Origin of the sequence: uncultured Intestinimonas sp. (genome assembly GCF_944387245.1) — a bacterium.
GTDB lineage: Bacteria > Bacillota > Clostridia > Oscillospirales > Oscillospiraceae > Intestinimonas.
Window position 1 is genome coordinate 1 of the sequence record NZ_CALXEE010000006.1, and the last position, 49,832, is coordinate 49,832.

Here is a 49,832-nt window from a genome sequence, read left to right on the forward strand (position 1 = left end):
CTCTTGCAAACGAAAAAGCCCAGCTTTCGCCGGACTTTTTCGACAGACTGAGCCTGTCGACTTTGTCGACAGGCTCAGGGGGCGCTCCCATCTCTGGGAGCGCCCCCTTTTTACAGATCAATGGGTATGGACTTGTCCCATCAGCCGATGGCGATGGTGGAGCGCTTGGGCAGCTCCTGCTTGCCCTGCTTGGGCATGGACAGCTTCAGGATGCCGTCCTCGTACTTGGCGGACACGTCCTCGGGCTTCACATCGCCCACGTAGAAGCTCCGGCTGCACGAACCGGCGTAGCGCTCCTGGCGGATGTAACGGCCCTCCTTGTCCTTCTCGTCCTTATCCAGGCCCTTGGCGGCGCTGATGGTCAGGTAGCCGTCCTTCAGGTCCACGGCAATCTCGTCCTTCTTGAAGCCGGGCAGGTCCACGTCCACCTCATAGGTGTTCTCGGTCTCCCGCACATCGGTCTTCATCAGGTTCTTGGCGTGCTTGCCGTACAGGGGATCATGGCCATTCCACATGGGGAACATACCAAAGCGGTCATTAAAGAAATCATCGAACAGGTTTTCACCAAAAATGCTGGGCAACATAAGTCATTCCTCCATTCACAGCACTTATTTCTTGCCCTGCGGAGGAGCTCTCTGAACTCCTCTTCTTGGAACAATTATGTTATAGCACCGTGGATTAGCACTGTCAAGGCGAGAGTGCTAATGTTTACAAAAGGAACGATGTTTGTTCATAAAATATGCGATTTTCGGCGGGCGTGCCTCAGCCGATGATCTCCTCCAGGGCCTCATTGAGCTCCGTGGGGCTGTGGGCGGTGTAGGAGACGGCGTCCACAGCGGTGCGGGTAAAGGGGGACCGGGCCAGAGACGTCAGGGCCTGGGCCCGACGGGCCGCCTGGTGGCCGGTGAGGGCGGCCTCCACCGTCAGGGTCTCCGGCACCGCCCGCACCGGCAGAGGCCGGGTCAGGGCCGCCGCCACCCCCGCCCGGATGGCCTCGCAGGCGTCGTCAGGGTGGAGGTTGAAGGTGGAATTGCCCCGGCACTCCTTCACCGCCACGGTGGTGAGGCCGGGGATCTCCTCCGCCGCCAGTCGACAGATGGTCTCGTCCCCGCTGAGAAAAATGGACGACACCCCCTGCTGGGCGGCATACAGGGAGTTGAGGGTGAACTCGGAGGCGACGCGGCCGTTGACCTTCAGGCAGCGGATGACGTCCTTGTTGATGGTGTGGGCCAGGGGGCTGCCGTCGGTGCCGGCGGGGGCGTGGTAGCCGATGAAGAGGGCGCCGGCATAACCTCCGTCCAGGCCGGCCATCATGGAGCCGGGGTGACAGGCCCAGCCCCGCATGAGCCGGACCCCCCGGGGCAGCTTGTCGTGGAGGAGGTTCCGGGCGCAGCCGTGGCCGTCCCGGACCACCGCCTGGTGGCCGGCGTCCAGGATGGACTCACAGGCCGCCGCCACCTCCCGGGTCATCTGGGCCCGGGCCTCCTCATAGCCCTGGCCGCCAGGCTCGGTCTCGCACCAGGCGGTGACGTCGGTGATGCCCTCCAGGTCGGCGCTGATAAAGTATACCGCCACAGGATCGCCCCCTTAACCGCCGTACCGGGCCACGAAGTCCCGGAGGCCCAGGTAGCAGTTGCACCGGATTCCCGTGGTGGTCTCGGCGTGGTAGAGGGAGCTGATGATGGCCTCCTCCACCGCCTCTACCCCGGCCACAAAGACCCGGTCGATGTTCTCATCATAGAACATCCTGGTCTCCAGGATGTTCTTCTCGCTGTAATGGGGCAGGCGGTTGGCGGTGGTAAAGGCGATGGCGATGTCGCCGCTGCCGTTGCCGCAGTAGGAACCCACCCGGCCCAGGGCCACCATGGACCGCTTGGCCAGCCGGCTCAGCTGCCGCTCGTTGAGGGGGATATCGGTGGCCAGGAGCATGATGATGGAGCCCTCGTCCTTCCGCTCGTCCCGGCCCAGTTTGGTGTCGTAGTGCTTCCCGCCGATGATGAGGTTGCCCGGCGCGCCGAAGTTGGACATGACCAGGGCGCCCACGGTGTAGGTCTGGCCGTCCACCTCCACCCGCCGGGAGGCGGAGCCGATGCCCCCCTTGAGTCCCAGGCAGACCATGCCGGTGCCGCCGCCCACGGCCCCCTCTTCAAAGTCCTCCCCGGCATTGGCCAGGGCCTCACGGACGTGCTCGGGTCGGACGTGGAGGCCCCGGATGTCGTTGAGCCGGCCGTCGTTGCACTCGGTGACCACACAGTTCACCGTGCCGGTGGTGACCCCGATGTCCGGGTTCCCCTCCAGCATGTACCGGGTGAGCTCCTCACAGGCGGTGCCCACACTCAGGGTGTTGGTGAGGAGGATGGGGGTCTCAATGGTGCCCAGCTCCTGGATCTGGATGAGGCCCACGCTCTTGCCGAAGCCGTTGATGACCGACACCCCGGCCATCACCTTGTCCTGGAAGCAGTTGCCCCCGTGGGGCAGCACGGCGGTGACGCCGGTGTGGATATCCCCTTCCTTTAATGTCACATGGCCCACCTTCACCCCGGGCACGTCGGTGATGAGGTCCCGCTTCCCCCGGGGCCACTTGGCGTGGAGGTCAAAGCCGCTGTTTTCGGGCAGTCCCATAGTCTCCTTCTCCTCTCTTCAGCGATAGGTCTTTCCGGCGGTCTCGATGACCTTCCGGGCCAGGGTCTCCATGGGGTCCACATACCAGTCCCCCAGGCCCTCGTCGGCCTTGATGACCGAGAGCTCGGTGCAGGCCAGCACCACGGCGGCGCAGCCCGCCTGCCGGTAGGCCGCCTCGATGCACCCCCAGCTCTCCTGGTCCCAGGGCAGGCCCTTTTTCACCCGGTCGTAGATCTGGTGCATGACCTCCTTCTGGATGTCCGCCGGAGGGGTCCAGGGGGTGAGGCCTCGCTCGGTCAGTGCCTTCTGATAAAGTCCGGTCTGCACCGTGCCGTCGGTGGCCATGACGCCGATGACGCCGCCGGGACACCGGCCGGCCAGAGTGGCCGCCGTCTCCCGGATCATATGGAGGATGGGGATACCGATCTTGTCGGCGATCATGTCGGCAAAGAAGTGGGCGGTGTTGCAGGTGATGGCGATGGCGGTGCAGCCGCACTGCTCCAGCATCCGGGCGTCGGTGAGGAGCTGCTCGTAGGGCCCGTCGTACTGCCCGGACAGGATGGCCGCCGTCCGGTCAGGCATGGAGGCATCGCTGAGCAGGATGAGGTTGATGTGGTCCTGGTCCCGCTCCGCCGCCGTGTGCTCCGTCACCATTTTATAAAAGAGCTGGGAGGCCATGGGACCCATGCCGCCGATGATACCGATGGGGTGCTCCATCTTGTTTACCCTCTTTCTGGAATTTATCTGTATGCGCACGCTGGCGCCGGTACGAAGATACCGGCGCCAGTGTTTTTTGTCGGGATGGGATTTAGAAGCTCAGGTCGTTCCAGTACGGGCCATCATCAGGTCCCACACCGGCACCTTGTACCGGGTGGAGGTGCCGAAGTCCCGTTCAAATATGATCCCCTTGGCCCAGTCCACATACTGCTCCAGCAGGGGGCGGTCGTAGCCCATCTCGTGGGCGATCTCGGCCTTTTTCTCGGCCGACACCTTCCGGTCCACCACCATATCCACCGGGTTGCCCGGCATCATGTAGAGCAGACTGAACACCAGGATGGACACCGACACCACCAGCAGGATACCCTGAAGGAGCTGCTTGATGATATAGCTTTTCATGGGGTCATCTTCCTCCTCCCCTTCTACGGCTCTTCCGTCCGGACCCGCTGATAGATCCGGGAGCCGCACTTCACGCCCCAGGCGGAGCCGTTCCGGGTGTAGAACCGCAGGGTTGTCACCCGCTTGGCCGGGTCCTTGGCGTCCACGGCGGTGAAGATGTTCTGCCCACACCAGCGCAGCACCACCGGCTTATCCTGATAGGTGCCGCCCAGGACCCCGTCCTTCTCCTCCACGATGCAGTGGACGGGCAGGCCCTCGTGGCACAGGTAGTCGCCGCAGAGCATCTCCGGCCGGCTGAAGGCGCCGCCGTTGGGGATGTCCCAGTAGTGCTCCGTCTCCAGGGGCAGGCCCAGGATGTAGTTGTAGCAGATCCACTGGAAATCCTCCACATCCACATCGCCTTCGTTGCAGAGAACGGCCACGCCGTAGCCCCCCTCCATAAGGCCGCCCTCGGTGGACACGCCGTGGAGGCCGCCGGCGTGCTGGCACACCATTTTGCCTCCCAGCAGCCGCTTCTGAAGCCCCATGCAGTAGTAATACTTCTCCCGGAGGGGGAAGGCCTTGCCGATCATCAGCTCCACCGCTTCGGCGGGGATGACCTGTTTCCCCTCCCACACGCCGCCGTTGGAGAGCATCTGGTAGTATTTGGTGATGTCCTTGGCGGTGGACTTCACACAGGCGCAGCCCCGGAAGGGGGGCAGGATAGACCAGTTGTCATCCCAGACCAGCTTGCCGTCGTCGTCCCGCTCGAAGAGGCTGGTAATGTTGTCCCCGGCCAGGGCCCGGGCCTCCGAGCAGTCCACGTCCAGCACCGTCCGGGTCATGCCCAGGGGCTCAAAGATCCGCTCCTTCAGGAATTCCTCCAGGGTGATGCCGGCCGCCTGGTCCACAATGTAGGAGAGGGCGGCGTAACCCTCGTTGGAGTAGCTCATGTACTCCCCCGGCGCTCCCACCGGCTCATAGTTGCCCGCCGTGATGTAGTCCACGATCTGCTCGATGCGGTCCATCTTGTTGGGGGCGGTGCGCACCATCTCCCGGTACCAGTGGGTGTCCCGCTCCTTGCTGTTCATGGCGATGGACCACTCCAGAGGCTCCATGGGGGGCAGGCCCGACCGGTGCATGGCCAAGGTCCGCACGGTGATACACTCGTCCGGCGCACCGGGGATGTGGAAGTTGGGGAAGTATTTGACCACCGGGTCCTCCAGGCTCATCTTCCCCTCCACATCCAGGATGCAGCAGGCCAGGGCCGTCATGGACTTGCTCATGGAGGCGATACCGAACACCGTGTCGGCGTCCACCGGCTTCTGGTGCTCAATGCTCCGGTACCCGAAGCCCTGCTCATAGAGAATGCCCTCCGGCCCCCGGATGCACACTGACATGCCGGGGTAGCCCCGCTTTCGAAACCGCTTCTCCAGGCAGGCTTCCAGTTCTTTCACATTTCGCTCCACTTCAATCACCTCTGGCCTTTGATTCTGCACGGCCGGCCCGCTCTTTTTGCGGCCGCCGGCCGGCTTTGATATGTTGTATGCAAAGAAGGCGTCGCAACCTCCTCGATCGCGGCGCCTTCGCTTTCATAGTTTACATCAGTAGAGGATGACTGTCAAGTGCGCAGATTCCGGATTTTTCCGTTTCCCCTCCCTCAGGTTCCGGCGGCATGCAGCGCGATGTCCAGAAAACGCTTCAGAACGGGGTCAGAGGAATCCCTTTGGAAAATCATGCCGTAGGACAGGGGCGGCACGTTTTTGATGGGGACACAGACGGCAGCGCCGTCATAGAAGGACGGTATGGGCAGGATGGAGCAGCCATACCCCGCCCGGACCAGGGTGAGGACCGCCCGCGGATTGTCGCTGGCGTGGACCCGCTCGGGGGAGATGTGCTGGATCACCCGGTTCTGGACCTCCACCACCTTGGAGGGAACGGTGTAGGAATTGCAGAGGATGAGGTTCTGGCCGTAGAGCGCCTCCTCGCTGATCTCCGCCCGGCCCGCATAGGGATGGCTCCGGGGCAGGACGCAGCACAGGGGGATCTTTTCCAGCTCCCGAAACATCAGCTCCTCCTTGACGGGCAGGTTCTCCCGGAAGCCCAGCAGGACCTGGATCTCGTGCTGGAAAAAGAGGTTGAGGAGGGAGCGGTGGGGAATGACCTTGAGAAAGGGGTGAAAGGCGGGAATCTGCTCCCGGCACAGGTCCAGAATGCCGCAGAGGAAGTCCAGGTCGGTCTCGCTCTCACAGCCGATGGTCAGGGGCTGGACCCGGGCGTTGGTGTGGTGCCGGATCTTGGCGGTGGCAATCTTCAGCTGTCCCAGAATCTGCTTGGCGTGCTCCAGAAAGATGGCTCCGTCGGAGGTGAGGGAGACCGTCCGGGTGGTCCGGCGGAAAAGCTTGGTGTCCAGCTCCTCCTCCAGGGTGCGGATCTGCCGGGAGACGGCGGACTGGGTGATGTTCAGGGCCTCCGACGCCCGGGCAAAGTTCAGATGCTCCGCCACCTGGATGAAGCTCTCCAACTGTTGTATATTCAAGCACAGTCACCCCCCTATTTATGCGTTTTTCTCATCAATAATACCATTTTTTCACTTCTATTTCAATATAAAACATGCTTTAATACTAAGATGGAAAGTTACTCCCGGCAAACAGGGGAGGCAGCAGGCGCCGGATGCCGTCCGCGCCGTGAATTTTAGAGAAAGAACGTAGGAAAACCATGACAGCTAGCATGCAGAACAAGAGCTCCGGGCGGGGCCTGGCCGCGGGGATCGACATCGGCTCCACCACCACCAAGATCGCGGTCCTGGACCCGGAGACGGGGGAAATCCTGTACTCCGACTACCAGCGCCACCACGCCGACCAGGTTCAGAGCGTCATCCGGGTGATGGAGGAGCTGGAGCGGCGGTTCCCCGGCGAGACCTTCCGCTTCTGCCTGACGGGGTCGGGGGCCAAGCCCATCGCCGAGGGCCTGGACATCCCCTTCGCCCAGGAGGTGGCGGCCAACGCCGCCGCCCTGAAGCGCCGGTATGAGAGGGTGGGCTGCGCCATTGAGCTGGGGGGGCAGGACGCCAAGATGATCTTCTTCCAGACCGACCCCAACACCGGCGCCCTCACCGTGGCCGACATGCGCATGAACGGCAGCTGCGCCGGCGGCACCGGCGCCTTCATCGACGAGATCGCCTCCCTGCTGAAGGTGCCGGTTCAGGACTTCAACGCCCTGGCCGAGCAGGGCACGTGTGTCTACGACATCTCCGGCCGGTGCGGCGTCTACGCCAAGACCGACATCCAGCCCCTCCTCAACCAGGGGGTGGCCAAATCCGACCTGGCCCTCTCCGCCTTCCACGCCATCGCCAAGCAGACCATCGGCGGCCTGGCCCAGGGCCTGGAGATCACCCGGCCCGTGGTCTTTGAGGGCGGTCCCCTCACCTTTAACCCCACCCTGGTGCGGGTCTTTGCCCAACGGCTGGGCCTGTCCAAGGAGGAGGTCCTCATCCCGCCCCACCCGGAGCTCATGGTGGCCTGCGGGGCGGCGGTGTGCGTGGACACCATGTTCCGCAACCGGGCCGCGGCGGCGAAGCCCGCCCGGCTGCTGGAGCAGCTGAAGCGCGGCCAGTTCCGGGCCCCGGAGGACCAGCCCCGGGAGTCCCGGCCTTTCTTCGCCACGGCGGAGGAGCGGCAGGCCTTCGAGGACCGCAACCGGAAGCGCCCCCTGGTCTGGAAGGAGCCCCAGGCCGGGGAGGAGGTGTGGGCCTACCTGGGCATCGACTCGGGGAGCACCACCACCAAGTTCGTCCTCATGGACGACAACGAGGAGCTGCTGGGCTCCTTCTACGCCCCCAACGCCGGGGAGCCCCTGAAGGTGGCTAAGCGGGCTTTGATCGAGATCCGGGACCGCTACCGCGAGGCGGGCGCTACCTTACATATCCTGGCGGCGGGCACCACCGGCTACGGCGAGATGCTCTTCGCCAAGGCCTTTCAGGCGGAGTACCACACGGTGGAGACGGTGGCCCACGCCCGGGCGGCCAAGAAGTACGTGGCCGACGCCACCTTCATCCTGGACATCGGCGGCCAGGACATGAAGGCCATGTGGCTGGACAAGGGCATCATCACCAACATCCTGGTCAACGAGGCCTGTTCCTCCGGCTGCGGCTCTTTTCTGGAGAACTTCGCCTCCTCCCTGGGCATCCCCACCGAGGGCATCGAGGAGGCCGCCTTCGCCTCCCAACACCCGGCAGTGCTGGGCAGCCGCTGCACCGTGTTCATGAACAGCAGCATCATCACCGAGCAGCGCAACGGCCGCAGCGCCGAGGACATCATGGCCGGCCTGTGCCGCTCCATCATCGAAAACGTCTTTACCAAGGTCATCCGCCTCTCCAACCTGGACTCCCCGGGGGACAAGATCGTGGTCCAGGGCGGCACCTTTGAAAACGACGCCGTCCTCCGGGCCATGGAGGAGTACACCGGCCGTGAGGTCCTCCGGGCCCCCTACCCCGGCCTCATGGGGGCCATCGGCATGGCCCTCATCACCCGGGAGCGGTACAAGAAGAACCCCGCCAACCGGACCTTCCTGGACCTGGAGGAGCTGGACGGCTTCTCCTACCGCCAGGAGGAGAACGCCCCCTGCCCCTTCTGCGCCAACCACTGCAAGCGGACCATCCTCCGCTTCTCCAACGGCAGCGCCTGGATCACCAACAACCGCTGTGAGCGGGGGGAGATTCTGGGCGACCCCAAGGACGAGGCGGTGCGCAAGCAGCTCCGGGAGACCACTGCCCGGGCCACTGCCGTGCCCAACCTCTTCCGGGAGCGGGAGAAGCTCCTCTTCCAGGACTACCCCTGTCCGGAGCCGGTCCAGGACCGGGGCGTCACCATCGGCATCCCCCGGGTCCTCTCCTTCTGGGAGGCCATGCCCTTCTGGAGCACCTTCCTCCGGGCCCTGGGCTTCACCGTCCGGCTCTCCGACCCCAGCACCCGGAAGATTTACGAGGGGGGCATCTCCGCCGTCACCTCGGACACGGTGTGCTTCCCCGCCAAGCTGGTCCACGGCCACCTGCGCAACCTGGCCGAAAAGGGCGTGGACCGCATCTTCATGCCGGTGGTCACCACCGTGCCCTCGGAGAACATGGAAAAGACCAGCCAGTCCATGTGCGCCGTGGTCAAGGGCTACCCCCTGGTCATCGGCAACTCCGACGACCCGGAAAAGCTGTGGGGCATTTCCTACGACGACCCCATGTTCCACTGGTACACCATGGAGGACCAGGAGAAGCAGCTCAAGAAGTACATGAAGGAGAAGTTCCAGATCCCGGAGGCCGAGACCCTCCGGGCCCTCCAGGCGGGCAACCGCGCCCAGGACTCCTTCCGGGACCAGCTCAAGGCCCTGGGCCGGCAGGTGCTGGACCAGGTGGAGCGGGAGGGCAAATTTGCCGTGGTGCTGGCCGCCCGGCCCTACCACAACGACGCCCTGGTCAACCACGAGCTGCCTGAGATGTTCACCGGCACGGGCATCCCCGTGCTGACGGCGGACGCCCTCCCCGGCACCGAGGAGGAGGACCTGAGTCTGAGCCGGCTGGACATCGTCAACAACTTCCACGCCCGGATGATCTCCTCCGCCATCCTGGCGGCCCGGAGCCCCCGGCTGGAGTACGTCCAGCTGGTCAGCTTCGGCTGCGGCCACGACGCCTACCTCTCCGACGAGATCATCCGCCTCATGAAGGAGATCTCGGGCAAGGTGCCCCTGGTGCTCAAGGTGGACGAGAGCGACGTCCAGGGTCCCCTCCACATCCGGGTGCGCTCCTTCCTGGAGACGGTGTCCATGCGCCGGGAGCAGGAGGAGGTCCGGGTCCCTCAGCCCCTCCCCGACCCCTACCCGGTAAAATTTGAAAAGGCCGACCTGGACCGCACCGTACTGGTCCCTAACACCTCCCACGCCTTCTGCCAGCTCCTCTCGGCGGTATTCCGCTCCCAGGGCGTCCGGGCCGTCCCCCTGGAGATCGGCCGGGACAACGCCATCACCATGGGCAAGCGGTACGTGCACAACGATATCTGCTTCCCCGCCCAGGTGGTCATCGGCGAGATCCTCTCCGCCCTGAAGAGCGGCAAATATGACCTTAAGAACACCGCCGTGGCCATGGCCAAGTACATCGGCGACTGCCGCCTCACCCATTACAGCGCCCTCCTCCGCAAGGCCATGGACGACGCCGGCTTTGACGGGGTGCCCATCCTCACCAACGACGACGAGGACGCCCACCACCTCCACCCCGGCTTCAAGCTCAACCTCCTGTCGGCGGCCCGGATCGCCTTCGGCCTGCCCATGATCGACGCCCTGGAGGAGCTGCTCCGCAAGATCCGGCCCTATGAGCTGGAGAAGGGCAGCGCCGACCGGGCCTTTGACCAGGCCATGGCCGAGGTCACCGGCGGCATGGCCAAGGGTGGAGTCCATGGCGCCGCCAAGGGCTTTAAAAAGGCCATCGAAATCATGAAGCGCCCCAAGTACGACCGCTCCAAGCTCCGCCCCCGGGTGCTCATCGTGGGCGAGTACCTCCTGAACTTCCACCCCGGCGCCAACCACGACATTGAGGACTATCTGGAGAAAAACGGCTTTGAGATCGTGGAGGCCCGCATGACCGACGTCATCCAGAAGACCTACTTCTACCAGGACCGTCAGGTCAAGGAGCAGCACGTGAACCGGCCCGTGGGCAAGAAGCTCTTCTACGCCACCGCCGACCACATCTTCGACATGGCCCACAACATGACCGACCGCATCGCCGCCGACCACCCCCTCTACGAGAAGGCGGCCCGCATCCAGGAGCTGGCCAAAAAGAGCGACCCCATCATTCCCCACACCTTTGACGCCGGCGAGGGCATTCTCATCCCCGGCGAGATCCTCCACCACGCCGAAAAGGGCTGCCGGGCCTTCGTGATCCTCCAGCCCTTCGGCTGCCTGCCCAACCATGTGGTGGGCCGGGGCATCACCAAGAAGATCAAGGAGGAGTACCCCGACGCCCAGATTCTCCCTCTGGATTACGACCCCGACGCCAGCTTCGCCAACATCGAAAACCGGCTCCAGATGCTGGTCATGAACATCCAAAACCACAGCTGATCTGCACGAAAAACGGCGCTTCCGCATGAGCGGAAACGCCGTTTTTTCCTCATTTTTCTTTTCCTGCGGGACCGTCAGCCCTCCGGGTAACGGGTGGTCACATAAAAGCCCTCACTCTCCAGGCTGGAGCGGGTGATCTCCCGGCCCCAGTGGATGGAGCTGTTGTAGTTGCCCTCGGTGACGATCACCGAGTCGGCCATCTTCTCCAGGACCACCACGCTGTGGTAATCGCCGATGCGGATGAGATCCCCCACCCGGATGTCGTCAAAGGACGTGTGGGTACGGGCGGGCAGATCGCCGAAGGCGGTATCGCTGCAGATGAAGGCAAACCCGGCGCAGCCGTAGCCGGTGATGTGCATGGCCTCGGAGTAATAGCCGTTGTCGTTGGTCCAGTGCATTCCCTCGGGGTACTGGGATTGGAGGGCCATAATGGCGTCATAGACCTCCTGCTCGGTGGGAACCTCAACGGCGGGCTCGGGGGTGGGTTCCGGGGTGACCTCAGGCGTGGGCTCAGGGGTCACCTCGGGGGTAGGCTCAGGAGTCACCTCGGGGGTAGGCTCGGCTGTCACCTCGGGAGTAGGCTCGGCTGTCACCTCAGGGGCGGGCGCCTCCTGGTTGAGGTCGGAGAGCTGCTTCCACAGGCAGTAGACCACGTCGGAGCGGGGGCAGTCGGCCTTGGCGGTGAAGGTGAGGCCGTCGGTGAGGCCGCTCTCCTCCGCCCACTCCACAGCGGCGGTGGACCAGTCGTCCCCGGAGGCCTCGGCTCCGGTGGAGCGGCACAGGAAGGTGAGGATCTGGTCGTAGGCCAGGGTGCCGTCCAGGCCGAAGGCACCGTCGCCCACGCCGCCGGTGATGTTCTGCTCGGCAGCCCAGAGCACGGCGTCATAGTAGTAGGCGTCGGGGTCGGTGACGTCGGTGAAGGGGGAGGCGGAGGAGCGGGGGTTGGGGGACCCGGCCGCCCGCCACAGGAAGGTCACCGCCTCGGCCCGGGTGACGGTGGACTTGGGGGAAAAGGAGCCGTTGCCGGTGCCCTGGGTGACGCCGTTCTCCACGGCCCAGACCACGGCGTCGGCATAGTAGTCGTCGGTGCTCACGTCGGTGAAGCCGGTCTCCCCGGCGGCCCCCGCCGGGAGCGTCAAGCCCAGAGCCAGAGCCAGGGTCAATGTCAGTGACAGGATTCTCTTTCTCATGCTCGCATCCAACTTCCTCCATTTAAAAAAATAGCCCCCTGCTCCTGCGTCCGGCAGCACCGGTGCGGGCGCATGGGGGTCACCGGGGCAGACACCCCGGTGTGTACCTATTTAGCATACATTTATTTCTGGTAAAAAGCAAGCCCCGGCCGGGCCGGGGCTGGAAGTTTTATGCAGGGCCGTCCCCTTTGTTCTCCCTTTAATTCCGGTAGGTCCCCTTGACGGTGACCTGCTCCAGGATGTGGCCCTCCATCTGGCGGAACATCTCGTGGAACCAGAAGCCGTCCTTCAGGTCCAGCAGGGTGTCCAGAGCGTAGACGTGCAGCTCGTAGGTGTGGGGCTCGTTGGGGGGCGCCATGCCGCCGTAGCAGGCGGAGAGGTGGGGGCTCTGGCTGCCGCCCTGCATGCTCACCCAGCTGTTGAGGCCCTGGACGAAGTCGGGATTGTTCTGGCTGGCGTTCTCCTCCACCGTGGTGCTGGTGATGTTGGCCGCCACCCAGTGGACCCAGGAAAAGCCGCCGCTCACCGCGCAGGCGTCCTTGTCCTCCAGGAAGAGGGCAAAGCTCTTGGCGCCCTGGGGGGCGTCGTGGATCTCCAGGGGCAGGGAATAGGTGGGCACGCCGTTTTCGTTGTGGTGGTCGCCGTGCTTGCCGTAGCGGTCGTGGATCACGCCGTCCACAATACCGTGACTGGTTACTCTCATGGGAAAATCCTCCTTGTGCTGTTGCGTGGGCCCATCATAGCAGGCTTTTCCCTTTTCGTAAATTACCCACTTTTTTGTGGGTATGGCCTACAACAACCCACGCTGCCGCAGGGGCTCCTCCATGCCGTGCTCTTTCATATAGCCGATGCCGATCTCCTGCATGATGGTGAGGGCGGCCAGCACCCGCTCCCCCTGGGGCCGGGTGAGGAAGTAGACCGTCTTGAGGGGGTAGCCCTCCGACACCTCCTTGGCCACAAAGCCGAAGGCCATCAGCTCCTTCAGGTGCTCCAGCAGCATTTTCTGGGTGATGCCGTCGATGTCCCGCTCCAGCTGGGCCAGGGTGGTCTCCCCCAGGCGCAGCCGCCACAGGATGATGGGCTTCCACTTCCCCTTGAGCATGTCGTGGGTCAGCTCCAGGGGGCAGGTAAAGGTCTCGCGCAGCTTCATGGTCGTGCTCCTTTTTGGCTTTTTCGGTGCGGTGTTCAGTATACCACATCCCCTCCGCCCCGTCGACAAAAAGCGGCGAAGCCGCCGGGATCGGACGATCCCGGCGGCTTCGTTCTTTTCCATAGGGCCCGTCGGCTCAGTTGGCCATGGACTCCTTGATGGCGTCGGCCAGAGCCTCCAGCTCGCCGGCCTTGTCGGGGTGGAGGGCGGAGGCCAGGGAGAGGCGCTCGTTGAGGACGGTCATGTTCTTCAGCTCGTCCTCCACGAACTTCTGCATCAGGTCCCCGGACTTGGGCGCCCAGGAGCCGTTCTCAATGAGGGCAAAGGTGCGGTTCTGGAGGTTGAGCCCCTTGAGGTGCATGAGGTAGTCGTGCATGACGGGGTAGATGCCCAGGTTGTAGGTGACGCTGGCCAGCACGATGTGGCTCAGGCGGAAGGACTCGCTCACCAGGTAGGAGACGTGGGTATTGGACACGTCGTACACCCACACGTTGGTGACGCCCTTCTCGCACAGCTTGGCGGCCAGAGCCTGAGCGGCGGCCTCGGTGTTGCCGTACATGGAGGCGTAGGCGATGAGCACGCCCTTCTCCTCGGGCTCGTAGCGGCTCCACTTATCGTACTTGTCGATGAAGTAGCCCAGATCCTTCCGCCACACGGGACCGTGGAGGGGGCAGATGTACTTGATCTGGTCCAGGATGCCGCCGGCCTTCTTCAGCAGCAGCTGGATGTGGGGGCCGTACTTGCCCACGATGTTGGTGAGATAGCGCCGGGCGTCGTCGATCCAGTCCCGGTCGAAGTTCACCTCGTCGGCGAAGAGCTTGCCGTCCAGGGCGCCGAAGGAGCCAAAGGCGTCGGCGGAGAAGAGGACGCCGTTGGTGGTGTCAAAGGTGACCATAGCCTCAGGCCAGTGGACCATGGGGGCGCCCACGAAGGTGACATTGTGCTTGCCGAAGGTGTAGCCGTCGCCCTCCTTCACCTCGATGCACTCATGGCCGTCCACCCGGAAGCCGAACTGCCGCATGAACATGAAGGCCTTCTCGGTGGAGATGATCTTCACCTCCGGCCAGCGGAGGAGGATCTCCTCGATGGAGGCGCCGTGGTCGGGCTCCATGTGGTTGATGACCAGGTAGTCCAGGGGGCGCTCCCCCAGCAGGTGCTCGATGTTCTCCAGCAGCTGGCGGCACACCGACCAGTCCACGGTGTCGAAGAGGACGGTCTTTTCGTCCAGGAGCAGGTAGGCGTTGTAGCTCACCCCCCGGGGAATGGGGTGGATGTTCTCAAACAGGTGGAGCCGGTGGTCGTTGGCTCCCACCCAGTACAGATCTTCCGTCACATTGCGGACACAATACATGGTGATCCCTCCTTTTTACTCAGGCCTCAATGAACATATCCTTGCCCTCGGCGCACTCGGGGCAGACCCACTCCGCGGGCAGGTTCTCGAACAGGGTGCCAGGGGCGATCTCAGCATCGGGGTCGCCCAGCTCGGGGACATACTCGTAGCCGCAGCCGCCGCAGACGTACCGCTTGCCGATGGGCTCGGGCTTGGGGGGCGCGGGGCGCTTCATCTTCACCATGGGAGGCGCGGGCTGCTTCTCCCCGGTGTCCAGGGCGGCGGCGAGCAGGGGCAGGATCTCATTGACGTCGCCCACGATGCCGTAGTCGCAGTTCTTAAAGATGGGGGCGTTGCCATTCTTGTTGATGGCCACGATGGTGGAGGCGTCCTTGATGCCCTTGAGGTGCTGGACGGCGCCGGAGATGCCGCAGGCGATGTACAGGTTGCCCTTGAACTTCTGGCCGGACATGCCCACGTAGCGGTCCAGGGGGACATACTTCAGGGTCTCGGCCACGGGGCGGGAGGAGCCCACGGCGGCGCCGGCGGCCTTGGCCAGGTTCTCAATGAGCTTCATGTTCTTCTTGTCGCCGATGCCCTGACCGGCGGAGACCACCCGCTCGGCCTGGCTGATGGGGGTGTCCATGGGGATGCCCACGGTGAAGTCGTGGCCGTCCTTCTTCAGGTGCTCCACCAGAGCGGCCACCTGCTCGGCGGGGCTGCCCTCCTTCAGGAGGATGCGCTTGCGCACGCCGGTGATGGGGGCGGGCTTCTTGGGCCGGCTGGAGGAGCCGCCCTCGCTCTTGGGGGGCTTGCCCATGATGGCGGAGGAGATGACCACCCGCTGGATCTCGTTGGTGCCCTCATAGATGGTGGTGATCTTGGCGTCCCGGTACATCCGCTCCACGTCCATGCCCTTGAGGAAGCCGGTGCCGCCGAAGATCTGGACGGCGTCGTTGGTGACCTCCAGGGCGATGTCGGAGGCGTACATCTTGGCCATGGCGGACTCGGTGCCGTAGGGCTCGTGGTGCTCCTTCAGGTCGGCGGCGGAGTAGACCAGCAGCCGGGCGCAGCGCAGCTTGGTGGCCATGTCGGCCAGCTTAAAGCCGATGGCCTGGTTGAAGCCGATGGGCTTGCCGAACTGGACACGCTCCTTGGCGTAGTCCACGGCGGCCTCATAGGCCCCCTGGGCGATGCCCAGGGCCTGGGCCGCGATGCCGATCCGGCCGCCGTCCAGGGTGGACATGGCGATCTTGAAGCCCTGGCCCTCCTTGCCCAGCAGGTTCTCCTTGGGCACCTTCACGTCGTTAAAGATGAGCTCGGCGGTGGAGGAGGAGCGGATGCCCATCTTGTCGTAGTGGTCACCGAAGGTGAAGCCCTCCCAACCCTTTTCCACAATGAAGGCGGAGATGCCCTTGGTGCCGATGTCGGGAGTGGTCACCGCAAAGACCACGTAGGTGTCCGCCTTGGGGGCGTTGGTGATGAAGATCTTGCCGCCGTTGAGGAGCCAGTGGTCGCCCTTGTCCACAGCGGTGGTCTCGGTGCCGCCGGCGTCAGAGCCGGCGTTGGGCTCGGTGAGGCCGAAGGCGCCGATCTTCTCGCCCTTGGCCAGGGGCACCAGGTACTTCTTCTTCTGCTCCTCGGTGCCGTAGGCGAAGATGGGCCAGGAGCCCAGGGACACGTGGGCCGACAGGATGACGCCGGTGCCGCCGTCCACCCGGGAGAGCTCCTCCACCGCGATGGCGTAGCTGAGGGCGTCCAGTCCGGCGCCACCGTACTCCTTGGGATAAGGGATGCCCATGAGGCCCATCTTCCCCAGCTTCTTGATGGCCTCGTCGGGGAACTGATTCTCCTTGTCCATCAGGAAGGCCTGGGGCTTGACCTCCGCCTCGGCAAAGGCCCGGATCTGGGCCCGCAGGGCCTCGTGTTGTTCCGTGGTCTTGAACAGCATGGTGACTCCTCCTTATGTTTTAATTAGTAATAATAACCATTACTTTTATATTGCGATTCTAATCCCAAAAACATTGTTTGTCAATAGGATTTGAGTAGTTTAACAATTTTCTCCTTTTTGCCTTCCATATCAAGGGAGTAATGGTATCAATAGTAAAAAACTTTGGTATTTGGACCAAAAATGCCCCGGGCGGCAGCTTTACCCCGGATACCAAAAAGCATCCGGCGCCACAAGGCGCCGGATGCTCGAGCCTGTCGACAAAGTCGACAGGCTCTCTCAAAAATGCAAGCATTTTTTCGAAGAGATGCAGCCTGCTGCGTCGCACTTCCTCGAAGCCCCAAATAAGCCCCCTTTGCTGGGCTTATTTGGGGCCCCGACTCGCACGCTTGCAGTCTGAGAAGTGTTTTTCCCGAGGCACATGTCCCCGGAAAAAACAGATTGGACTTGATTCCGTCGTCTGCGGACGACGGAACTCTGCGAGGCTCTTTCACAAAACCTGAGGCGTTTCTACTTTTTCGACAAGCTGAAGCATCCGGCGCCACAAGGCGCCGGATGCTCAGTTTGAGGTTTTCCGTTTTTATTCCGCCGGGGCAAACATCACTGTTCCGTCCGGCAGATAGCCGCCGAAGCGGCCGGTCAGCAAAAATGGCTCCACGGGTGAAAAGGCCAGTCCCGCGGTGTCCACCGGCCGCCCCTTTAGGGAGACCGACAGCGTGATGTGGGGGGCCGGGATGCGGAGGGCCAGCTCCCGCAGTATGGGGTCCCGGGTCAGCACCTCCACCCGCAGGCCCTCGTTGCGGCCGTCGTTGCCGTAGCCGGTGACGCGCACCGTCACCTCCCGGCCGAAGAGCCGGGTATCCACCCGCTCCGGACGGTAGACGAAGGTGACGTGGGGGGCCCGCACGGGCCGCTCCAGCCGCCGGGGGGCGATGGACGCCACCGCCGCCTGCAGCTCGTCGAAGTCAAAAAAGCAGCCGATATAAATATAGTCCGGTCTCATGGCTTCCCCCCATCCCTATTGCCTGTCCGAGCGAATGAGGGTGATGATCCCCCAGGCCAGCGCCCCGATGACCAAAGCCGCGAATCCGTATTGAAGTCCCTCCACCAGCAGGGGCGGCAGATAGGGCGACGCATAGCTCTCGATGGCGGCGTGTCCGTCGGACAGCACGGAAAATCCCGTCAGCAGCGAGAGCACAAAGAGCATGCGGTTGATCCGCGCATCCTGTCTCTGCTGCTTTTTGGCGTCCTGCTCCAGCTGCAGATTCCGCAGCGCGGCCAGGGGCTCCCGCACATCGTCAAAGAGCTCCTCCAGGGCAAAGACATGCTGCAGGCGGTCGTACAGATTCTGATACTGGGGCACCTCGCTGATCCGGGAGAACACGAAGTCCGTCATGAAGTCATAGAGCCGCTCCCGGTAGGACTCCAGCAGCGCCAGATCGTCCCGGATGCCGGTGCCCACCTCGGTGAGGAAGAGGTAGAGCACATACTTCTGGTGGAGCAGCAGCACGTACATCAGCAGATACTGGCTTTTGAAGTTGCGGTAAAAGGCCCCCCGCAGAAACTGCTCCTTCCCCCGCTCCGGGCAGACCAGGCACACCGCCGCCTCGGCGGACATGCCCCACACCGTATCCTGTGTCGGGCGGTAGATCTCCTTGGCGTCCAGCTCCGGGTCGGGCTGGTAGAGATAGCCCTCGCTGTAACAGCGGCGCAGGTAGAACAGCTCCCGGTCATAGTCCTCCTGGGGCGGCACCTCCAGTCGGCTGAAGACATTGGCCCGCTCGCTGCCCGGATTGGCGAAAAAGAAGGGCACGGGCGGGACGTTCTCTCCCAGGGTGTCCATCAGCCTGCGGGCCAGCTCCAGAAGGGTGAAGCTGCCCGTCCCGCTCTGGGGGTAGACCTTCTCCTTGGCCACCTTTTTCAGATAGAACTGCCCGCTGGAGATGTGAATGGGGTCGTTTTTCAGAAAGCTGACCTGAATGGCCAGGATACACACCGACGTGCGGAAGCAGAACAGCTCCACATCCCCCAGGTAAAAGGGATAGGTCTCCTGCTCCACCACATGCCGTAGCGGCTCGATGTGGTACACGCTGTCCGGCTCTGAGAGACCGAATCTGCCCCGCGTCTCCGGGTTGAGGCAGAACCGAAAACACTGGCCGTGCTCCGGATCGCCGGTATCCAGCTTGTCGGACACATATTTCATGAAATAGAGAATCCGCTCCCCTGCCGGCGTCCAGCAGTCGGACCGGTCAAGCCGCCGGACCGTCTCCGGGAAGTCCAGCGGCTCCTGAAGCTGAAAGGGAACAAAAAAATAGGAAGCATTCGACTGAACAGACATAGGCGCTCCGTTCTCCTCCAAATATTTCTATTCATGAAGTATACACCCTGGATCAGCGCTTCGCAACAGAATCCGGAGCGTACCGTATGCCTCGTCCCCGCCGGGGCTGTGGTTTCCCCCTATCCGAGGGCCGCTTTCATCTGCTTCACATACGCGCCGACCTGCCGGGGGGCGTCCTTGCCGTACTGCTCCAGCAGCTTGACGATGGCCGAGCCCACGATGGCCCCGTCGGAGACCTCCGCCATCCGTTTGGCCTGCTCCGGGGTGGAGATGCCGAAGCCCACGGCGCAGGGAATGGCGGTGTTCTGCCGCACTACCTCCACCATGGCGGAAAGATCCGTGGTGATCTCGCTCCGGGTCCCCGTCACCCCCAGGGAGGAGACGATATAGAGAAAGCCCTCCGCTTCCCGGGCGATTTTGGCGATGCGGTGGTCCGAGGTGGGGGCGATGAGGGAGATGAGGTCCACCCCGTACCGTTTGCAGAAGGGCAGAAATTCCTCCCGCTCCTCAAAGGGCACGTCGGGCAGGATGAGCCCGTCGATCCCCACCTCCCGGCAGGTGGAGAGAAAGCGGTCCGCACCGTAGGAAAAGACCACGTTGGCGTAGGTCATAAAGACCATGGGGACCGTCACGTCCCGGCGCAGGTCCCGCAGCAGCCCAAAGATCCGGTCGGTGGTGACCCCACCCTTCAGGGCCCGCAGGTTGGCCCCCTGGATTACCGGTCCCTCGGCGGTGGGGTCGGAGAAGGGGATGCCCAGCTCGATGAGGTCGGCCCCGTTTGCCGCCGCGGCCCGGACGGCGGCGGCGGTGGTCTCCAGGTCCGGGTCCCCGCAGGTGAGGAAGGGAATAAAAGCCTTTCCGCCGGCAAAGGCGTCTGCAATCTTACTCATGGAGATCCTCCCCTCTGTAACGGGCGATGGCGGCGCAGTCCTTGTCGCCCCGGCCCGAGATGGTGATGACGATGATCTGCTCCCTCTCCATGGCGGGGGCCAGCTTCATGGCGTGAGCCACGGCATGGGCCGACTCGATGGCGGGGATGATGCCCTCGGTGCGGGCCAGGTACTCGAAGGCGTTGACCGCCTCCTCGTCGGTGACGGGGACGTACTCCGCCCGGCCCATGTCGTGGAGGTGGGCGTGCTCAGGCCCGATGCCCGGATAGTCCAGCCCGGCGGAGATGGAGTACACCGGGGCGATCTGCCCATATTCGTCCTGGCAGAAGTAGGACTTCATGCCGTGGAAGATGCCCAGCCTTCCGGTGGCAATGGTGGCCGCCGTCTCTGGGGTATCCGCCCCCCGGCCCGCCGCCTCGCAGCCGATGAGCCGCACCTGGGGGTCCTCAATGAAGTGGTAGAAGCTGCCGATGGCGTTGGAGCCGCCCCCCACGCAGGCCAGCACCGTGTCGGGCAGCCGCCCCTCCTTCTCCAGGAGCTGGGCCTTGATCTCCCGGGAGATCACCGCCTGAAAGTCCCGGACGATGGTGGGGAACGGGTGGGGCCCCATCACCGAGCCCAGGCAGTAGTGGGTGTCAGAAATGCGGGAGGTCCACTCCCGCATGGCCTCGGACACGGCATCCTTCAATGTGGCGGTACCGGTGGTGACGGGCACCACGGTAGCCCCCAGCAGGCGCATACGGTAGACGTTGAGGGCCTGTCGGACGGTGTCCTCCTCCCCCATAAAGACCACGCACTCCATGCCCATGAGGGCGGCGGCGGTGGCGGTGGCCACGCCGTGCTGGCCCGCCCCCGTCTCGGCAATGAGCCGCTTCTTGCCCATCCGCCGGGCCAGGAGGGCCTGGCCCAGCACGTTGTTGATCTTGTGGGCCCCGGTGTGGTTCAGGTCCTCCCGCTTGAGGTAGATCTTGGCCCCGCCCAGGTCCTCCGTCATCTTCTTGGCAAAATACAGCCGGGAGGGCCTGCCCGCGTACTCATTGAGCAGCTCGGTGAGCTCCCGGTTGAACTCCGGGTCGTTTTTATAGTGGTCATAGGCCTCTTCCAGCTCGATGACCGCGTTCATCAGCGTCTCGGGGATGTACTGCCCGCCGTGTACCCCGAAGCGGCCCTTGGGATTGGTCATGGTCTTCCTTCCTTTCTGACGGCGGCCACAAAGGCCGCCATTTTCTCCGGGTCCTTGACCCCGTCCGTCTCGATGCCGGAGCTCACATCCACCCCGTACGGGTGCAGCTCCTCCACCGCCTTTTCCACATTGTGCAATCCCAGCCCCCCGGCCAGGAAATAGGGCCGCCGGATCTGCCGGAGCAGCCCCCAGTCGAAGACCGTGCCCGTACCGGCGCCGGCGTCCAGCAGGATGTGGTCGGCGCCGCTGTCCGCCGCCCTCCGGACGTCCTCCTCCGACCGGACGCGGAAGGCCTGGATGACCGGCTTATCGGTGAGGGCCCGCAGCCGCCGGATGTACCCGTTGTCCTCGGCGCCGTGGAGCTGGGCCAGGTCGATGACCCCGCTGCCCAGCAGCGCGGCCACCCGCTCCACCTCCTCGTCCACAAAGACCCCCACCGCCTGGATGCCGGGAGCGAGACGGCGCTTCAGGGACTTCGCCTGTTGGGGGGAGACATACCGCCTGCTGTTCAGCGCGAACACGAAGCCCACAAAATCGGGGTGCAGGGCGTTGGCCGCCCGGATGTCCCGGAGCTGGGAGAGCCCGCAGAGCTTGATTTTTGTTCCACTCATACGCCACCTCGCAATTCTGCCAGCGCCGCCTTTTTGTCCGCAGCCCGCATCAGGGTCTCCCCCACCAGCACCCCGTCGGCCCCCAGCGCCCGGAGCCGGGCCACGTCGCCGCCGTCCCGGATGCCGCTTTCGGAGATGAAAAGCACGTCGTCGGGAATCAGGGTCCGGAGGCGGCGGCTGTTGTCCGTGTCCACGGAAAAATCCTTTAGGTTGCGGTTGTTGACCCCCACCATCCGGGCCCCCGCCCGGAGGGCGGTCTCCCCCTCTTCCTCATCGTGGATCTCCACCAGGGCGGACAGGCCCAGCTCGTCGCAGAGGTGCAGATAGTCTGTGAGCTGCCCCTGGGTCAGGATGGCGCAGATGAGCAGCACCGCCGACGCCCCCAGCAGCTTGGCCTCATAGATCATGTACTCGTCCACCGTGAAGTCCTTCCGCAGGCAGGGGATGGAGACGGCCGCCGCAATCTCCTCCAGATACCGGTCGTTGCCCAAAAACCACTTGGGCTCGGTGAGCACCGAAATGCCGTCCGCCCCCGCCGCCTCGTACTCTCTGGCGATTTGCAGGTAGGGGAACTCCGGGGCGATGAGCCCCTTGGAGGGGGAGGCCCGTTTGCACTCACAGATGAAGGAGAGCCCCTCCTTGCCCATGGCACGCTCAAAGGCGAAGTCCCCTCTGGGGAGAGAACAGGCCTGCCGTCGCAGCTCCTCCAGAGGGACGGCCCCTTTGGCCGCCGCCACCCGTTCCCGGGCGTGGCCGGCCAGTTGGTCCAGAATGGTCATACCCCCACCTCCGGGCCGTTGCTGACCTCCACCAGCCGCTCCAGGACGGCGGCGGCCTTTCCGGAGTCGATGAGCTCCCCCGCCAGGGCCACGCCGTCCTTCATGGTGTCCGCCCTGCCGCCGATGTACAGGGCCACTCCGGCGTTGAGAAGCACGGCGTTGCGTTTATGTCCCCGCTCTCCGCTCAAAATGGCCCGGGTGATGGCCGCGTTCTCCTGGGGGGTACCTCCTTTCAGATCCTCCTTGGCGCAGCGGGCAAACCCAAAGTCCTCCGGGGTGATGACCGAGGATTTGAACCAGCCGTCCCGGATCTCGCAGACGGTGGTGGGGGCGCTCAAAGAGATCTCGTCCAGCTTGTCCTGGCCGTACACAACCATGCCCCGTTTGATGCCTAAGTTGATGAGCACCTGGGCCAGGGGCTCCACCAGATATTCGTCATAGACCCCCAGGAGCTGGAGGGTGGGGGTGCCGGGGTTGGTGAGGGGGCCGAGGATGTTGAACACGGTGCGGAAGCCCAGCTCTTTGCGGATGGCCCCCACATATTTCATGGAGGTGTGGTAGTCCTGGGCGAAGAAGAAGCACATGCCCACTTCCCGGAGGAGCTCCACGCATTTGGCCGGGCTCTGGTGGATGTTGACCCCCAGGGCCTCCAGGCAGTCGGCGGTACCGCACTGGGAGGAGGCCGCCCGGTTGCCGTGCTTGGCCACCTTCATGCCCCCCGCCGCCGCCACCAGGGCGGCGGTGGTGGAGATGTTGAAGCTGCCGGCGTTGTCGCCCCCGGTGCCCACGATCTCAAAGACCTCCATGCCGGTCTCCACCTTTGTGGCGTGGGCGCGCATGGCGGCGGCGCAGCCGGCGATCTCGTCGGTAGTCTCCGCCCGGGCGCTCTTGGTGGAGAGGGCCGCCAGGAAGGCGGCGTTCTGGGTGGGGGTGGTCTCGCCGCTCATGATCTCGTTCATGACGGTGTAGGCCTCCTCATAGGTGAGGTCCTCTTTATTGACGATCTTGACGATGGCTTCCTTAATCATGGCTTACATCCCCTTTATGAAGTTTCGCAGCATGGTTTTCCCGTCGGGCGTCAGAATGGACTCCGGGTGAAACTGCACGCCGTAAATGGGATGGACGGTGTGCTGCACCGCCATCACCTCGCCGTCGGCGGTGCGCCCGGTCACCTTCAGGCACGCCGGGATGGTGTCCGCTTCGGCGGCCAGGGAGTGGTAGCGGGCCACAGGGGCGGTCTCCGGGCAGCCCCGGAAGAGGGGGCAGTCCCGGTCGAACCGGACCTCCGACTGCTTGCCGTGCATGAGCTCATTTGCGTAGGTTATCGTCGCGCCGAAGGCGGCGCAGATGGCCTGGTGCCCCAGGCAGACCCCCAGGATGGGGATGTCCCGCCCCAGGGCGGTGACCGCCTCCATGGTGACCCCCGCGTCCTCCGGCCTGCCCGGCCCCGGAGAGAGGATGATGTGGTCGGGGCCTATGGCCCGGATCTCCTCCACCGTACACTGATCGTTGCGGATGACCCGGATGTCCGGGTCCATCTCCCCCACCAGCTGGAACAGGTTGTAGGAAAAGCTGTCGTAGTTGTCAATGAGCAGGATCATAGGTCTACCTCCCCGGCCAGCTTCAGGGCGCTGACCACCGCCTGGGCCTTGTTGATGCACTCCTGGTACTCCTTCTCCGGCTCCGAGTCGGCCACGATGCCCGCCCCGCTGCGGACGAACACCCTGCCGTTCTTCTGGTAGGCGATACGGATGGCGATGCAGGTGTCCATATTTCCGGTAAAGTCGATGTAGCCGATGGCGCCGCCATAGATGCCCCGCTTGTTGTTCTCCAGCTCTGCAATGAGCTGGCAGGCCCGGAGCTTGGGCGCGCCGGAGAGGGTCCCGGCGGGCAGCACCGCTTCGATGGCGTCCAAAGCGTCCCTGTCCGCCCGCAGCTCCCCCCGCACCGTGGAGCCGATGTGCATGACGTGGGAGAACCGCTCCACAGTGTGGAACTTCTCCACCTGGACGGTGCCGAAACGGCTGACCTTGCCCAGGTCGTTGCGCCCCAGATCCACCAGCATGTTGTGCTCGGCCAGCTCCTTCTCGTCGGAGAGCAGCTCCGCCTCCAGGGCCCCGTCCTCCTCCGGGGTCTTTCCCCTGGGACGGGTGCCCGCCAGGGGGAAGGTGTGGAGCACCCCGTCCTCCAGCTTCACCAGGGTCTCGGGCGACGCCCCAGCCACCTCCACGTCGGTGCCGGAGAAGTAGAACATGTAGGGGGAGGGATTGAGGGTGCGCAGCACCCGGTAGGTGTCCAGGAGGCTGCCCTCGAAGGGGGCGGACAGGCGGTTGGAGAGGACGATCTGGAAGATGTCCCCCTCCCGGATGTGGCCCTTGGCCCGCTCCACCATGCGGCAGAACTGCTCCTTGTCAAAGAGGGGCGTCACCTCCCCCAGCAGCCGTCCGGCGGGCTCCCGCCTCTTCTCCCCCTTCCGCAGCAGCTCCGCCAGCTGCCCCAGCTCCAGCACCGCCTTGTGGTAGCCCGTCTCCGGGTCCTCCAGGGACATGTTGACCATGAGAACGATCTTCTGCCGCAGGTGGTCAAAGGCGATGACCTTGTCGAAGAGCATCAGGTCCAGGTCCCGGAAGGCCTCGGTGTCCTCCACCTCCGAGCGGACGGACGGCTCGCTGTACCCCAGGTAGTCGTAGGAGAAGTACCCCACCAGACCGCCGGTGAAGGGCGGGAGGTAGTCGAACCGGGGGCTTTTGTAGTCGGCCAGGATCTGACGCAGGCAGCGGGAGGGGTCCCCTGTGGGGAAGCGGAGGCTCCCCGCCTTCATCTCCCCGTTCAGGCAGGTGATCTCCAGCTTGGGGTCGAAGCCCAGAAAAGTATAGCGTCCCCAGCCCTCATGGCCGGCCGCCGACTCCAGCAGGTAACAGTGGGTGGATACGCGCTTCAGGGTCCGCAGGACCTCGATGGGCGTGGTGAAATCGGACAGGAGCTCGCAGCTCACCGGCAGCACGCGGTACGCGCCGCCGGAGGCCATCTCCCTGACCTGGTCCAGTGTGGGGCGAATCTGCATGGTGTGCACCTCCAAATAAAAATACTCCCCCGGCCTTTCTGCCAGAGGAGTAAAAAAATCGTCCCTGACAGAAAGATACAATCTGTCAAGGACGAATAAACACGTTATCCGCGGTGCCACCTTGATTCACGGTATGACCCGTGCACTTAGCAGGATACCAACATATCCCCGGCAAATGACGTCTGCCTGCAACGTCGCGGAATACTCTGTGGAGCCCCACATTTCGCCGCGCCCTCAGCGGTCCATTTGACAACGTGTTTCTTGCCTGACTCTCAGCATCACAGGCTCTCTGTAAAGGCATCGTTGCCGTTATCTCCGCTTCAACGGTTTAAGTGATTAAATTTTGTCCTACTATACCACCCCGCCCTCCCGTTGTCAAGGAGAAAAATCACCGGGGCGTGTGGAGCGCTCATCTCTACCCCCCAGCGCTCCATCCAGTTATTGACCCGCAAAACATGGACGAGCATCTGGGGGCCCTGACATTCGCCGGCCGAATCCAGGCTCCGGACCGGAAACGACTGATGCAGAAGCCCGGCTTGCCCCACTGCTACCACAACAGCACTCGGATCTCCACGATCTTCCAGACAAGTGAAGTTTCTCTTTTCATGTGTCGGTCCAAAGCACAGCCAAAACAAGAGGAATTTCTTTGCGTATTCCTGCCTCACACATCCATATCTTTTTGTTCCGCATCTATGAGCAAGATAAAAAAACCATTGATTTTCAAGCGTTTCAGCCTTTTTCCACCCATACCCTTCCGCCTTGCCTGGATTTGACACAAAAAGTTTTGCCCTGCTATAATTAGTTCAAATTTGTAAAGCCTGACCAGAATTTCGAGGCTTCTCGCCGTAAAAGACAGCAACTTTACTGCACAGGCACGGAAAGTATGGTGTATCTTATGGAGCAGTTGATATCCGTTCTCATAGCCATCGCCTTTATTCCCATTTTACTCAGGCTTAAAATTCCCATTGGGCCTACGCTCATTATTTTGGGAATGTTTGTTGGAATCTTCAGCGGACTTGACCTAGGACAGATCAGGACAGCTTTCTTCAACGTGTTCTTGATTCCGGACACACTCGCCTCTGTCCTGATCGTGATTGAGATCGGCATGCTCAGCGTCCTTATGTCACATTATGGCCTGCTCAACCGGATGGAGCTGGCCATGCGCAGGCTGCTGCCTTATCCAAAGGTTTTGATGTTATTTTTTCCCGCATTGGTCGGCGTACTTCAGGCTCCGGGCGGAGCCGCTTTATCCGCTCCGCTGGTAAACCAGATAGGCAAGGAAATGGGACTTGCCCGCGAGATGAGAGCCAACATCAATGTGGTTGGCCGGCACATCCTACCGGTCATCGCCCCGTTTTCCACCAACATGATTGTGGTTCACAGTGTTGCCCCTGATGTGAACATTGTCCTGCTGGGACTTTTGAATCTTGGATTTGTCGTCTTGATGCAGGTGTCGGGATATTTTATCCTTATGCGAAACGCCAAAGCCATAGAAACCAATCCATTGGATGGGACAACCTGGCTCCAGGCGTTTGGGGAATTCAATCTGACCTTTATCCCGGTCTATCTGGCGGTCCTGCCCAATGGATTGTTTGGCATCCCATATACGGTTTCGATTGCTGTCGCAATCCTCTCCGTTTTCTTCCTTGGCGGAAAACACGACTTCGGCCAGCAGGTCGTCAAAAGCTTTAATGTCAATCTGGCGCTCTTGATCATCGGAGTCTATTTTTTTCAAAACATAGTGGGAGAACTGGATGCACTGCTGCTCCTGTTTGAACGGCTGGCCAGCAATCAGTCCAATTTGATGTTTCTCATTACCGTTGCGGTAATTGGAACGATTTTTGGTCTGGCAACCGGTTTGATGTATCTCCCTCTTGGCGTTCTGGTGCCAATTATCTGCCAAGCCTTCTATGGCAGCGAGATGGATATGATGGTGCACCTGTTCTATGCTTTCATCTGGTGTTTCATTGGCTATTACTTCTCTCCCATCCACCTTTGCCAGCTGCTGAGCGACAAGGAAACAGGATGTACGCCTGGTGAACGCTACCGGGCATACATTCCCGTCATGCTTTTATGGCCTGTATTTGCAGTTGTGCTCTATGCCGTCTACTCCATAACATTGGTCTAAGATTCTGAGCATTTGAACCGCCCTTTGAAAAAACAAATATTTGTAGAAAGGAAGATCCCATATGGCGCTTATGACCGGCGAACAGTACATCGAGAGCATTCGCAAGATTCCCATGCAGATCTACATGTTTGGTAAGAAAGTGGAAAATCCCGTGGATGATCCCATCCTTCGTCCCGCGCTCAACTCCGTTCGCATGACCTATGATCTGGCGCAGATGCCGGAGTATCAAGATCTGATGACGGCCATCTCTCCAGAGACCGGTGAGCGGATCAATCGCTTTACCCACATTCATCGCTCCACGGATGATCTGCGCAAAAAGGTAAAAATGCAGCGTCTGCTGGGCCAGAAGACAGCCGCCTGTTTCCAGCGCTGTGTGGGCATGGATGCGTTCAACGCGGTATACTCCACCACTTATGAGATCGACCAGAAGTGCGGCACCCACTACCATGAGAATTTCAAAAAATTCATGCTCTACTGCCAGGAAAAAGACCTGACCGTAGACGGCGCCATGACAGACACCAAGGGTGACCGGTCCAAAACGCCTCATGAGCAGGCCGACCCCGATCTTTTCCTGCATGTGGTGGAGCGCCGTCCTGACGGTGTGGTGGTCTGCGGTGCGAAGGCCCACCAGACCGGCATCATCAATAGCCACGAGGTCATCGTCATGCCCACCATCGCCATGGGGCCCGAAGATAAAGATTACGCGATCTCCTTTGCCGTACCGCTGGACAGTGAAGGCCTTTATATGATCGTCGGTCGTCAGAGCTGCGATACCCGTAAGCGGGAGGGCAGTGAGATGGACGTAGGCAACGCCGAGTTTGGCGGCGTGGAGGCTCTCACCGTATTCGACCATGTATTTGTGCCCAATGAGCGCATTTTCCTCAACGGAGAGACGGAATTCGCAGGCATGCTGGTGGAACGCTTTGCCGGGTATCACAGGCAGAGCTATGGCGGGTGTAAGGTAGGCGTAGGGGATGTGCTTATTGGCGCCGCCGCCGTGGCCGCAGAGTATAACGGGGCCTCCAAGGCATCTCACATCAAGGATAAGCTGATTGAAATGACCCATCTGAACGAGACTCTGTATTGCTGCGGCATCGCCTGTTCCGCCGAGGGCCATCAGACGGCAAGCGGGAATTATATCATCGATTTGCTGCTTGCCAATGTCTGCAAGCAGAATGTGACCCGGTTCCCCTATGAGATCGTTCGTCTTGCAGAGGATATTGCCGGCGGTTTGATGGTCACCGCCCCCTCTGAGGCCGATTTCCGGGATGCCAAGCTCGGCCCTGTCATCGATAAATACCTCAAGGGCGTCTCCGGCGTTTCCACCGAAAACCGTCTCCGCATTCTGCGCCTCATTGAAAATCTGGCGCTGGGAACAGCCGCTGTAGGCTATCGGACAGAGTCGCTCCATGGCGCAGGCTCTCCCCAGGCTCAGCGGATCATGATCGCACGTCAGGGCAATCTGGAACACAAAAAAGCCCTCGCCAAGGCCATTGCCCGTATCAAAGAGGATTCCTCTCTCTGAGCCGTGAACCCATCTCGGGGCGCAATATCTCGTCCACTGCCGTCATGAAAGGAAGGGCGTTTTTATGGATCAGGAAATCGAACGGGTACTAGATGAATATGTGAGACCGCTTCTCCATTCTCACGGCGGTGATATAGAGGTCCTGGAGTTTACGGCCGACGGCCTGCTTCGTTTTCGGCTCAGGGGGCAGTGCGCAGGTTGTCCGGCCGCCGACCTGACCACAGAGGAGCTGATCCATACAGAGCTCACACAGCGGCTGCCTCAGGTCAAAAAAGCGGTTTTGGTACGCGAAGTGAGTCCTGACCTGCTGGAACAGGCCAGAAACATCCTCCGAAATCACCATGTCTAGTCCGCTCAGCATTGGGGTTCGCTACTGCGGCGGGTGCAACCCACGGTACGACCGGGTCTCTTTTGTGAAACAGCTGGAGACAGCACTTCCCGAGATCCGTTTCCTCCCCGTGCAGCCGGGAGAGGCATATGCCGCTGTATTGTTGGTGTGTGGCTGCCTGAGCCAATGCGTCAGCTGGGAATTTCTCCCCGTGCCGCAAGAGCGGGTCATCTGTGTCACATGCCATCAGGATCTCGCCATGGCAATAGAACAGCTGCAAAAAATTACAGCGGTTGTTCGGCCGCATTCCCTTTAGCGCAAAAAACGTGTCTGACCCTCCAGGGCCAGACACGTTTTTTGTGCTCAGCCCTTGCATCGCAAGGGTTGGCATCTCTTATATTTATATGATCTCTCGATTGATATTCTCATTTTGCTTGGTGATCAGAGTTCCATTTTTGGAATCCTCAATCAACATATCTAAAAAACACCGTGTCATGGGAGGAAGTTTCTTATCTCCTCTCCATACCACGTTGATATCGCGTACAAACGGCTTATTAATGTCCAGCTCAACCGGGACGACACTGTTGATGTTCAAAAATCCAGAGGTCGGAATAATTGCAATCCCCCCTCCGGCAGCTACCATACCGATCACGCCATAATCATTATAGGCTTCCATAACGATGTTGGGCTCAAAACCGTAGGGCGCACACAAATCATAAAGCAGTCCGTTCGTGCCGCGTCTGCTGCGGATATAGACGATAAAGCGTTCATTTTTCAGCTCTGGAATGGATACCTTTTCCCGTTTTGCAAATGGGTGGTTCTTGGCAACGATCAGTCCCACAGGTTCCTCGTAGAGGGTGTATTTCTTCAGGGGCACATATTCATTTATGGGTTCAAAATTGCTGCACAATCCCAGCTCCGCCCGTTCATGGAGCACGTCCTGCAGAACGGAAGTCGTGTAGTGATATTGCAGGGAAAACTTACAAGTGGGCTCGATGCGCCGGAAGCGTATAATCTCTTCCGGCAGGAAAATGGCGTACATGGAAAAAAGTGCGCTGATGCAGACGGTGTCATTCTCCACGTCCACCATATGACGCACCGCAGCGATTCCTTTTTCCACCTCGTCCACCGATCGCTTTACGTATTCATAGAACATTTTGCCGTAGGATGTAAGGGAGACGTTCCTACCATCCTTCTCAAAAAGAGGGGCGCCCAGCTCATGCTCCAAATTACGAATGGCTTTTGACAGGGCAGGTTGTGTGATATATAGGAGATTGGCAGCCCTTGTAAAATGGCACTGCTCCGCCACAATCTTAAAATAAATCAATGTCTGGTAGTTCATAAAATAAAACCTTCCCTCTTAGGAACTCAATAATTGACAAAATATGTGTATAACTATGAAATGGCCAATCGTTCCCGCGGAAAACAAGTGAGCAAACTATCCAAAAACAAGGGTTGAAATTATCATTTATTGTCGTAAGTTATGATTGCAGCATGAAAAGGAGTTGGACGCCAGCCACGAGATACGCTATACTGACATCACAGTGAGATAGTCCAAAACCCAACGTGGCAAAGCAAGCGATCACATGCAGCTGAAATTCTATGTTTGTTAGTTTAACAAAGAATTTTTTTGCTGTCAACTTGACGCCACATGTCCAATTTGTGACTGTACCTGTGCACATTTTGAAAGGAAAAGGAGAGCAAAAAAGTGAAGAAGAAGTTTTGGCGCGTTATGACCGGAATCCTTTCTGTATCGTTGGTCCTCTCCCTGGCAGCTTGCGGCGGTGGCACCGAGGGCTCCAGCACCAATCCTGACGGAGGCACTGCTGAAGAAAAAATCCATCTCCGCATCGCTTCCTCCTCCCCCACTGTAGAGTTCGACGGCGATGGCACCACCTCTCTGGGTATTTCCGTAAACTACTTCATCAAGGAGATCGAGGCCCGCAGCGGCGGCCGCATCACCGCTCAGGTGTTCCCTGATGGTCAGATCGCCTCTTCCACTCAGGAGTATATCGGCGGCCTCCAGAACGGCGCCTTTGACATCGGCATCCTCAATTGCGGCTCCTGGGGTGACTACACCTCCGCTTTCGCCGGTCTGAATATGCCCTACCTCTATTTTGATTACGACACTGTTTATGCTCTGCTGGACTCCGAGATCGGCCAGAGCTGGCAGCAGAAGGCCTATGAGGACACCCAGTGCCTGCCCCTGGCCTGGTTCGATATTGGCTTCCGTGAGCTGACCTGCAACGTGCCGGTCCACAGCCCTGCCGACCTGAAGGGCGTGAAGATCCGTGTCATGCCCGACCCCATTCAGACCGCTACCTGGGAAGCCCTCGGCTGCTCTGTGACCCCCGTGGCTTATTCCGAGCTGTATACCGCCCTTCAGCAGGGCCTGGTGGACGCTCAGGAGAACCCCCCCTCCAACATCGTTTCCTCCAAGGTGTATGAGCTTCAGGATTACATGGTCATTACCCACCACAACTTTACCGCCACCATCCCCGCTGTGAGCCCTGTGCTGTGGAACAAGCTGTCCGATGAGGATAAGACGCTCATCCAGGAGGTCATGATCGAGGCTCAGAACAAGGGCCGCGAGCAGACCGCCGCCCTTGCAGAAGGCTTCATTCAGACTGTGGAAGATGATGCCGGAACTGAGATCATTCGTCTGACTGAGGACGAGCTTCTGGCCTTCCAGGAGGCCACCAAGAGCGTTTGGCCCATGGTGGAGGAGCAGATGGGTTCCGAGGCGTTCAACGCCATGATCGACTTTGTGGAGAATTATACACCTGAAGCCGAATCCTAAATTTGTTTCCTAGGTTTCCCCCTATTACACAACCCAACACATGGCAAAAAGCCCGCCCGTTGCGGGCGGGCTTTTTGCACGCTTTTTTAGGGAGGGTTATTGGTGAAAAACGGAAAATTTGACCTAAAAACATTCTTAAACAACTTTGAACTGTATCTCGCCACACTCTGTTTTATTGTTCTGACTGTGATGCTTACTCTGCAGGTGTTCAGCCGATTTGTGCTGGGCCATTCCTGGACTTGGATGGAGGAATTCGCCACCATCATGTTCGTGTGGATGATCTACCTGGCTATATCTGCCGCTGTTACCCACCGTAAACACCTGAAAATCGACGTCCTTCTGGAGGCTGTTCCCTTCCAGGTCAAGAAGGTCATGTTGATTGCCTCCAATGTGATCTTTGCCGCCTTCAATATTTATATCAGTGTGATCATGGTGAACGTCATTCAACTGCTGGGCAGCAGTAAGACCACCATGCTGGGTATCCCTCAGCAGCTGGTATATATCGTGATTCCTATCGGCCTTATCATCAGCGTCATCCGCCTGGTCCAGGACACTCTGAAGCTACTGAAAGAGGAAAAGAAGGACCTGGGCGCTTCCAAGCCCTCCATGGATCTGGATGCTTGTGAGCGGGCCTGGGAGGAAAAGAAGGCCGCCAAGGCGAAAGGAGAGTCGGTATAATGGCAACCGGTATTATGTTCCTGGTGATGTTTGCCCTGATGTTCCTGGGTGTTCCCATCGCCGTGGCGATCTACATCGCTCTTTTTGTTCTCATTGGGTTAAACCCCGTTACCACCGCTAACTTTGTTGCTCAGACGCTGTATGGCGGCGTAGCAAACTTTACGAACCTAGCACTGCCCTTCTTTATGATCTGCGGCACCATCATGGAGACCGGCGGCCTGTCCAAGCGTCTGGTCAAGTTCGCAAACTCCCTGGTGGGCGGCATCACCGGCTCTCTGGGCATGGTGACCGTAATCGCCTGTATGTTCTTCGGCGCCGTGTCCGGCTCCGCCCCCGCCACTGTGGCCGCCATCGGCTCCATCATGATCCCCATGATGGTGTCCAACGGCTACAACAAGTACTACGCCACCGGCCTGACCTGCTGTGCCGGCGGTCTGGGCGTCATTGTTCCCCCCAGCTATCCCATGGTCCTCTATGGTGTGACCTGTAACGTGTCCGTGGGCGAGCTGTTCATCGCCGGCCTCGGTCCCGCTCTGGTCGTGGGCGGCATCCTGATGATCATCAACTATGTCATGTGCAAGCGCTGGGGCATCAAAGGCGACACCAAATTCGATCTGAAGAATGTGGCTGTCAGCTTCTGGGAAGCCAAGTGGGCCCTGGTCATGCCCGTCATCATTCTGGGCGGCATTTACTCCGGCGTGTTCACTGCCACTGAGGCGGCCGTTATCGCCTCCGTGTACGGCATCATCGTCGGCCTGTTCATCCACCGTGAGCTTCGCCTGGAGCCCCTGTGGAGAATCTTCCGCGACAACGCCGCTTTCATCGCCGGCACCATGTTCGTTATGGCTCCCTCCAAGGCCACCGGCCAGATCTTCGCCTACCTGAATATCACCCAGATCATCAGCGACTTCATGTTCGGCATCTCCAGCAACACCTATGTGGTTCTCTTGATGATCTTCATTATCATGTTCATCGTGGGTATGTTCGTCCAGACCACCCCCGCCATCGTCATCCTGGCCCCCACTCTGCTGGCCGTGGTGCAGCAGGTGGGCGTGGACCCCATCCACTTCGGTATCATTATGACCCTGGCTCTGGCCATCGCCTTCGTCACCCCGCCTGTGGCCCTCAACCTGTTTGTGGGCTCCTCCATGACCGGTCTGAGCATCGACAGGATCGTAAAGGCATTTATGCCGTTCCTCATCGGACTGATCATCGCATTCTTCGTTGTGGCGTTTGTCCCGGCCATCTCCTTGGGTATCTTGGGAGACTGGTCTTTGACATTTGGTTAACAAATATCTTCGCTCTGTAAGGAGAGATATCCGATGAAAATTACAAAAGTCGACGTTCTCCACCTCAAGACCAATCTGAAAAACGGCCACTGGCGTCCGATTGTCTGCCGGATCTATACCGACGAAGGGATCTACGGCGACGGTGAGGCCGCGCTGGCCTACGGCGAAGCCCAGGTAGCCGCCTTCGGCATTGTGCAGAATTTTGCCAAGCTGATCATCGGCATGGACCCCCTGGACCATGAGATCATTTGGGACAAGCTCTACCGCAGCACCTTCTGGGGTCAGAACGGCGGACCGGTCATCTTCGCCGGTATTTCCGCCATCGACATTGCCCTGTGGGACATCAAGGGCAAGTACTTCAACGTGCCCATCTACAAACTGCTGGGCGGCAAGCGCCGTGAGCACCTGCGCACATATGCTTCGCAGCTGCAGTTTGGTTGGGGTCCTGACATCATTCCCCAGCGCACCCCCGAGGACTACGCCAGGGAAGCCAAGAAGGCCGTTGCCGAAGGCTACGACGCCATCAAAATCGACTTCTTCACCTTCAAGCCGGATGAGGGGAACTTTACCGACACCGACCGTATCGGCCTTCTGAGCCCTGAATATCTGAACATGTACGAAGCCCGTGTTCGCGCCGTGCGGGAAGCCATCGGTCCCAACGTGGACATCATCATCGAAAACCACTCCTTTACCGACTCTCAGTCCGCCGCGCAGCTGGGCAATCTGGTGAAAAAGTACGGTATCTTCTACTTTGAGGAGCCTTCCACTCCCACCCCTCAGCTCTCCAAGTTCGTTCATTCCGAGACCGGCCTCCCCGTGGCCAACGGCGAGCGAATCTACACCCGCTGGCAGTACATTGAGTACTTCAAAGAGAACGCCATCCAGGTCATCCAGCCCGACGTGGGCACCTGCGGCGGCATCACCGAGATCAAGAAGATCTGTGACATGGCCTACACCTTCGACGTGGGTGTGCAGGTCCATGCCTGCGGCAGCCCGCTGTCCACCGCCGCCGCCCTCCATCTGGAGTGCGCGATCCCCAATTTCGTCATTCATGAGCACCATACCTACGCCCTGAGTCCCTATAACAAAGAGCTTTGCATCCATGATTATCAGCCCGTCAACGGCAAGTTTGCCGTTCCTGAGCTGCCCGGCCTGGGCAATGAGCTGAGCGAGACGGCTTTCCGGAACTGCGACATGGTCACCATCAGCTGACACTCCCCCCATCCCACAGCCTCATATGCGGATCAGGACCGGAGTCACTTTGAAAGGAAAAGTCCTCCGGCCCTGACTCGCAAAATATTGAAGGAGGAATCTGGTATGAAAATTACAAAAGTAGATGTCTACGTTTTGGACGCCGGCGAGCAGCGCGGCGCCCGGTACCCCATCTGCTGCCGTGTGCATACAGACGAGGGCATCTATGGCGACGGCGAAGCAGGTATTGCTTACGGCACCGGGTATACTGCGGCTTATGGCATGGTCATCGATATGGCCCACCACATCATTGGCAAGGACCCCATGAATACCGAGGCCATCTGGGAGGAAATCCTGAAAGGCACCTTCTGGGGCCAGGGCGGCGGCGTGGTCGTCTTTGCCGGCATGTCTGCTCTGGACATCGCCCTCATGGACATCAAGGGCAAGGCTCTGGGCGTGCCCATCTACCAGCTGCTGGGCGGCAAGTGCCGTGACGAGCTGCGCTGCTACGCCTCCCAGCTTCAGTTCGGCTGGACCACCAAGATCGGTCCCTGGGGCAGCGACAAGGAATATGTGGACATCGTGCGCCATGCTGTCAGCGAGGGCTACGATGCCGTTAAGATCGATTTTACTACTTATGACGAGGATGCCAAGAAGGTCCCCCACCTCTCCAAGGAAGGCTTCCCGGATCGCAAGCTGTATCGCCGTGTGGAGGGCCGCATGGCCGCCATCCGGGAGGAGTTCCCCGACATCGACATTATCGTGGAGAACCACTGCCAGACCGACCTCAACTCCGCCATCCGTATCGGCGAGCTGTGCGACAAGTACAACATGATGGCCTATGAGGAGCCCGTGTCCATGCTCAACCCCGAGATGATGAAGGAGCTGCACCAGCGCATCCGTACCCCCTTGGCTGCCGGTGAGCGCATCTACTCCCGCTGGGGCTATTACAACTTCTTTAAGGATAATTCCATCCAGCTCATCCAGCCCGACGCCTGCAACTGCGGCGGCATCACTGAGCTGAAGAAAATCGCCGATATGGCCCACGTGTTTGACGCCCGTGTCCAGGTCCATGTGGCCGGCGCCGTCATCACCAATGCCGCCTCCCTTCAGCTGGAGGCCGCCATTCCCAACTTCGGCATCCATGAGCACCACTTCCGCACCACCCAGGAGTGTATCAACAAGCTGGGCAAATACGAGATGCAGCCCGTCAACGGCAAGTACATCGTTCCCGACCGTCCCGGCCTGGGCCAGGAGCTGTCTGACTTTGCTATTGAGACTGCTCTTATGCACACTGAGGTTACCGATTACGTCCCTGCCGCTCAGTGATCCGTCGGCTGCTTAACAGATCCCATCCATAGGATGAACAGCAAATCGGCCGCCGAACAAGGAGGCCGATTTGCTGTTTTTATCAAGCAGCAGCCGTCACCTTTTCGTAAGGGGGTAATTTTTATGAGGGAGATCGCAATACCATATCATACCGGGACCATGCCTCTCCATGTGGAGGAGTCCGCCCTGGAGGCTGTGCTGACCGCCCACATCCACGAGTTTGATCCGGGCAAGAGCGAGGAGCAGCTGGTTGAGGAGGCTCTGGCCAATCCCATCGGAACGCCCCGACTCCGGGACCTGGCGGCGGATAAGCAGCGTATTGTCATTGTCACCAGCGATCATACCCGGGCCGTGCCCAGCAAAATCACACTTCCTATCCTCCTGCGGGAGATCCGCTCCGGAAACCCCAAGGCGGAGATCACCATCCTCATCGCCACCGGCCTTCACCGGGCCACCACCGAGGCCGAGCAGCGCAAGATGTTTGGCGATCAGATCGTAGACCATGAGCACATCGTGGTCAACAATGCCTTCCGGCCCGAGGACTTTGTCTCCATGGGTGAGCTGCCCTCCGGCGCCGGTTTCTATGTCAACCGGCTGTCCGTGGAATGTGACCTTTTGGTGGCTGAGGGCTTTATTGAGCCTCACTTCTTTGCCGGTTTTTCCGGCGGCCGCAAAAGCATCCTTCCCGGTATCTGTGCCGAGCAGACCGTCAATGAAAACCACTCCTTCCGCGCCGTTTCCAGCCCCTATGCCAAGACTGGCGTGCTGGAGGGCAACCCCATCCACGAGGATATGGTGGCTGCGGCACGCCGGGTGAACCTGCAATTTATCCTGAACGTGGCGCTGGGGGAGGAGAAGCAGATCATCGCGGCCTTTGCAGGCGATATGGAGCAGGCCCACGAAACTGGCGTGGAGTTTATCCGCAAATTCTCCCAGTGTCCGGCGGTGAAGGGCGATATCGTCATCACTTCCAACGGAGGCTATCCACTGGATCAGAACCTCTATCAGTCTCCCAAGGCGGTGGCCACAGCAGAGGCTTGCTGCAAAGAGGGCGCTGTTATCATCATGTGCTGCGGCTGTGCCGATGGCATGGGCGGAACCCATTTTGAAAAGCTCATCACCATGGGAACGCCGGAGGAGATTGAGGCATATCTTTCCAAAATCCCCTCTCAGGAAACCATTCCCGAGCAGTGGTGTCCCCAGATCTATGCCCGCATCCTGCGCAAACATGAGATTATTTTGGTAACCACCTATCTGGATCACGAAATGGTGCGTAAGGCCAATATGATCCCTGCTTCCAGTGTGGACGAGGCCTTGGCACTGGCTTTTGAGAAAAAGGGCCGTGATGCCAGAGTGGTTGTGATTCCGGACGGCGTAGCTGTGCTGGCCGTTCAGGAGGGAGGAGAACAGGAATGAGCGAGCAGAAGCTGGCGCTCCACGTCAATGACAAGGACAATGTAGCCACCATTTTTGCCAACGGCATCCGCAGCGGCGATGAGGTCGTTATCAAGGACAAGAATGGACACACGGAGACCGTGCAGGTACTAGGGAACGTGCCCTACGGCCACAAAATCGCCACCTGCGACATCCCCAAGGGCGCTCAGATCATCAAGTACGGTGAGGAGATCGGCGTGGCCACCCGCGATATCCAGAAGGGCGAGTATGTCCACGTCCACAATCTGGACAGTATGCGCGGCCGCGGAGACCTTCCGGAAGAGGGGGAGAGAACGCATGAGCTATGAGTTTATGGGATATGTCCGGCCCGACGGACAGGTAGGCTGCCGCAATCATGTGGCGGTGATTCCCAGCGTGACTTGCGCCGGAGACGTGGCCTCCGCTGTGACCAGGCAGGTGGCTGGCACGGTGGGTTATTTCCACCATCAGGGCTGCTGTCAGCTGCCTCCTGATCTGGACCGGGTTACGGAGACACTGATCTCATTGGGCTGCAGCCCCAATGTGGGCGCAGCCCTGGTGGTCAGTCTGGGCTGTGAGGGCACTGATACGGAGCGCCTGGTGGAATCCATCCGAAAAACCGGCAAGCCCGTCCGTGTGATCCGCATTCAGGAGCTGGGCGGCGTCAGCGCCGCCATCAAGGCCGGTATCGACGCGGCTCAGGAGCTGGTCATGGAGATCTCCGGCCTGCAGCGTACGCCCGTGGGCATCGAAAACGTCACCATGTCCATTAAGTGTGGAGCGTCGGACACCACCTCCGGTATGGCTTCCAACTGCGTGATCGGCTATGTGGCGGACAAGCTGGTGGACCTGGGCGCCGCGGTGATATTCGGAGAAACGACGGAATTTCTCGGCGGTGAGCATCTCCTGGCCCGGCGGGCGGTAAATCAGGATGTGGCGCGGAGGATCTACGAGATCGTGGACAATATGGAACGCCGTGCCAGGAGCCTTGGCTGCGATATGCGGCGGGGCCAGCCCACCCCGGGCAACATCGAGGGCGGGCTGTCCTCCATCGAGGAAAAAAGCCTGGGCGCCATTGTCAAAAGCGGCAGCCGTCCCATCCAAGGCGTCCTGGATTATCCGGAACGCATCGCGGGCCGGAAGGGCCTGTGGATCAAGGACACCCCGGGCCGGGAACCCGAAATCCTGACCGGCATGGCCGCTTCCGGTGCCCAGTTCATGATGTTCTCCACCGGCCGGGGCGCTCCGCAGGGCTTCCCCACCATGCCGGTGCTGAAGGTGTGCGGCAACCCCAACACCTACGAGCGCATGAAGCATGATATGGACCTTAACGCAGGCCGGATCATCACCGGCGAAAAAAGCATCGCGGAAGTGGGCGAAGAGGCCTTCCAGGCGGTACTCGCCCTGCTCTCCGGTAAGCAGACCAAAAATGAAACCCTGGGCTATCACAGTTCCATCGATATCTATACCATGGGCCCAGTCATTTAATCATGAATCAATCAAAGGAGGAACCTATTATGTGTACCGAAGCCGAGAAAAACGAGATGTGTGAACTGGCCAGCCAGTATGCCATTGAGAACTTTAAGCATGGACTCAACTGCGCGGAGAGCGTATACAACGCTCTGGTGCGGGCCGGGGCCCTGGACGTATCACCGGAGACGGTGGCTATGTGTCTGGGCTTCGGTGGCGGCGTGGGCCTATCCGGCTGTATCTGCGGCGCTTTGGCCGCCTCTGTCATTGCCAACGGCGCCAAGTACGGTCGGAAAGATCCCTACTCCGTCCCCGAAGATATCAGAGGGAGCGAAATTGCCGCCCGCTATTACCGCCGCTACAACAATCTGATCCACGATTTTACCGAAGCCTATGGCAGCCCCTTGTGCAAGGACATCTGCAGCAAGTACGCCGAGTTCAGCAGCAAGGAGCGGAAGGTGGGCTGTCTTAAAATGATCGGCGGCACAGCCGCTCTGGCCTGCCGCTACCTCCAGATGTCCCAGGAGGAGTCGGAAGCCCTTCCCTACCAGGAGAACCTGGCCGGCAACAAGTAAAATACCCCACAAGGCGGGGCACGGTATCTGGGGGTGATGAAAATCGGAGCCATTTTAAGACTGTTGACGATCATCTGTACGATGATGGCCATCATTGCTCTGGGCTTTGCAGCCGCACACTTCGGTATCATTGGCGATCAGGGAAGAAAAAATATTTCCTCGCTCGTCATCGACCTGGTTTACCCCTGCTACGTACTCAACAGCTTCATCAATAACATTGGGCTTTTCACAGGCGGCGCGATGCTGTTTATCTTTCTCCTGGGCACCCTGGCGCAGGGGGCAACCCTCCTGTGCAACCATGCCTTGTATCGGAAAGCCCCCCCAGACAAGCAGAGTGTCCTGCGCTACGGCACGGTGGTCTCCAATTCCGCCTTTTTGGGAGTACCAATGGTAGAGAGCGTTTTTGGAAACGCCGGACTGATCTGCGCATCCATCTTTGTCATCCCGCTGAGGATCAACACCTTCGGAGTCGCGGTGGGATATTTTCTCTCCCAGGATGGCGAAGGCCTTGGCAGACGGCTCAGACGTATCCTGACGCAGCCATCTATTCTGGCCACCATTGTAGGGATCGTCATCATGCTCGCGGAGTGGCAGCCACCTGTGCTGGTGACTTCCGTGCTCTCCTCCATGGCCGGCTGCTCTACACCGCTTTGCATGATGACCATCGGTATGGTGATACAGGCCAATGCAAAGCAAATCCACATGGACAAGCTCACCGCCAAATTCACGCTGGCCAGGCTGGTTCTGATCCCGGCCGTCACCTTTGCCATATTTCGTCTGTGCGGTCTGGACCAGATACTGGTGGGGACTGCCGTGCTGCTGGCCGCCATGCCCATTGGTACCACTGTGGCTCTGCTGGCCGACAAATATGGGAAAAACGCGGCCTACGCCGGAGAACTGGTTTTGGTCACGACCCTGTGCTCCATGCTCACACTACCGGTCTGGAGCTATCTGTGCCTTTTTTGGGCCTAGCGGGTCCGGAAGATCCCGGTTCCCGGCGTCACATCCGACGCCCGCCGGGAACCGTATTTTCTACCGGTGGGTCCGGCCTAGTCACAACGGAAAGGAAGCGATGCCAATGAGTTGGAAGGAATATTATCAATCCCATCAAATGACCGCCGACGAGGCTGTTGCTCATATCAAATCCGGAAACCGGGTGGTGGTCGGACACGCCGTAGGCGAGCCCTGCCACCTGGTTTCCACCATGGTCCAGCACGCCGAAGATTACCGGGATGTGGAGATCGTCCACATGGTGGCCATGGGCAAGTGCGAATATTGTAAACCTGAATACGCCGGGCACTTCCGACACAACTCCCTGTTTCTGGGTGGGACCAGCCGGGAAGCCGTGGCAGCCGGACGGGCCGACTTTACTCCCTGTTTTCTTTTTGAGGTACCCAAGCTCTTTGAAACCACTCTGCCGGTGGATGTGGCCTTGATTTCCGTCACACCCCCCGATGAAAACGGGCGGTGCAGCCTGGGCGTATCCGTGGACTACACCTACGCCGCCGCCAAGCACGCAAAATACGTCATTGCCCAGGTCAACGCCAAAATGCCCCGAACCTTTGGCGCTTATCTGGATGTGACTGATATTGACAGCTTCGTCCTGTGGGACGAGCCCATTCTGGTCCTCCCACCTCCCAAAATCACCGAGGTGGAGGAGGCCATCGGCCGGAACTGCGCCTCCCTGATCCAGGACGGGGATACCCTGCAGCTGGGCATCGGCGCCATCCCGGACGCCGTGCTCCGCTTCCTCCGGGATAAGAAAGACCTGGGCATCCACTCCGAGACCTTTTCCGACGGCGTGGTGGACCTGGTCGAAGCCGGTGTAATTACCAATGCAAAGAAGAAGCTGCACCCCGGAAAATTTGTCTCCACCCTGATGATGGGGACGCAGCGCCTTTACGATTTCGTGGACAACAACCCCGATGTGGAGCTCTATCCGGTGGACTATTCCAACCATCCCAACACCATCGCCAAAAATGAAAATATGGTATCCATCAACTCGGCCATTCAGGTGGATCTGATGGGACAGGTCAACGCCGAAACCATCGGTCCCAGACAATTCTCCGGGATCGGCGGACAGGTGGACTATATTCGCGGCACGGCCCTCGCTGTCAATGGCCGCTCCATCATCGCCATGCATTCCCAGGCCAAGGGCGCATCCAAGATCGTTGCTGATCTGGATGACGGCGCTGTGGTTACCACTTCCCGCTGCGACGTGGACTATGTGGTCACCGAATACGGCGTGGCACACCTGAAGGGCCATACCCTGCGGGATCGGGCACGGGCCTTGATTTCCATCGCCCACCCGGACTTCCGGCCGGAGTTGGCCAAAGCCTATGAGGCCCGTTTCCACGAGCCCCTTCCCTAAAACCCTTTCCAATCACCGAAGAAGGAGAACAAATGATGGGAACCTACGACTGGAAAGAGATCACGGATAAGCTCAACCGATACCTTCATCTCATGCAGACGCCTGTAGGAATGAAGTGGATCGTTTCTGAAGAAGAATTATCGGCCATTCCAAAGCTCCGGATTCACCAGAAACGTTTCTCTCCCTGTACCATCGTCAGCCAGGCGGTCCAGTTTGGGTGGACAGTCGCGTGCAAGGCTGAAAACATCCATGCGGATTATTGCCGGGGCATCCACGGCATGGCGCCGCTGGATGAGAAATGGTACTCCGGAGAAATGTTTCAGGGGGTGTGGTTTGACGACATAGAGATGTCAAAGGCCCATAACCGGGCGCTGGAATGTGTGCCCAACCAATACATTGCTCTGGTGGTATCCCCCCTGACTGCCGGACGCATCGAGCCGGAGGTATGTGTCCTGTATACAAGCTCCGCGCAGGCCTTTATGCTCTTTGCCGCCTGGCAGCGCAAGGCATATGAAAAACTACAGTTCACCTTTGTGGGCGAGTCCACCTGCGCCGACTCCTGGGTCCACACCCGCAACACCGGTAAGCCCGGCTTTGCCATCCCCTCTTTTGCCGACCGGAAATTCGGCGGTGTGGGCGAGTGGGAGGTGCGGGTCACCTTTACGCCGGAGGACCTGGTCCGGGCCGTGGACGGGCTGGAGGCCATGTTCCGCAGCGGCCTGCGCTATCCCATCGGCTCTTACAGCCTGACCACCGACATCATTCAGGGGCTGCCGCCCCACTATATGAATTACTGATATGCCTTGCCACAAGTAACTGAGCTGATTCCAACCTGAAAGGAGATGGACCCATGACCGATTGGAAGTCTTATTATCAAGACCATAAAATGACGGCAGAAGAGGCCGTGAACCATATCAAAAGCGGAGATCGCGTCATCAATTCCCACTTGGGCGGCGCGCCTCTGCCCATTGTCGAGGCGATGGTCAAAAATGCTGCCGCCTATGAGAACGTAGAGATCTGCTGTATGCTGACCTCGGACGGTATCCCCTACGCCCAGGAGCAATACCGCGGCCACTTCCACATGAATCCGTGGTTTGTGGCCTCCAATTCCGCCAAGGCTCTGGCAGAGGGCTACGGCGACTTCACCCCCAGCCATTTCTCTGAGATTCCCGGCCTGCTGCGCACGGTGATGAAGCCGGATGTGGCACTGATCCAGGTCTCCCCTCCGGATGAGCACGGCTATGTGAGTTTAGGCCTGAGCACTGACTATATGGTCTGCGCCTCCAAGATGGCCGGCACCGTCATCGCCGAGGTCAACGCCCAGTGCCCCCGTCTGTTCGGCGAGTCCATGATGCACGTCACGGACATTGACTGCTTTGTGGAGACCGACCGGCCCATTCCGCCCGCACCGGTCACGCAGATCACCGATATTGAGCGGCAGATCGGCAGCTACTGTGCCGACCTCATTGGAGACGGCGCCTGCCTCCAGATCGGCATCGGCGCCATTCCCGACGCGATCCTGGGATTTCTGGATCAGAAAAAGGACCTGGGCATCCACTCGGAGATCATTGGCGACGGTGTACAGCACCTGTGTGAGATCGGCGTCATCAACGGCAGCCGGAAGGAGCTGAATAAAGGTAAGGTGGTCTGTACCAGCCTGTACGGCACAGACAAGCTCTATCACTTTGCCAATGATAACCCCATCTTCGAACTATACCCGGTGGACTATACCAACGATGTCCGCATCATCTCTCAACACAGCAATATGGTATCGGTAAACTCCTGTGTCGAGGTAGATCTGACCGGGCAGGTGTGCTCCGAGGCAGTCGGGCCCCGGCAGATCAGCGGTATCGGCGGACAGGTCGACTTTGTCCGGGGCGCCAAGATGTCCCAGGGCGGCAAGTCCATCATCGCCTGCTATTCCACAGCCAAGGGCGGTACGATCTCCAAGATCGTACCGGCGCTCAAGCCCGGCACTCCGGTGACCACCTCCCGCACAGATGTGGATTACATCGTCACCGAATACGGCGTGGCCCATCTGCGGGGGAAATCTCTTCGGGCGCGGGCAGAGGCCCTAATTTCTGTCGCCCATCCGGATTTCCGTGACGAACTGCGCGCGCAGTACCGGCAAATCTACGGCAGAGCGTTGTAAACTACCCTTTGCAGGATTCACCGGCCAAGCAGGTCATATTACCCTCTGGCCCTTGCATACAGGTAGTTTCAACCCCCAGTAAAAAGACAGGTAAGGAGAACGGTTATGTCCAAAAAAATAGTCATTGTCGGCGGCGTCGCCGGCGGCGCATCGGCCGCGGCCCGGATCCGGCGTCTGGATGAGCAGGCGGAGATTGTCATGCTGGAGCGCGGGCACCACGTATCTTTTTCCAACTGCGCCCTCCCATTCTATCTCAGCGGTATGGTGGCAAGCAGCGGCAGTCTGGTCCTGATGGACCCGGTCAAGTTCAAAAAGCAGTATAATATTGACGCCCGCGTCAACAGCGAGGTCACCCAGATTGACCGAACCCACAAGGTCGTCAAGGTAAAAGACCTCAGCACCGGGTCTTGCTATGATGAGCCCTACGATGTGCTGGTGCTCTCCCCCGGAGCCGCGCCCATCCGTCCGGAGAGTATCCAGGGAATCCATCTGCCCCATGTATTCACTGTACGGAATGTGGACGACATCGTGGCCCTGAAGCAGTATGTGGACACCAACGCTGTGGCACAGGTCGCCGTGGTCGGGGGCGGTTTCATTGGCGTAGAGGTGGCTGAGAATCTGCGGGAGAGCGGTAAGGCCGTCACAATGATCGAGGCCATGGACCAGATTATGGCGCCTTTCGATCTTGATATGGCCCAGATCCTCCACAAGGAGATGGCGGATCACGGCGTAGATCTGATCCTGGGTGACGGTGTGAAGCAGATCGAGCCGGACAAGGTGATCCTGAACTCCGGCAAAGCTGTGGAAGCAGGTGCCGTGGTCATGGCCATCGGCGTACGTCCTGAGACCTCGCTGGCGAAGGACGCCGGACTGATACTGGGCGAGACCGGCGGTATCCAGGTAGACACCAATTACAAAACCAGCGATCCCTCCATCTATGCGGTAGGCGATGCCATTGAGGTATACAATCGCCTGGCCCATAAAACGGTTCGCCTTCCGTTGGCCGGTCCTGCGCAGAGACAGGCCAGGGCCGCCGCCAATGATATCTGTGGTCTGGGCAGCAAGAACCGCGGTGTGATCGGCTCCTCCATCGTCAAGCTCTTCGGCCTCAAGGCAGCCTCCACCGGTCTGAATGAAAAGACGGCCAAGGCGGCCGGCATTCCCTATGATTTTGTCTATATCATCCCCAATGACAAGGTCAGCATCATGCCCGGCAACAGCCCTGTCCACTTCAAGCTTCTCTTTGAGAAACCCACCGGCCGTATCCTGGGTGCACAGGCCATCGGCAAAGGAAGCGTGGACAAGCGCATAGATGTGATTGCCGCTATGATCGCCATGAACGCCGACCTGGAGGATCTCCAGGATCTGGAGCTGTGTTACGCCCCCCTGTTCGGCACAGCCAAGGATGTGGTCAACTACGCCGCCATGGTAGCGCTGAACGTGCAAAACGGTGTCTTCCGCCAGGTCCCCGTTACCGCCGTCCGGTCGCTTGTGGAGAATAACGCCTGCATCATCGATGTCCGAGAGGAAAATGAATTTGAAGCCGGCCATCTGCTCAATGCCAAAAATATTCCCCTCAGTCAGCTGCGGGCACGTATGGCTGAGATCCCCAGAGATCGCCCTGTATACCTCCATTGCCGCTCCAGCCAGCGCAGCTACAATGCCATCATGGCTTTACAGGGTCACGGTTACGATAATCTGTGGAACATTTCCGGCTCCTTCCTGGGTATCTGCCTATATGAGTATTTTACCGATCTAACCGAAGGCAGAGAAAAGATTGTAACCGCCTATAATTTTAAGTAAGGCAGATGAGTCAGGTTAATTCCCGTACTCATAAAAAGCGCGGATAGCCAGTCTCAGGGCTCTGGAGAGGATAACCGTGACCTGGCTGTAGACTTGGCATAAGTTCTACGCCAAACCCAATGTGCGCACCGCCATGGCAAGCCGGTACGAGAGTCCCACCGAGGCCTGTACCATCCCCACATCGGGTATGTGAAGTTGAAAAAGCTGACCAAAAAAACAGCAGACCTCGGGAGTATAACTCCGGAGGTCTGCTGTTTCTGCCTGCGGCTTGTTCTGTGGTAAAACCCATTCCGGTGCAAAGGATGACAGTCAGAGCACCATGCAGCAGATAACGCCCAATCCGGTCCCCGGGATTGTTGAACCGAACCGACATGAGCAATACACGCAGCTGCGGCAGATGGTTTTGATCCAGATGCCAAAAGATTCACCAACATGAAGATCCCCAAAATAGGACAAACAATATTTATGATAAGTGAAATATTCTCCATCCTCTGGAAGGAATTGATCAGAGCCGCCACCACAGGATTGGGGGAACGCTGCAAGCGGAAACCCATAAACTGACGGGAAAAAAGCCGGTGAAAAGAGCAGGCTCCGGACCGGAACCGGCTGATGCCTCAGATGCGGTTGATGGCGCCATATTGTTTGCCACACCCTTGAGACAGTTTTATCTACCTTGACCAAAGATATCAAGAATAGTAAAATATTCCTGGTCAATCTTACACAGAAGGTGAGGTTTTTTTGTGAAGCGACGTATCTGTTCCCTACTGGTCTGTCTCTGCCTGTGTCTCTCCCTGCTGCCCGTGGGCGCCGGGGCGGCCTCCGACACCACCACCGTGCGCATTGAGGTGGAGGTCTACCACCAGGAGGCCTTCGCCGCTTTGGAGTTTCTCAACGAGTGGCGCCGGGAGGCGGGCGTTCCGGAGCTGGTGATGGATGAGACCCTGATGGAAGCGGCCATCCGCCGGGCCGCCGAACTGGCTTTTTTATTCCAGCCTGCCCATATCCGCCCCAACGGTGAGGCAGATACCACCGTCTTTGAGGATGGGCAGAACCCGATGGGCTTAAATCCCCGGGAAAACGCCCAGGAAAATACCGGCGGACATATGATCTGGGGAGAGGATTCCATCAAGAACTTCAAAACTTCTGCGATGCACCATGACAACCAGATGGGCCAATACCACCAGTCGGTGGGAATAGGCTGCGTCCGGGACGCGGATGGAAACACCTACTGGATTCAGATTTTTGGCAACCTGCCCGCCTTTTCGGAGGCCACCCCCACCACTGCCCGGGAGATGAGGGTCTATGACATAGAGCTGGTCGACTGGCTTTATGACTTCCACCTCACCGAGTCCGACCTGGACCTGGCGGTGAACGAGAACGCGGTGGTTTACCTCTACAACGAAGAGGCCAGAATTCTGCCCGACGTGATGCGCTCCAGCAATGAGAACGTCGTCGCCCTCCGGGAGGAGGAAGCGGGCGGCGTAGGGCTCTACGCCGTGGGCACAGGCACCGCCTCCGTCACCCTGGGGGCGGGGGATCTGAGCGACACCATCCAGGTCACCGTATCCCCCATCTCCACCACCGGTCTGGAGATCATCGCCCCTTCAGGGGAACGCTACCTCCAGGTGGGAGAGAGCATGGAGCTCCAGGCTGTCACCAAGCCCCAGGGCGCGCCCGCCTATACCGGGGCACTGAACTGGACCTCCTATGATCCCACGGTCCTCTCCGTTACCCCCCATGGGGACCGGGCTACCGTCACCGCCCTCGCCCCCGGCTATGCCATGGTGGGCGTGAGCGCGGCGGAACAGGTGGACTGGGCGTTTCCCAGCGTGCAGACCCGCGTCGATGTCTACGCCCAGGGGAGCAAGCCCGCCTCCTCTGCCGTGATGCTGCCCATCTACGCCCTGGACCTGGCTCCTGGACAGCAGGTGACTCTGCCCGCCTACGTCCGGCCCAGCCTGGCTAACCAGAGCGTGGTATGGAGCAGCGACAACCCTTGGGTGGCCTCGGTGGACCAGAACGGCAAGGTCACCGCCAATGCCAAGGGCTTTGCCACCCTGAACATTGCCTCCGACGACGGAAAGTCCAGTATCATCTGCAACGTGATGGTACGGGACACCCCCGACGGCGGGCCCTGGACCTTCACCGACGTAGATCGGAGCGACTACCTCTATGAGCCGGTGGTGTGGGCCACCGCCCTGGGGCTGGAGCACTCGGACTACCTGGGCTCCCCCACCCTGGATCACATCACGACTCGGATGGAGCTGGTGCGCTATCTGTGGGAGCTCAACGCCAAGCCATCGCCCGGCAACCTTACCTTCTCCTCCTTCACCGACGTGGACCCCTTCCGTCAGGTCACCGGCACCGACCCGGATAAGGAGGACCGCTTGGCTGCGGAGTGGGCCTTGGAGAGCGGGGTGACCGCCGGCACCGGCAACGGCAGCACCTTCAGCCCCGACGACACGGTGACCCGGGCCCAGGCGGTGACCTTCCTCTACCGGGCCGCGGGCAGTCCCGCCGTGACGGGCAGCGTGGGCTTTACCGACGTGGACCCCAACGGCTGGTTTGCCGACGCCGCCGCCTGGGCGGTGTCGGCCGGCATCGCCTCTGGCACCGGCAGCAATACCTTCTCCCCCGACCGGCCCTGTACCCGGGGTGAAATCCTCACCTTCCTTTACCGGCTCTACGGCTGAGCCGGAGCCACGTGAAACGGCCCTCGCCATCGGCGGCACAGAAAAGAACATCCAATCGCAATCCCAACTGTTGTTTAAACCGGATAGCGATATAAAATGATTGCTCTGTTACCATGAGGGCCAATCAAATCGCCGCAAGTATGCTGAGCAGGCCAAAGGCGTGCACCAAAATGGCTCAGCATCGAACAAGAATTTTCCGCCGGATCACCGGGCACATGAGAGAAACACAAGACCAGGCAGTCCCCTGCCGGTCACCATGTTCTTTTCTGTGCCCGGTTTTTTCCCTATCAAAATCACTTGTGATGGCCATTTTTATTTAGTAAAATATTGTCAAATAAAAAAGAAAGAGGATGATTGCACGATGAAAAAACTGGTTCGGCGGCTGCTGCCTCTTTTACTGGCTGCGGTCCTGTTGGCGGGAGCCGTTCCCGCCTGGGCGGCCGGCTCCGTCCCAGACCCTAGCCCCACCCCTGAGACCCTGAATCAGAAAGTGCTCATGGACCGTTACGACGGTAATCCCATCACCATTACCATCACCAACATCGACGCCGTCAGCCTGGCGGGCGGTCAGGTGTCCGGATTCAGCGACGTGGCGGTCACCGACTACTTTTCCGACGCGGTGAAGTGGGCCGTGGAGGAGGGGGTCACCCAGGGCACCGGCAACGGCGCCTTCTCCCCCAAGTCCACCGTTACCCGGGCTGAGGCGGTCACCTTCCTGTGGCGGGCTGCCGGGTCCCCGGCGCCTAAGACTTCCGCCTCCTCCTTCTCCGACGTCACCGACCAAAACGC

General features: G+C 60.1%; 42 protein-coding genes. 20 read left to right on the forward strand and 22 right to left on the reverse strand.

Features of this window, described 5'->3' with window-relative positions; all coding sequences use genetic code 11:
• Nucleotides 1-140 precede the first annotated feature (140 nt).
• The 7 genes from Q0K15_RS01845 to Q0K15_RS01875 form a co-directional block, all read right to left on the reverse strand.
• Complete coding sequence (locus tag Q0K15_RS01845) at nt 141-584, reverse strand: Hsp20/alpha crystallin family protein (RefSeq protein ID WP_294511270.1); 444 nt, start codon at nt 582-584, stop codon at nt 141-143.
• A gap of 178 nt (nt 585-762) precedes the next feature.
• Nucleotides 763-1,575, reverse strand: coding sequence for a M55 family metallopeptidase (locus Q0K15_RS01850; RefSeq protein ID WP_294511273.1), 813 nt, complete (start codon nt 1,573-1,575; stop codon nt 763-765).
• Between the two features lie 12 nt (nt 1,576-1,587).
• The gene (locus Q0K15_RS01855) at nt 1,588-2,622 is read right to left on the reverse strand and encodes a P1 family peptidase (RefSeq protein WP_294511276.1); all 1,035 of its coding nucleotides are present in this window, start codon (nt 2,620-2,622) and stop codon (nt 1,588-1,590) included.
• Between the two features lie 18 nt (nt 2,623-2,640).
• Entirely contained in the window at nt 2,641-3,339 is a 699-nt protein-coding gene (locus Q0K15_RS01860; RefSeq protein ID WP_294511279.1) for an amino acid racemase, read from the reverse strand.
• A 99-nt stretch (nt 3,340-3,438) separates the two neighbouring features.
• Nucleotides 3,439-3,738, reverse strand: a complete 300-nt coding sequence (locus Q0K15_RS01865; RefSeq protein ID WP_294511282.1) for an ABC transporter permease — start codon at nt 3,736-3,738, stop codon at nt 3,439-3,441.
• Nucleotides 3,739-3,761: 23 nt separating this feature from the next.
• Complete coding sequence (locus Q0K15_RS01870) at nt 3,762-5,174, reverse strand: serine hydrolase domain-containing protein (RefSeq protein WP_294511285.1); 1,413 nt, start codon at nt 5,172-5,174, stop codon at nt 3,762-3,764.
• 203 nt (nt 5,175-5,377) lie between these two features.
• Nucleotides 5,378-6,256, reverse strand: coding sequence for a LysR family transcriptional regulator (locus Q0K15_RS01875; protein WP_294511288.1), 879 nt, complete (start codon nt 6,254-6,256; stop codon nt 5,378-5,380).
• Between the two features lie 179 nt (nt 6,257-6,435).
• Here Q0K15_RS01875 and Q0K15_RS01880 point away from each other — a divergent pair, with 179 nt between their 5' ends.
• Nucleotides 6,436-10,815, forward strand: coding sequence for an acyl-CoA dehydratase activase (locus tag Q0K15_RS01880; RefSeq protein WP_294511291.1), 4,380 nt, complete (start codon nt 6,436-6,438; stop codon nt 10,813-10,815).
• Between the two features lie 74 nt (nt 10,816-10,889).
• Here Q0K15_RS01880 and Q0K15_RS01885 read toward each other — a convergent pair whose 3' ends face one another.
• The 14 genes from Q0K15_RS01885 to Q0K15_RS01950 all read right to left on the reverse strand — a co-directional run bounded on the left by Q0K15_RS01885 (nt 10,890) and on the right by Q0K15_RS01950 (nt 25,298).
• On the reverse strand, nt 10,890-12,005 hold the full coding sequence (locus Q0K15_RS01885; RefSeq protein WP_294511294.1) for an S-layer homology domain-containing protein: 1,116 nt from the start codon (nt 12,003-12,005) through the stop codon (nt 10,890-10,892).
• Between the two features lie 199 nt (nt 12,006-12,204).
• Complete coding sequence (locus tag Q0K15_RS01890) at nt 12,205-12,708, reverse strand: YbhB/YbcL family Raf kinase inhibitor-like protein (RefSeq protein ID WP_294511297.1); 504 nt, start codon at nt 12,706-12,708, stop codon at nt 12,205-12,207.
• Nucleotides 12,709-12,795: 87 nt separating this feature from the next.
• Nucleotides 12,796-13,155, reverse strand: coding sequence for a helix-turn-helix domain-containing protein (locus Q0K15_RS01895; protein ID WP_294511300.1), 360 nt, complete (start codon nt 13,153-13,155; stop codon nt 12,796-12,798).
• A gap of 136 nt (nt 13,156-13,291) precedes the next feature.
• Nucleotides 13,292-14,506, reverse strand: a complete 1,215-nt coding sequence (locus tag Q0K15_RS01900) for an FprA family A-type flavoprotein (protein WP_294511303.1) — start codon at nt 14,504-14,506, stop codon at nt 13,292-13,294.
• Between the two features lie 19 nt (nt 14,507-14,525).
• A complete protein-coding gene (locus tag Q0K15_RS01905; protein ID WP_294511306.1) occupies nt 14,526-16,436 on the reverse strand; it encodes an acyl-CoA dehydrogenase family protein in 1,911 nt (636 codons plus the stop codon).
• Between the two features lie 577 nt (nt 16,437-17,013).
• The gene (locus Q0K15_RS01910; RefSeq protein ID WP_294511309.1) at nt 17,014-17,436 is read right to left on the reverse strand and encodes a hypothetical protein; all 423 of its coding nucleotides are present in this window, start codon (nt 17,434-17,436) and stop codon (nt 17,014-17,016) included.
• A gap of 15 nt (nt 17,437-17,451) precedes the next feature.
• The gene (locus Q0K15_RS01915; protein ID WP_294511312.1) at nt 17,452-18,636 is read right to left on the reverse strand and encodes a hypothetical protein; all 1,185 of its coding nucleotides are present in this window, start codon (nt 18,634-18,636) and stop codon (nt 17,452-17,454) included.
• Between the two features lie 254 nt (nt 18,637-18,890).
• Nucleotides 18,891-19,661 (reverse strand): tryptophan synthase subunit alpha, encoded by a 771-nt coding sequence (trpA, locus tag Q0K15_RS01920; protein ID WP_294511315.1) that lies wholly within the window; start codon nt 19,659-19,661, stop codon nt 18,891-18,893.
• A complete protein-coding gene (gene trpB, locus Q0K15_RS01925) occupies nt 19,654-20,844 on the reverse strand; it encodes a tryptophan synthase subunit beta (protein ID WP_294511318.1) in 1,191 nt (396 codons plus the stop codon). The genes trpA and trpB overlap by 8 nt, the downstream gene beginning before the upstream one ends.
• A complete protein-coding gene (locus Q0K15_RS01930) occupies nt 20,841-21,455 on the reverse strand; it encodes a phosphoribosylanthranilate isomerase (protein WP_294511321.1) in 615 nt (204 codons plus the stop codon). The genes trpB and Q0K15_RS01930 overlap by 4 nt, the downstream gene beginning before the upstream one ends.
• Nucleotides 21,452-22,234 (reverse strand): indole-3-glycerol phosphate synthase TrpC, encoded by a 783-nt coding sequence (gene trpC, locus Q0K15_RS01935; protein WP_294511323.1) that lies wholly within the window; start codon nt 22,232-22,234, stop codon nt 21,452-21,454. Before trpC ends, Q0K15_RS01930 begins: the two co-directional genes overlap by 4 nt.
• Nucleotides 22,231-23,262, reverse strand: a complete 1,032-nt coding sequence (trpD, locus tag Q0K15_RS01940; RefSeq protein WP_294511326.1) for an anthranilate phosphoribosyltransferase — start codon at nt 23,260-23,262, stop codon at nt 22,231-22,233. The genes trpC and trpD overlap by 4 nt, the downstream gene beginning before the upstream one ends.
• A gap of 3 nt (nt 23,263-23,265) precedes the next feature.
• Entirely contained in the window at nt 23,266-23,835 is a 570-nt protein-coding gene (locus Q0K15_RS01945) for an aminodeoxychorismate/anthranilate synthase component II (RefSeq protein WP_294511329.1), read from the reverse strand.
• A complete protein-coding gene (locus tag Q0K15_RS01950) occupies nt 23,832-25,298 on the reverse strand; it encodes an anthranilate synthase component I family protein (protein WP_294511332.1) in 1,467 nt (488 codons plus the stop codon). Before Q0K15_RS01950 ends, Q0K15_RS01945 begins: the two co-directional genes overlap by 4 nt.
• Nucleotides 25,299-26,193: 895 nt before the next feature.
• Here Q0K15_RS01950 and Q0K15_RS01955 point away from each other — a divergent pair.
• The 3 genes from Q0K15_RS01955 (at nt 26,194) to Q0K15_RS01965 (ending at nt 29,300) form a co-directional block, all read left to right on the forward strand.
• Nucleotides 26,194-27,426 carry a DUF401 family protein gene (locus Q0K15_RS01955; protein ID WP_294511335.1) on the forward strand — a complete coding sequence of 411 codons (1,233 nt, stop codon included), beginning with the start codon at nt 26,194-26,196 and terminating at the stop codon, nt 27,424-27,426.
• 61 nt (nt 27,427-27,487) lie between these two features.
• Complete coding sequence (locus tag Q0K15_RS01960) at nt 27,488-28,951, forward strand: 4-hydroxyphenylacetate 3-hydroxylase family protein (protein ID WP_294511338.1); 1,464 nt, start codon at nt 27,488-27,490, stop codon at nt 28,949-28,951.
• A gap of 64 nt (nt 28,952-29,015) precedes the next feature.
• On the forward strand, nt 29,016-29,300 hold the full coding sequence (locus tag Q0K15_RS01965) for a NifU family protein (RefSeq protein ID WP_294511341.1): 285 nt from the start codon (nt 29,016-29,018) through the stop codon (nt 29,298-29,300).
• 379 nt (nt 29,301-29,679) lie between these two features.
• Here the strand turns inward: Q0K15_RS01965 and Q0K15_RS01970 are convergent, their stop codons facing one another.
• The gene (locus tag Q0K15_RS01970; protein WP_294511344.1) at nt 29,680-30,621 is read right to left on the reverse strand and encodes a LysR family transcriptional regulator; all 942 of its coding nucleotides are present in this window, start codon (nt 30,619-30,621) and stop codon (nt 29,680-29,682) included.
• A 366-nt stretch (nt 30,622-30,987) separates the two neighbouring features.
• Here Q0K15_RS01970 and Q0K15_RS01975 point away from each other — a divergent pair, with 366 nt between their 5' ends.
• The 16 genes from Q0K15_RS01975 to Q0K15_RS02050 all read left to right on the forward strand — a co-directional run.
• Complete coding sequence (locus tag Q0K15_RS01975) at nt 30,988-32,079, forward strand: TRAP transporter substrate-binding protein (protein WP_294511347.1); 1,092 nt, start codon at nt 30,988-30,990, stop codon at nt 32,077-32,079.
• 189 nt (nt 32,080-32,268) lie between these two features.
• Nucleotides 32,269-32,757 (forward strand): TRAP transporter small permease, encoded by a 489-nt coding sequence (locus Q0K15_RS01980; protein WP_294511350.1) that lies wholly within the window; start codon nt 32,269-32,271, stop codon nt 32,755-32,757.
• Nucleotides 32,757-34,046, forward strand: coding sequence for a TRAP transporter large permease (locus Q0K15_RS01985; protein ID WP_294511353.1), 1,290 nt, complete (start codon nt 32,757-32,759; stop codon nt 34,044-34,046). The genes Q0K15_RS01980 and Q0K15_RS01985 overlap by 1 nt, the downstream gene beginning before the upstream one ends.
• A gap of 33 nt (nt 34,047-34,079) precedes the next feature.
• Nucleotides 34,080-35,258, forward strand: a complete 1,179-nt coding sequence (locus Q0K15_RS01990) for a mandelate racemase/muconate lactonizing enzyme family protein (RefSeq protein WP_294511356.1) — start codon at nt 34,080-34,082, stop codon at nt 35,256-35,258.
• A 105-nt stretch (nt 35,259-35,363) separates the two neighbouring features.
• On the forward strand, nt 35,364-36,566 hold the full coding sequence (locus tag Q0K15_RS01995; RefSeq protein WP_294511360.1) for a mandelate racemase/muconate lactonizing enzyme family protein: 1,203 nt from the start codon (nt 35,364-35,366) through the stop codon (nt 36,564-36,566).
• 123 nt (nt 36,567-36,689) lie between these two features.
• Nucleotides 36,690-37,982, forward strand: coding sequence for a nickel-dependent lactate racemase (larA, locus tag Q0K15_RS02000; RefSeq protein ID WP_294511364.1), 1,293 nt, complete (start codon nt 36,690-36,692; stop codon nt 37,980-37,982).
• The gene (locus tag Q0K15_RS02005) at nt 37,979-38,308 is read left to right on the forward strand and encodes a UxaA family hydrolase (RefSeq protein WP_294511366.1); all 330 of its coding nucleotides are present in this window, start codon (nt 37,979-37,981) and stop codon (nt 38,306-38,308) included. The genes larA and Q0K15_RS02005 overlap by 4 nt, the downstream gene beginning before the upstream one ends.
• Nucleotides 38,298-39,467, forward strand: coding sequence for a UxaA family hydrolase (locus Q0K15_RS02010; protein WP_294511369.1), 1,170 nt, complete (start codon nt 38,298-38,300; stop codon nt 39,465-39,467). The genes Q0K15_RS02005 and Q0K15_RS02010 overlap by 11 nt, the downstream gene beginning before the upstream one ends.
• Nucleotides 39,468-39,496: 29 nt before the next feature.
• Complete coding sequence (locus Q0K15_RS02015) at nt 39,497-40,024, forward strand: C-GCAxxG-C-C family protein (protein WP_294511372.1); 528 nt, start codon at nt 39,497-39,499, stop codon at nt 40,022-40,024.
• A gap of 36 nt (nt 40,025-40,060) precedes the next feature.
• Complete coding sequence (locus tag Q0K15_RS02020; RefSeq protein WP_294511375.1) at nt 40,061-40,996, forward strand: AEC family transporter; 936 nt, start codon at nt 40,061-40,063, stop codon at nt 40,994-40,996.
• Between the two features lie 106 nt (nt 40,997-41,102).
• Nucleotides 41,103-42,395: an acetyl-CoA hydrolase/transferase C-terminal domain-containing protein gene (locus Q0K15_RS02025; protein ID WP_294511379.1), complete on the forward strand. Its 1,293-nt coding sequence runs from the start codon at nt 41,103-41,105 to the stop codon at nt 42,393-42,395.
• A 32-nt stretch (nt 42,396-42,427) separates the two neighbouring features.
• Nucleotides 42,428-43,192: a DUF169 domain-containing protein gene (locus Q0K15_RS02030; protein ID WP_294511382.1), complete on the forward strand. Its 765-nt coding sequence runs from the start codon at nt 42,428-42,430 to the stop codon at nt 43,190-43,192.
• A gap of 53 nt (nt 43,193-43,245) precedes the next feature.
• Nucleotides 43,246-44,547 carry an acetyl-CoA hydrolase/transferase C-terminal domain-containing protein gene (locus Q0K15_RS02035; protein ID WP_294511384.1) on the forward strand — a complete coding sequence of 434 codons (1,302 nt, stop codon included), beginning with the start codon at nt 43,246-43,248 and terminating at the stop codon, nt 44,545-44,547.
• A 105-nt stretch (nt 44,548-44,652) separates the two neighbouring features.
• Nucleotides 44,653-46,350, forward strand: coding sequence for an FAD-dependent oxidoreductase (locus Q0K15_RS02040; protein WP_294511387.1), 1,698 nt, complete (start codon nt 44,653-44,655; stop codon nt 46,348-46,350).
• 740 nt (nt 46,351-47,090) lie between these two features.
• The gene (locus tag Q0K15_RS02045; protein ID WP_294511390.1) at nt 47,091-49,043 is read left to right on the forward strand and encodes an S-layer homology domain-containing protein; all 1,953 of its coding nucleotides are present in this window, start codon (nt 47,091-47,093) and stop codon (nt 49,041-49,043) included.
• 361 nt (nt 49,044-49,404) lie between these two features.
• The coding region (locus tag Q0K15_RS02050) for an S-layer homology domain-containing protein (RefSeq protein ID WP_294511393.1) at nt 49,405-49,832 on the forward strand (428 nt) is incomplete at its 3' end.

Coding starts and splice junctions, on each gene's coding strand:
- Q0K15_RS01865 (WP_294511282.1), bottom strand. CDS start 3,738: ATGAAAAGCTATATCATCAAGCAGCTCCTTCAGGGTATCCTGCTGGTG.
- Q0K15_RS01885 (WP_294511294.1), bottom strand. CDS start 12,005: ATGAGAAAGAGAATCCTGTCACTGACATTGACCCTGGCTCTGGCTCTG.
- Q0K15_RS01960 (WP_294511338.1), top strand. CDS start 27,488: ATGGCGCTTATGACCGGCGAACAGTACATCGAGAGCATTCGCAAGATT.
- trpA (WP_294511315.1), bottom strand. CDS start 19,661: ATGAGTAAGATTGCAGACGCCTTTGCCGGCGGAAAGGCTTTTATTCCC.
- Q0K15_RS01970 (WP_294511344.1), bottom strand. CDS start 30,621: ATGAACTACCAGACATTGATTTATTTTAAGATTGTGGCGGAGCAGTGC.
- Q0K15_RS02035 (WP_294511384.1), top strand. CDS start 43,246: ATGACCGATTGGAAGTCTTATTATCAAGACCATAAAATGACGGCAGAA.
- trpB (WP_294511318.1), bottom strand. CDS start 20,844: ATGACCAATCCCAAGGGCCGCTTCGGGGTACACGGCGGGCAGTACATC.
- Q0K15_RS01910 (WP_294511309.1), bottom strand. CDS start 17,436: ATGAGACCGGACTATATTTATATCGGCTGCTTTTTTGACTTCGACGAG.
- Q0K15_RS01900 (WP_294511303.1), bottom strand. CDS start 14,506: ATGTATTGTGTCCGCAATGTGACGGAAGATCTGTACTGGGTGGGAGCC.
- Q0K15_RS01995 (WP_294511360.1), top strand. CDS start 35,364: ATGAAAATTACAAAAGTAGATGTCTACGTTTTGGACGCCGGCGAGCAG.
- Q0K15_RS01860 (WP_294511279.1), bottom strand. CDS start 3,339: ATGGAGCACCCCATCGGTATCATCGGCGGCATGGGTCCCATGGCCTCC.
- Q0K15_RS01930 (WP_294511321.1), bottom strand. CDS start 21,455: ATGAGTGGAACAAAAATCAAGCTCTGCGGGCTCTCCCAGCTCCGGGAC.
- Q0K15_RS01915 (WP_294511312.1), bottom strand. CDS start 18,636: ATGAAATATGTGTCCGACAAGCTGGATACCGGCGATCCGGAGCACGGC.
- Q0K15_RS02025 (WP_294511379.1), top strand. CDS start 41,103: ATGAGTTGGAAGGAATATTATCAATCCCATCAAATGACCGCCGACGAG.
- Q0K15_RS01980 (WP_294511350.1), top strand. CDS start 32,269: ATGCTTACTCTGCAGGTGTTCAGCCGATTTGTGCTGGGCCATTCCTGG.
- Q0K15_RS02040 (WP_294511387.1), top strand. CDS start 44,653: ATGTCCAAAAAAATAGTCATTGTCGGCGGCGTCGCCGGCGGCGCATCG.
- Q0K15_RS01855 (WP_294511276.1), bottom strand. CDS start 2,622: ATGGGACTGCCCGAAAACAGCGGCTTTGACCTCCACGCCAAGTGGCCC.
- Q0K15_RS01950 (WP_294511332.1), bottom strand. CDS start 25,298: ATGCAGATTCGCCCCACACTGGACCAGGTCAGGGAGATGGCCTCCGGC.
- Q0K15_RS01965 (WP_294511341.1), top strand. CDS start 29,016: ATGGATCAGGAAATCGAACGGGTACTAGATGAATATGTGAGACCGCTT.
- Q0K15_RS01845 (WP_294511270.1), bottom strand. CDS start 584: ATGTTGCCCAGCATTTTTGGTGAAAACCTGTTCGATGATTTCTTTAAT.
- Q0K15_RS01905 (WP_294511306.1), bottom strand. CDS start 16,436: ATGCTGTTCAAGACCACGGAACAACACGAGGCCCTGCGGGCCCAGATC.
- Q0K15_RS02010 (WP_294511369.1), top strand. CDS start 38,298: ATGAGCTATGAGTTTATGGGATATGTCCGGCCCGACGGACAGGTAGGC.
- Q0K15_RS01890 (WP_294511297.1), bottom strand. CDS start 12,708: ATGAGAGTAACCAGTCACGGTATTGTGGACGGCGTGATCCACGACCGC.
- Q0K15_RS02030 (WP_294511382.1), top strand. CDS start 42,428: ATGATGGGAACCTACGACTGGAAAGAGATCACGGATAAGCTCAACCGA.
- Q0K15_RS02020 (WP_294511375.1), top strand. CDS start 40,061: ATGAAAATCGGAGCCATTTTAAGACTGTTGACGATCATCTGTACGATG.
- Q0K15_RS02015 (WP_294511372.1), top strand. CDS start 39,497: ATGTGTACCGAAGCCGAGAAAAACGAGATGTGTGAACTGGCCAGCCAG.
- trpC (WP_294511323.1), bottom strand. CDS start 22,234: ATGACCATTCTGGACCAACTGGCCGGCCACGCCCGGGAACGGGTGGCG.
- Q0K15_RS01985 (WP_294511353.1), top strand. CDS start 32,757: ATGGCAACCGGTATTATGTTCCTGGTGATGTTTGCCCTGATGTTCCTG.
- Q0K15_RS01895 (WP_294511300.1), bottom strand. CDS start 13,155: ATGAAGCTGCGCGAGACCTTTACCTGCCCCCTGGAGCTGACCCACGAC.
- Q0K15_RS01945 (WP_294511329.1), bottom strand. CDS start 23,835: ATGATCCTGCTCATTGACAACTACGACAGCTTTTCCTACAACCTGTTC.
- Q0K15_RS01990 (WP_294511356.1), top strand. CDS start 34,080: ATGAAAATTACAAAAGTCGACGTTCTCCACCTCAAGACCAATCTGAAA.
- Q0K15_RS02005 (WP_294511366.1), top strand. CDS start 37,979: ATGAGCGAGCAGAAGCTGGCGCTCCACGTCAATGACAAGGACAATGTA.
- Q0K15_RS01880 (WP_294511291.1), top strand. CDS start 6,436: ATGACAGCTAGCATGCAGAACAAGAGCTCCGGGCGGGGCCTGGCCGCG.
- Q0K15_RS01955 (WP_294511335.1), top strand. CDS start 26,194: ATGGAGCAGTTGATATCCGTTCTCATAGCCATCGCCTTTATTCCCATT.
- trpD (WP_294511326.1), bottom strand. CDS start 23,262: ATGATTAAGGAAGCCATCGTCAAGATCGTCAATAAAGAGGACCTCACC.
- larA (WP_294511364.1), top strand. CDS start 36,690: ATGAGGGAGATCGCAATACCATATCATACCGGGACCATGCCTCTCCAT.